General features: G+C 72.6%; 45 protein-coding genes and 3 tRNA genes (1 of these 48 only partly in view). 23 read left to right on the top strand and 25 right to left on the bottom strand.

Annotation, left to right across the window (positions count from 1 at the left end; translation table 11 throughout):
• Both ppdK and ACZ4XX_RS19425 read left to right on the top strand, forming a co-directional pair.
• Positions 1–1,679 carry the 3' portion of a pyruvate, phosphate dikinase gene (gene ppdK, locus ACZ4XX_RS19430; RefSeq protein WP_468509083.1) on the top strand. The gene continues 1,033 nt to the left of window position 1, outside the view, so 1,679 of the gene's 2,712 nt are visible here — the last part of the coding sequence; its start codon lies beyond the left edge, outside the window; its stop codon occupies positions 1,677–1,679.
• A 578-nt stretch (positions 1,680–2,257) separates the two neighbouring features.
• Positions 2,258–3,280, top strand: coding sequence for an ArsR/SmtB family transcription factor (locus ACZ4XX_RS19425; protein WP_468509082.1), 1,023 nt, complete (start codon positions 2,258–2,260; stop codon positions 3,278–3,280).
• 141 nt (positions 3,281–3,421) lie between these two features.
• On the opposite strand, the gene ACZ4XX_RS19420 is transcribed toward ACZ4XX_RS19425, so the two are convergent.
• The gene (locus ACZ4XX_RS19420) at positions 3,422–4,582 is read right to left on the bottom strand and encodes a PhoX family protein (protein ID WP_468509081.1); all 1,161 of its coding nucleotides are present in this window, start codon (positions 4,580–4,582) and stop codon (positions 3,422–3,424) included.
• 432 nt (positions 4,583–5,014) lie between these two features.
• On the opposite strand from ACZ4XX_RS19420, the gene ACZ4XX_RS19415 reads away from it, so the two are divergent.
• Both ACZ4XX_RS19415 and ACZ4XX_RS19410 read left to right on the top strand, forming a co-directional pair.
• Positions 5,015–5,464, top strand: coding sequence for a group III truncated hemoglobin (locus ACZ4XX_RS19415; RefSeq protein WP_468509080.1), 450 nt, complete (start codon positions 5,015–5,017; stop codon positions 5,462–5,464).
• A gap of 116 nt (positions 5,465–5,580) precedes the next feature.
• On the top strand, positions 5,581–5,994 hold the full coding sequence (locus tag ACZ4XX_RS19410) for a VOC family protein (protein WP_468509079.1): 414 nt from the start codon (positions 5,581–5,583) through the stop codon (positions 5,992–5,994).
• Positions 5,995–6,003: 9 nt separating this feature from the next.
• Here the strand turns inward: ACZ4XX_RS19410 and ACZ4XX_RS19405 are convergent, their stop codons facing one another.
• The 6 genes from ACZ4XX_RS19405 to ACZ4XX_RS19380 form a co-directional block, all read right to left on the bottom strand.
• Positions 6,004–6,765, bottom strand: a complete 762-nt coding sequence (locus ACZ4XX_RS19405) for an SDR family NAD(P)-dependent oxidoreductase (RefSeq protein ID WP_468509078.1) — start codon at positions 6,763–6,765, stop codon at positions 6,004–6,006.
• A gap of 27 nt (positions 6,766–6,792) precedes the next feature.
• Positions 6,793–8,241, bottom strand: a complete 1,449-nt coding sequence (locus ACZ4XX_RS19400; RefSeq protein WP_468509077.1) for an MFS transporter — start codon at positions 8,239–8,241, stop codon at positions 6,793–6,795.
• 90 nt (positions 8,242–8,331) lie between these two features.
• Entirely contained in the window at positions 8,332–8,916 is a 585-nt protein-coding gene (locus tag ACZ4XX_RS19395) for a TetR/AcrR family transcriptional regulator (RefSeq protein ID WP_468509076.1), read from the bottom strand.
• Between the two features lie 37 nt (positions 8,917–8,953).
• Entirely contained in the window at positions 8,954–9,307 is a 354-nt protein-coding gene (nirD, locus tag ACZ4XX_RS19390) for a nitrite reductase small subunit NirD (RefSeq protein ID WP_468509075.1), read from the bottom strand.
• Positions 9,304–11,838 carry a nitrite reductase large subunit NirB gene (gene nirB, locus ACZ4XX_RS19385; protein WP_468509074.1) on the bottom strand — a complete coding sequence of 845 codons (2,535 nt, stop codon included), beginning with the start codon at positions 11,836–11,838 and terminating at the stop codon, positions 9,304–9,306. Before nirB ends, nirD begins: the two co-directional genes overlap by 4 nt.
• Positions 11,835–13,145 (bottom strand): NAD(P)/FAD-dependent oxidoreductase, encoded by a 1,311-nt coding sequence (locus tag ACZ4XX_RS19380; RefSeq protein WP_468509073.1) that lies wholly within the window; start codon positions 13,143–13,145, stop codon positions 11,835–11,837. Before ACZ4XX_RS19380 ends, nirB begins: the two co-directional genes overlap by 4 nt.
• Positions 13,146–13,482: 337 nt before the next feature.
• Here ACZ4XX_RS19380 and ACZ4XX_RS19375 point away from each other — a divergent pair, with 337 nt between their 5' ends.
• Genes ACZ4XX_RS19375 through ACZ4XX_RS19365 form a run of 3 tightly spaced genes read left to right on the top strand, consistent with a single transcriptional unit; the run spans position 13,483 to position 15,806 of the window.
• Entirely contained in the window at positions 13,483–14,790 is a 1,308-nt protein-coding gene (locus ACZ4XX_RS19375) for a ferredoxin reductase family protein (RefSeq protein ID WP_468509133.1), read from the top strand.
• Positions 14,783–14,983 (top strand): hypothetical protein, encoded by a 201-nt coding sequence (locus ACZ4XX_RS19370; protein ID WP_468509072.1) that lies wholly within the window; start codon positions 14,783–14,785, stop codon positions 14,981–14,983. Before ACZ4XX_RS19375 ends, ACZ4XX_RS19370 begins: the two co-directional genes overlap by 8 nt.
• A 37-nt stretch (positions 14,984–15,020) precedes the next feature.
• Complete coding sequence (locus ACZ4XX_RS19365) at positions 15,021–15,806, top strand: TSUP family transporter (protein WP_468509071.1); 786 nt, start codon at positions 15,021–15,023, stop codon at positions 15,804–15,806.
• A gap of 27 nt (positions 15,807–15,833) precedes the next feature.
• Here the strand turns inward: ACZ4XX_RS19365 and ACZ4XX_RS19360 are convergent, their stop codons facing one another.
• The 5 genes from ACZ4XX_RS19360 to ACZ4XX_RS19340 form a co-directional block, all read right to left on the bottom strand.
• Positions 15,834–16,463, bottom strand: a complete 630-nt coding sequence (locus tag ACZ4XX_RS19360) for a class F sortase (protein ID WP_468509070.1) — start codon at positions 16,461–16,463, stop codon at positions 15,834–15,836.
• A gap of 79 nt (positions 16,464–16,542) precedes the next feature.
• Positions 16,543–17,049: a hypothetical protein gene (locus tag ACZ4XX_RS19355; protein ID WP_468509069.1), complete on the bottom strand. Its 507-nt coding sequence runs from the start codon at positions 17,047–17,049 to the stop codon at positions 16,543–16,545.
• Positions 17,050–17,329: 280 nt separating this feature from the next.
• A complete protein-coding gene (locus tag ACZ4XX_RS19350; protein WP_468509068.1) occupies positions 17,330–17,791 on the bottom strand; it encodes a hypothetical protein in 462 nt (153 codons plus the stop codon).
• Positions 17,788–19,500: a right-handed parallel beta-helix repeat-containing protein gene (locus ACZ4XX_RS19345; protein ID WP_468509067.1), complete on the bottom strand. Its 1,713-nt coding sequence runs from the start codon at positions 19,498–19,500 to the stop codon at positions 17,788–17,790. The genes ACZ4XX_RS19350 and ACZ4XX_RS19345 overlap by 4 nt, the downstream gene beginning before the upstream one ends.
• 37 nt (positions 19,501–19,537) lie before the next feature.
• On the bottom strand, positions 19,538–20,299 hold the full coding sequence (locus ACZ4XX_RS19340; RefSeq protein WP_468509066.1) for an aminotransferase class IV: 762 nt from the start codon (positions 20,297–20,299) through the stop codon (positions 19,538–19,540).
• A gap of 92 nt (positions 20,300–20,391) precedes the next feature.
• Between ACZ4XX_RS19340 and ACZ4XX_RS19335 the strand changes: the two genes are divergently transcribed.
• From ACZ4XX_RS19335 to cutA, 4 genes are read left to right on the top strand one after another with little or no spacing between them, the layout of a single operon-like run.
• Complete coding sequence (locus tag ACZ4XX_RS19335; RefSeq protein ID WP_468509065.1) at positions 20,392–21,045, top strand: NADPH-dependent FMN reductase; 654 nt, start codon at positions 20,392–20,394, stop codon at positions 21,043–21,045.
• A 12-nt stretch (positions 21,046–21,057) separates the two neighbouring features.
• The gene (locus ACZ4XX_RS19330; RefSeq protein WP_468509132.1) at positions 21,058–22,791 is read left to right on the top strand and encodes an ABC transporter ATP-binding protein; all 1,734 of its coding nucleotides are present in this window, start codon (positions 21,058–21,060) and stop codon (positions 22,789–22,791) included.
• Positions 22,788–24,674: an ABC transporter ATP-binding protein gene (locus ACZ4XX_RS19325; RefSeq protein ID WP_468509064.1), complete on the top strand. Its 1,887-nt coding sequence runs from the start codon at positions 22,788–22,790 to the stop codon at positions 24,672–24,674. The genes ACZ4XX_RS19330 and ACZ4XX_RS19325 overlap by 4 nt, the downstream gene beginning before the upstream one ends.
• Positions 24,671–25,390: a divalent cation tolerance protein CutA gene (gene cutA, locus ACZ4XX_RS19320; protein ID WP_468509063.1), complete on the top strand. Its 720-nt coding sequence runs from the start codon at positions 24,671–24,673 to the stop codon at positions 25,388–25,390. The genes ACZ4XX_RS19325 and cutA overlap by 4 nt, the downstream gene beginning before the upstream one ends.
• A 60-nt stretch (positions 25,391–25,450) precedes the next feature.
• On the opposite strand, the gene ACZ4XX_RS19315 is transcribed toward cutA, so the two are convergent.
• The 3 genes from ACZ4XX_RS19315 to ACZ4XX_RS19305 form a co-directional block, all read right to left on the bottom strand.
• Positions 25,451–27,571 carry a molybdopterin oxidoreductase family protein gene (locus ACZ4XX_RS19315; RefSeq protein ID WP_468509062.1) on the bottom strand — a complete coding sequence of 707 codons (2,121 nt, stop codon included), beginning with the start codon at positions 27,569–27,571 and terminating at the stop codon, positions 25,451–25,453.
• A gap of 75 nt (positions 27,572–27,646) precedes the next feature.
• Complete coding sequence (locus ACZ4XX_RS19310) at positions 27,647–28,333, bottom strand: SanA/YdcF family protein (protein ID WP_468509061.1); 687 nt, start codon at positions 28,331–28,333, stop codon at positions 27,647–27,649.
• A gap of 39 nt (positions 28,334–28,372) precedes the next feature.
• Complete coding sequence (locus tag ACZ4XX_RS19305; protein ID WP_468509060.1) at positions 28,373–29,095, bottom strand: aquaporin; 723 nt, start codon at positions 29,093–29,095, stop codon at positions 28,373–28,375.
• 179 nt (positions 29,096–29,274) lie between these two features.
• Here ACZ4XX_RS19305 and ACZ4XX_RS19300 point away from each other — a divergent pair, with 179 nt between their 5' ends.
• The 5 genes from ACZ4XX_RS19300 (at position 29,275) to ACZ4XX_RS19280 (ending at position 36,105) form a co-directional block, all read left to right on the top strand.
• Positions 29,275–30,231 carry a sirohydrochlorin chelatase gene (locus ACZ4XX_RS19300; protein ID WP_468509059.1) on the top strand — a complete coding sequence of 319 codons (957 nt, stop codon included), beginning with the start codon at positions 29,275–29,277 and terminating at the stop codon, positions 30,229–30,231.
• Positions 30,232–30,266: 35 nt separating this feature from the next.
• Entirely contained in the window at positions 30,267–31,622 is a 1,356-nt protein-coding gene (locus ACZ4XX_RS19295) for a deoxyguanosinetriphosphate triphosphohydrolase (protein ID WP_468509058.1), read from the top strand.
• 143 nt (positions 31,623–31,765) lie between these two features.
• On the top strand, positions 31,766–33,025 hold the full coding sequence (locus ACZ4XX_RS19290; protein ID WP_468509057.1) for an NAD(P)/FAD-dependent oxidoreductase: 1,260 nt from the start codon (positions 31,766–31,768) through the stop codon (positions 33,023–33,025).
• 29 nt (positions 33,026–33,054) lie between these two features.
• Positions 33,055–34,947 (top strand): DNA primase, encoded by a 1,893-nt coding sequence (dnaG, locus tag ACZ4XX_RS19285; RefSeq protein WP_468509056.1) that lies wholly within the window; start codon positions 33,055–33,057, stop codon positions 34,945–34,947.
• Positions 34,948–34,995: 48 nt separating this feature from the next.
• Positions 34,996–36,105, top strand: coding sequence for an RNA polymerase sigma factor (locus tag ACZ4XX_RS19280; RefSeq protein WP_468509055.1), 1,110 nt, complete (start codon positions 34,996–34,998; stop codon positions 36,103–36,105).
• Here ACZ4XX_RS19280 and ACZ4XX_RS19275 read toward each other — a convergent pair.
• From ACZ4XX_RS19275 to ACZ4XX_RS19255, 5 genes are all read right to left on the bottom strand, one after another.
• Positions 36,102–37,430 carry a TerD family protein gene (locus tag ACZ4XX_RS19275; protein ID WP_468509054.1) on the bottom strand — a complete coding sequence of 443 codons (1,329 nt, stop codon included), beginning with the start codon at positions 37,428–37,430 and terminating at the stop codon, positions 36,102–36,104. The two genes, ACZ4XX_RS19280 and ACZ4XX_RS19275, sit on opposite strands and share 4 nt — an antisense overlap.
• A gap of 44 nt (positions 37,431–37,474) precedes the next feature.
• Positions 37,475–39,427, bottom strand: coding sequence for an ABC transporter ATP-binding protein (locus ACZ4XX_RS19270; RefSeq protein WP_468509053.1), 1,953 nt, complete (start codon positions 39,425–39,427; stop codon positions 37,475–37,477).
• The gene (locus ACZ4XX_RS19265) at positions 39,427–41,160 is read right to left on the bottom strand and encodes an ABC transporter ATP-binding protein (protein ID WP_468509052.1); all 1,734 of its coding nucleotides are present in this window, start codon (positions 41,158–41,160) and stop codon (positions 39,427–39,429) included. Before ACZ4XX_RS19265 ends, ACZ4XX_RS19270 begins: the two co-directional genes overlap by 1 nt.
• 106 nt (positions 41,161–41,266) lie before the next feature.
• Complete coding sequence (locus tag ACZ4XX_RS19260) at positions 41,267–42,706, bottom strand: FGGY family carbohydrate kinase (protein WP_468509051.1); 1,440 nt, start codon at positions 42,704–42,706, stop codon at positions 41,267–41,269.
• A 30-nt stretch (positions 42,707–42,736) separates the two neighbouring features.
• On the bottom strand, positions 42,737–43,048 hold the full coding sequence (locus ACZ4XX_RS19255) for a YtxH domain-containing protein (RefSeq protein ID WP_467709062.1): 312 nt from the start codon (positions 43,046–43,048) through the stop codon (positions 42,737–42,739).
• A 181-nt stretch (positions 43,049–43,229) separates the two neighbouring features.
• Between ACZ4XX_RS19255 and ACZ4XX_RS19250 the strand changes: the two genes are divergently transcribed.
• From ACZ4XX_RS19250 to ACZ4XX_RS19240, 3 genes are all read left to right on the top strand, one after another.
• Positions 43,230–43,302 (top strand) — tRNA-Asn (locus tag ACZ4XX_RS19250).
• Between the two features lie 5 nt (positions 43,303–43,307).
• A tRNA-Asn gene (locus ACZ4XX_RS19245) sits at positions 43,308–43,380 on the top strand.
• Between the two features lie 166 nt (positions 43,381–43,546).
• Positions 43,547–43,623 (top strand) — tRNA-Ile (locus ACZ4XX_RS19240).
• Positions 43,624–43,993: 370 nt separating this feature from the next.
• Here the strand turns inward: ACZ4XX_RS19240 and ACZ4XX_RS19235 are convergent.
• The 5 genes from ACZ4XX_RS19235 to ACZ4XX_RS19215 all read right to left on the bottom strand — a co-directional run bounded on the left by ACZ4XX_RS19235 (position 43,994) and on the right by ACZ4XX_RS19215 (position 50,505).
• On the bottom strand, positions 43,994–45,328 hold the full coding sequence (locus ACZ4XX_RS19235) for a chloride channel protein (RefSeq protein WP_468509050.1): 1,335 nt from the start codon (positions 45,326–45,328) through the stop codon (positions 43,994–43,996).
• A gap of 75 nt (positions 45,329–45,403) precedes the next feature.
• Complete coding sequence (locus ACZ4XX_RS19230; protein WP_468509049.1) at positions 45,404–45,820, bottom strand: SHOCT domain-containing protein; 417 nt, start codon at positions 45,818–45,820, stop codon at positions 45,404–45,406.
• 194 nt (positions 45,821–46,014) lie between these two features.
• Positions 46,015–47,439 carry a DUF2252 domain-containing protein gene (locus tag ACZ4XX_RS19225; RefSeq protein WP_468509048.1) on the bottom strand — a complete coding sequence of 475 codons (1,425 nt, stop codon included), beginning with the start codon at positions 47,437–47,439 and terminating at the stop codon, positions 46,015–46,017.
• 360 nt (positions 47,440–47,799) lie between these two features.
• Entirely contained in the window at positions 47,800–49,854 is a 2,055-nt protein-coding gene (locus ACZ4XX_RS19220) for a phosphocholine-specific phospholipase C (protein ID WP_468509047.1), read from the bottom strand.
• A gap of 234 nt (positions 49,855–50,088) precedes the next feature.
• Positions 50,089–50,505: an organic hydroperoxide resistance protein gene (locus ACZ4XX_RS19215; RefSeq protein WP_468509046.1), complete on the bottom strand. Its 417-nt coding sequence runs from the start codon at positions 50,503–50,505 to the stop codon at positions 50,089–50,091.
• 113 nt (positions 50,506–50,618) lie between these two features.
• Between ACZ4XX_RS19215 and ACZ4XX_RS19210 the strand changes: the two genes are divergently transcribed.
• From ACZ4XX_RS19210 to ACZ4XX_RS19195, 4 genes are all read left to right on the top strand, one after another.
• Positions 50,619–51,101 carry a MarR family winged helix-turn-helix transcriptional regulator gene (locus tag ACZ4XX_RS19210; protein ID WP_468509045.1) on the top strand — a complete coding sequence of 161 codons (483 nt, stop codon included), beginning with the start codon at positions 50,619–50,621 and terminating at the stop codon, positions 51,099–51,101.
• Positions 51,102–51,530: 429 nt separating this feature from the next.
• Positions 51,531–51,977, top strand: a complete 447-nt coding sequence (locus ACZ4XX_RS19205; RefSeq protein ID WP_468509044.1) for a GNAT family N-acetyltransferase — start codon at positions 51,531–51,533, stop codon at positions 51,975–51,977.
• Positions 51,978–52,096: 119 nt separating this feature from the next.
• Complete coding sequence (locus ACZ4XX_RS19200) at positions 52,097–53,296, top strand: MFS transporter (protein WP_468509131.1); 1,200 nt, start codon at positions 52,097–52,099, stop codon at positions 53,294–53,296.
• A 155-nt stretch (positions 53,297–53,451) separates the two neighbouring features.
• Positions 53,452–57,141 (top strand): S8 family serine peptidase, encoded by a 3,690-nt coding sequence (locus ACZ4XX_RS19195; RefSeq protein ID WP_468509043.1) that lies wholly within the window; start codon positions 53,452–53,454, stop codon positions 57,139–57,141.
• Positions 57,142–57,279 lie beyond the last annotated feature (138 nt).

Here is a 57,279-nt window from a genome sequence, read left to right as displayed (position 1 = left end):
CCGCGGGTGCCGCCTTCCGCATCGCCACGCAGCTCGTGGACCAGGGCCTGATCGACGAGGCCGAGGCGCTCCAGCGCGTCACCGGCGCGCAGCTCGCCCAGCTGATGTTCCCCAAGTTCGACGAGGACGCGAAGGTCGACCAGATCGGGCGCGGCATCGCCGCCTCCCCGGGCGCCGCGGTCGGCAAGGCCGTCTTCGACTCGTACACCGCCGTCAAGTGGTCCCGCTCGGGCGAGAAGGTCATCCTGATCCGCCGCGAGACCAACCCGGACGACCTGGACGGCATGATCGCCGCCGAGGGCATCCTCACCTCCCGCGGCGGCAAGACCTCGCACGCCGCCGTCGTCGCCCGCGGCATGGGCAAGACCTGTGTCTGCGGCGCCGAGGAGCTCGAGGTCGACACCAAGCGCCGCCGGATGACCACCTCCGACGGCCAGGTCGTCGAGGAGGGCGACGTCGTCTCCATCGACGGCTCCACCGGCAAGGTCTACCTCGGTGAGGTACCCGTCGTACCGTCCCCGGTCGTCGAGTACTTCGAGGGCCGCATGCACGCCGGCGCCGACGACGCCGACGAGCTGGTTCAGGCCGTCCACCGGATCATGGCCTACGCCGACCGCGTCCGCCGCCTGCGCGTCCGCGCCAACGCCGACAACGCCGAGGACGCCAACCGCGCCCGCCGCTTCGGCGCCCAGGGCATCGGCCTCTGCCGCACCGAGCACATGTTCCTCGGCGAGCGCCGCCAGTTCGTCGAGCGGCTGATCCTGGCCGACACCGACGTCGAGCGCGACGACGCCCTGGAAGCCCTCCTGCCGCTGCAGAAGACCGACTTCGTCGAGCTCTTCGAGGCCATGGACGGGCTGCCCGTCACGGTCCGGCTGCTCGACCCGCCGCTGCACGAGTTCCTGCCCGACATCACCGAGCTGTCGGTGCGCGTCGCCCTCGCCGAGTCCCGCAAGGAGCCGCACGAGAACGACCTGCGCCTCCTCCAGGCCGTGCACCGCCTGCACGAGCAGAACCCGATGCTGGGTCTGCGCGGCGTGCGCCTCGGCCTGGTCATCCCCGGCCTGTTCACCATGCAGGTCCGGGCGATCGCCGAGGCCGCGGCCCAGCGCATCGACGCCAAGGGCGACCCGCGCGTCGAGATCATGATTCCGCTCGTCGGCACCGTCCAGGAGCTGGAGATCGTCCGCGAGGAGGCCGAGCAGGTCATCGCCGAGGTCCAGGCCCGCACCGGTGTCGAGCTCAAGCTCGCGCTCGGCACCATGATCGAGCTGCCGCGCGCCGCCGTGACCGCCGGTCAGATCGCCGAGGCCGCGGAGTTCTTCTCCTTCGGCACCAACGACCTGACGCAGACGGTCTGGGGCTTCTCCCGCGACGACGTGGAGGCCTCGTTCTTCACCGCGTACCTGGAGAAGGGCATCTTCGGCGTCAGCCCCTTCGAGACCATCGACAAGGACGGTGTCGGCGCGCTCGTGCGCAGCGCCGTCCAGGCCGGCCGCGCCACCCGCCCCGACATCAAGCTCGGTGTCTGCGGCGAGCACGGCGGCGACCCGGAGTCGGTCCACTTCTTCCACGAGGTCGGTCTGGACTACGTCTCCTGCTCGCCCTTCCGGATCCCGGTGGCGCGTCTGGAGGCCGGCCGCGCGGCGGCCGAGTCGAAGGGCAGCGACAGCCGCTGAGTCCTGCTGAACGGGGGGTCAGGAGCGGCGGTCGGGCCCTCCTGAACCCCCGTTCAGCAGCGGGAATCACCGAACCGCTCCGGTACCACCGGGGGCGCCGCCGGTCACCTCATCACCCTCACCGGCGGGCGGCGGCCCCCGGATTCACGGCGACGGGACGGACACCTTTGTGCGGAGGTGTCCGTCCCGTCGTTTGTTTGTTGAGCGGATGTGAGTAGTTGTTCAATTGCCCCTGATTGAATTATTGGCCATTGAACTTCCTCGTTCCCCGCAAAGGATCCACCGCAAAGAATGAGGCGGGCGCGACCCCCGGATCCCCACCCGGAGGCCGCGCCCTTTACCGATGCCGGGCAGGTGAGCCGCAACCTCGCCGACCGCCGCCGGACGGGCAAAGCCCCCCACGGTCTTCACCACGTCACCTCGGTCCTGAAGGTTTCCTGCCCGACCCGTACAGCTTTTCGGTTCCGCCCCCATTGCCGCGATGCTTTTCAACTGTGGCTGAAACACCCTGGTAACGTGCAGTGATGCTGTGCATACTCGTCGTCGGGGGTGGTTGCGAGTGCACAGGTGGGGACGTCATGCTGCGGATTCATTTCACCGGAAACGACCTGGCGGGGGTGCGGACCGCCGCCCGGCCCGATGTTCTGTGGGAAACGATTCTCAGTTTTCACCGTTTAAGGGACCGGCGCGGCCCCGTCGTCTTCGGAGAATGGCGCTCCGAAACCCGCATGCGGCTCGGTGGTGAGACCCGGCTCCTCGCGGCGCTCGTTCCCAGCCGCGGCTATTTCCCCGACTTCCTGACGCCCGCAGAGGGCGTCCACGGGCTCGACGAGGGCCTGGAGGCGATCCGCGCGACCGACTCCGGCCGGCTGCGCGGCGAACTCTCGCTGCTCGCCGCGCACCGCTCCGGCGGGCGGACCGTACCCCATTCGCTGCGCGCCCTCGCCGACGGCGGCGCGGAGCCCTTCGACCGGCTCGTGGGGGCGCTGCGGAGCTATCACCGGGCCGCCGTGGAGCCGTACTGGCCGCACATCAGGGCCCGCGTCGAGGCCGACCGGGCCCGGCGCGGCCGTGCGCTCCTGGACGGCGGCGCCGACGAGCTCCTCGCCTCGCTGCCGCCGATGCTGCGCTGGCGCGCGCCGGTCCTGGAGGCCGACTACCCGGTCGACCGGGACGTCCACCTCGACGGCCGGGGGCTGCTGCTCCAGCCCTCGTACTTCTGCCGGGGGACCCCCGTGGTGCTGCGCGACCCCGCGCTGCCGCCGGTCCTCGTCTACCCGGTCACCCACGGCGAGGCGCCGACGGTGCGCGCGCCGGGCGGCTCTTCGCTCGCCAAGCTGGTCGGCCAGACCCGCTCGGCGGTCCTGCACGCCATCGGCGACGGCGGTACGACGAGCGAGCTCGCCCGCCGAGCCGGGGTGTCGCTGGCCTCGGCGAGCCAGCACGCGGGCGTGCTGCGCGAGGCGGGGCTCATCGCGACCCTCCGGCACGGGAACGCGGTCCTGCACACGCTGACGCCGTTGGGCGCCGCCCTGCTCGGCGGCGCCCAACGGACGGTGGATCTGCGGTGCTACGCACGGAACGGGACGGTCACCTCGTAGGGGACCGCGGGGCGGAGGGGCCCGTCACCGCGACGGGTGTCAGGTGCGCAACGGGCCCGGCACCGCGGGAGCGTCAGGTGCGCAACGGGCCCGGCACCGCGGGAGCGTCAGGTGCGCAACGGGCCCGGCACCGCGGGAGCGTCAGGTGCGGAACGGGCCCGTCACCTCGTAGGTGATGCCGCCGGAGGAGCTGCCGCTCGTGCCGCGCTGGCTGGAGAAGTACAGCCGCCTGCCGTCGGGGGAGAAGGCGGGGCCGGTGATCTCGGAGGAGGACTGGCCGCTGATCCGCAGGAACGGGGCGACGACGTCGTCCGGGGTGATGACGCAGATCTCCATGTTGCCGCCGTCCTCGGCGATGAACAGGTCACCGGAGGAGGAGCCCGTGACGTTGTCGACGCCGGTGAGCGGGGCGGCGCCGCTCGGCACGAGCGAGTCGTCGTACGCCAGCTCATAGGTGTTGGTGGTGAGGTTGAGCTGCCAGAGGCGGTTGTCGCCCTTGGTGGTGAACCAGACGGTGTCGTTGGCGTAGTGGCAGCCCTCGCCGCCGTTGAACTTCTTCGCGCCCGAGACCTGGCTGCGGGTCGCGGTCGGCGAGCCGTCCGGGTCCGGCACGTTCTGCCAGGTGAAGGAGCCGGAGGCGGCGGTGCCCGCGACCATCACCTGGAGGGTGCCGGCGGAGAGGTTGCCCCAGGTGGCGGGGATGAAGCGGTAGAAGCAGCCGCTCGTCTCGTCCTCGGTCAGGTAGACGACCTTGCGGACCGGGTCGGCCGCGGCGGCCTCGTGCTTGAACCGGCCCATCGCGTCCCGGCGGACGGCCGCGTTCACGCCGTACGGATCTGTCTCGTAGACGTACCCGAGGCTGACCTCCTCGCAGGAGAGCCAGGTGTTCCACGGGGTCCTGCCGCCCGCGCAGTTCTGCCGGGTGCCGGACAGGATGCGGTACGCGCCGGTGACGGCGCCCGTCGAGCCGAAGCGCACCGCGCTCGCGCCGCCGCTCGGGTTGATCTCCGAGTTGGACACGTAGATCCACCCGGTGCCGTCGGCGAAGCAGGCGCCGCCGTCGGGGGCGCTGTGCCAGGTGTACGAGGTGCCGGGCACGGTCTGGCCCGACCGTGCGACGACCCGGCTGGTGAAGCCGGCGGGCAGCAGGATGCCGTTGGCGTCCGCCGCGCCGAGGGCGCCGTAGGGGCCGGCGCCGGGCTGCGCGGGGGCCGCGTAGGCGGCGCCGTGCATCAGGGTGCCGCCGAAGGCGGCCGCCGACGTGCCGATGACCGCTCCGCGCAGAAAACTGCGTCGCTCCACGTCTCACTCCTGAGAAGGGTGGTGAACCGCCCCGCCAGTCCGGTCGGCGACGGGGTCGCGCGCTTCCGGAAACTAGAAGTACGGAATTGACAGTGCATCAACAAGCGGTGAAGGGGAGGAGACGGGTGTCGGGCGGGCGGCCTCGCCGGGCGGAACGGGAGCTCTGCGGGACGGGAATCCTGCCCGGCCGGAGTCGTGTGGGACGGGAATCCTGCCCGGCCGGAGTCGTGTGGGACCGGAATCCTGCCCGGCCGGAGCCCTGCCCGGCCGGAGCCCTGCCCGGCAGGAGTCCCGCGAGTCGGGAGCCCCGCGAGTCGGAAGTCCTGCGGGTCGGAAGTCCTGCGGGTCGGGAGCCTCGCCCGGCGGGAGTCCTGAGGGGCGGGGGACCTTCGGCACTACGGGTCCGGCCGGCGCGGCGGGCACACTGGGGGTATGCGTGCCACCCGGGATGTCAGTGGTCGGGGCGACCTCGACGTGTTGTTGCGGCGGTTCTACACCGCCGCCTTCGCCGACCCGCTCATCGGGCCGTTCTTCACCGAGCTCGCCGGGACCGATCTCGAGGTGCATCTGCCGCGCATCACCGACTTCTGGGAGCGCGCCCTCTTCCGCACCGCCGACTACGGGCGGGACGCCTTCGCCCCGCACGCCGCACTCCACTCCGCCCGGCCCCTCACCGCCGCCCACTTCGGGCGCTGGGTGCAGCTCTGGCACGCCACCGTCGACGGCCTCCACACCGGGCCGCTGGCCGAGCGGGCCAAGGCGCAGGGCGAGCGGATCGCCCTCGCGATGCTGCGGCGGCTCGCCGGGCCGGGGGCCGGGACGGAGGGCACGGGCGGCGGGTTCGTACCGTTGGCGGCCCTTGAGCTGCGCTCCGCGGCCTGAGCGAAAAAGATCCTCGGGAGAGCGATGAGTTACGGGCGGGACGCCCGTCCTACCTCTTGAAAGCGCCGGAGCGGCCGAAGCGACCGGAGCGAACGCAAGGGAAGAGAGAGCGCATCATGGCCCCGCAGATGATCTTCGTGAACCTGCCCGTCAAGAGTGTCGACGCCAGCAGGGCCTTCTTCGAGAAGCTCGGCTTCTCCCACAACCCGCAGTTCAGCGACGAGTCGACCGCCTGTGTGGTCTTCAGCGACACGATCTTCGCGATGCTCCTCGAAGAGGGCAAGTTCAAGTCCTTCATGGCCCCCGGCAAGGAGATCTCCGACGCCACCAAGGCCACCGAGGTCCTGGTCACCCTCAGCGCCGAGAGCCGCGAGAAGTGCGACGAGCTCGCCGACGCCGCCCTCGCCGCCGGCGGCACGCCCGCGAAGGAGGCGATGGACATGGGCTTCATGTACGGCCGCTCCTTCACGGACCTGGACGGCCACCACTGGGAGGTCTTCTGGATGGACCCGGCGGCCGCCCAGGGCTAGGTCCTGTCGTCAGGCGGAGACGCCGCCGTCGATCACCAGGTCCGTGCCGACGGCGGAGCCGGCCGCGTCCGACGCGAGGTACAGCACGGCCGCCGCGACCTCCGCGGCCGAGGAGATCCGGCCCAGCGGAGACTCCTGCTTCATCCGGACCTCCCGCTCGGCCTCGGTCTCGCCCGGCCGCAGCGACATCGTGGACTCCGAGGCGCCGGGGCTGACCGCGTTGATCCGGACCCCGTCGGCGATGTGGTCCAGGGCCGCGGCCCTGGTCAGCGCCGACACGGCGGCCTTCGAGACCTGGTAGCCGAAGACCCCGGGGATCCGGATGTGCGGGCCCAGGTTCGACGCGATGTTCACGATCGCCCCGCCCCCGTGCGCCCGCATGTGCGTCACCTCGGCCTGCAGGGCGTGCAGCACCCCGGTGACGTTGATGTCGAGCAGTGTCCGCCAGTCGTCCAGGGGGAAGTCGGCGGCGCTGTGGCCGCCCCGGAAGACCCCCGCGTTGTTCACGGCCACGTCGAGACCGCCGTAGACCTCGACCGTGCGCCGGACCAGCTCCCGTACGGATCCGGCGTCGGCCACATCGGCCGTGACGGCGGCGGCGGTGCCCCCGGCGGCCTCGATCAGGCCGACCGTCCCCTCCAGCGGCGCGGCGGTGCGGCCTGCGACGACGACCTTCGCGCCCTCGGCGGCGAAGGCGAGCGCGATGGCCCGGCCGAGACCGGAACCGGCCCCGGTGACGAGGACGACGCGGTCGGTGAAGCGTGCGTTCATGTGAGTCGACTCCCGTGTGAGTGCGTGTTACTTGACGCGGATCGTGGTGACGGCGAGGGCGGTGAAGAGGACGGCGGCCGCCGCCAGCGACACCGCGTCCCCGCCGAGGGTGAGCAGTGCGGCGAAGAGCACGGTCGGGCCGAGCTCCATCGCCGTGTTCAGGACGCCGCCCGCGAGGCCCGCCCGGTGCGCGGGGACGCCCTCGGTGGCCAGTACCGCGGCGGCCGAGAAGGACAGGGCGCCGCCGGCGGGCAGCAGGAGCAGGCCGGGGAGCAGCCCGTACGCGTACGGCACCGAGGTGTCGAAACCGGTCGCGGCGAGCAGCCCGAGCCCGGCCGCCGCCGTACCGAGCCCGGTCGCGGTCACCCGGCCGGGGCCGTACCGCCCGATCAGCGGGCCCGCCAGCCGTCCCGAGCCCAGCAGGGCGACCGCGAAGGGCACGAAGGCGGCGGAGGTCCGCAGCTCGTCCCAGCCGCGCTGCTGCTGGAAGGAGAGGGAGAGCAGGATGAAGACGGTGGCCGTGCCGGCTGCCGTGAGACCGATCGCCGCCAGGCCCAGACTCCGGCGGCCGTCGCGCAGGAAGTCCGGGGGCAGCAGCGGGTCGGCGGTGCGCCGCTCGACCGCCCCGAAGGCCGCCAGGAGGACCAGCCCGGACAGGAGAGGGACCAGGACCGGGGCGGAGCCCCACGCGTGGGCGTCGGTGAGGACGAGCCCGAAGCTGGCGAGGGTGATCCCGGCGGTGGCGAGCAGGGCGCCGGGGAGGTCGAGGGACCGGTGGTTCGGGGGGCGGCCGGGCCGGGGTACGGTCCCGGGCGCCGTCCCGGGCAGTGCGCGCGGCGCCAGGAGGAGGGCCGCGACGGTCACCGCCACCGGGACCGCGAACGTGCCGCGCCAGGACGTGGCCGCCGCGATGACCCCCGAGAGCAGGTTCCCCGCGGTCGCGCCCAGCACGGAGAGCCCGCCCCAGGAGGCCATCGCCCTTCCGTACGCGGCCGGTTCGGGGAACAGGGACCGGAGCACCGCCATCGCCGCCGGGGCGACGAGCGCCGCGCCGACGCCCTGCCCGAACCGGGCGGCGAGCAGCGCCTCGTACCCGGGGGTGAGCGGTGCGAGGGCGGAGGCCGCGCCGAAGACCAGCAGTCCCGCGGTGAGGATCCGGCGCCCGCCGAAGTGGTCGGCGAGCCGCCCGCCGAAGAGCAGCAGGCCGGCGAAGGTCAGGCCGTAGGCGGCGCTGAGCAGGATCAACTGGGCGCGTTCGAGGTGGAATTCGGCGCCGATGCGGGGGAGGGGTACGGCCAGGGAGGCGAGCGTGAAGATGAGGGTCATCTGCACGGCCGCGAGGAGGGCGAAGCCTCCGCGGGTACGGCTCCCCGGCGCGGGGCCTCCGCGGGTACGGCTCCCGGGTGCGCGGCCTCCGCGGGTGCGGCGTCCGCCGCCGGTGACCCCGTCGGGTTCCCGCACCTTCGTCGATGACATTCCATCCCCCTGTACTTGACCGTACATTCCAAAATAAGCGCCTGAGAAAGGGCGCCCCCCGTGGGCGCCCTTTCCTTCGGTCCGGCCGGCTCAGTCCAGCAGGCCCAACGCCTGTTCTGCCGCGTCCCGGACCCTGGCCGGGTCGCTCGACGCCTTGCCGACCACCCGGATCCCCTGGAGCAGCACCAGGAGCATGCGCGCCAGGGCGCGCGGGTCCCGGTCGCCCGGGAGCTCGCCCCCGGCCCGGGCCCGGGTGAGCGCCCCGTACAGCAGCGTCTCGATCTGCTCCCAGCTGAGCTCGACCCGGCGGGCCACCGCGGTGTCGTGCGGACCCAGTTCCGCTGCCGAGTTGGTGACGAAACAGCCGTTCCGCCGCTCGTCGTCGGCCGACGCCTCGGCGGCGAAGCGGCGGACGAGCGCCCGGACGGCCGGCAGGGCCGGGCCCGGCGAGGACAGCTCCTCGACGATCAGCGGATCGCGGGTCTCCAGGTAGCGGTCCATCGCCTTCAGGTACAGCGCGTGCTTGTTCCCGAAGGTGGCGTAGATGCTGGCCCGGCCGACGCCGAGGTGCTCCACGAGGTCCGACATCGTCGTCGCCTCGTAGCCGCGCGCCCAGAACAGCTCGAGTGCGGCCTGGAGCGCGGCGTCGGGGTCGAATTCCTTGCTCCTGGCCACAAGAGGACCGTACGACTATCTGGAACGATCGGTCAAGTTACTTCGCTCGCACCGGATACACCGCCACCGTGACCTCGTCGTCGTCCAGGCACCGCCCCGTCTCCAGGTCGAAGCGCTGCTTCAGGAGCGGAGAGGCCACGAACGGCCGCCCGTCCGCCGAGCCGACGAGCCCGCGGGAGAGCACCTGCGCCCCCGTGAACGGGTCGCGGTTGTCGATCGCGTACGTCCGGCCCGACCGGTCCCGGAAGACCGCCGCCTGCCGGCCGTCCGGCAGCAGCGCGGCCACGCCCCGGCCCGGGGTCAGCCGGGCCTCCTCGCAGACCGTCACCCAGGAGTCGGGGTCGGGGGAGATCTCGAGCGTCGTCGTGGTGAGCGTCGTGAGGGTCGTCATCGGGAGGAAGCCCCTTCCAGCGTGCTGTTCGTCCTGCCGAGCGTCAGGAACGTGAGATCCGGCTTGATCTGGTCGCGCTCCGGGACGAAGCGGACCGAGGGGTCCGGTGCCTCCGGCGCGTTCACGAAGGAGACGAAGCGCCGCAGCCGCTCCGGGTCGTCCAGGGTCTGCGCCCACTCGTCCTGGTAGTCGGCGACGTGCGCCGCCATCAGCGCCTCCAGCTCGTCGCAGAGCCCGAGCGAGTCGTGCACCACCACGTCCTTGAGGTGGTCGAGCCCGCCCTCCAGGCGCTCCAGCCAGGTCGACGTCCGCTCCAGGCGGTCCGCCGTCCGGATGTAGAACATCAGGAACCGGTCGATCAGGCGCACCAGTTCGGCGTCGGAGAGGTCCTGGGCGAGCAGGTCCGCGTGGCGCGGGGTCGCGCCGCCGTTCCCTCCGACGTAGAGGTTCCAGCCGTTGGCCGTCGCGATGATCCCGAAGTCCTTCGACTGCGCCTCGGCGCACTCGCGGGCGCAGCCGGAGACCGCCGACTTGAGCTTGTGCGGGGCGCGCAGGCCCCGGTAGCGCAGCTCCAGCTGGATCGCCATCTTCACCGAGTCCTGGACGCCGTACCGGCACCAGGTCTGCCCCACGCAGGACTTGATCGTCCGCAGCGCCTTGCCGTACGCGTGCCCCGACTCGAAGCCCGCGTCCACCAGCCGGGTCCAGATCGACGGGAGCTGGTCCACCCGGGCGCCGAAGAGGTCGATCCGCTGGCCGCCGGTGATCTTCGTGTAGAGGCCGAAGTCGCGGGCCACCTCGCCGATCACGATCAGCTTGTCCGGGGTGATCTCACCGCCGGGGATGCGCGGCACGACCGAATACGAGCCGTTGCGCTGCATGTTGGCGAGGAAGTGGTCGTTGGTGTCCTGGAGGGATGCCTGCTCGCCGTCCAGGATGTAGCCGTTGTTGAGGCTGGCGAGGATCGAGCCGACGGTCGGCTTGCAGACCTCGCAGCCCTCGCCGCCGCGCGACTCCTCCCGCCCGTGCGAGTCGAGCAGGGCGGCGAAGGAGGTCACCCGCAGGGCGCGGGCGATCTCATACAGCTCGCTCCGGGTGTACGAGAAGCAGCCGCACAAGCCCTTGTCGGTCGGCGCCGGCAGCAGCTTCTCGATGACCTTCACGCAACTGCCGCAGCCCGTACCGGCCTTGGTGCACTTCTTCACCTCGGCGAGCGAGGAGCACTCGCCGATCGCGTGCTTCGTCACGTTGTGGCAGGAGCAGATCACCGCGTCGTCCGGCAGCGCCGAGGGCCCCAGCGCCACCGGTGCGCCCGCGCCCGCCGGAAGGACCAGCTGCTCGGCGGAGACCGGCGGCACGGTGCCGGTGAGCGGGCGGAGCAGACCGTACTGCTCGGCGTCGCCGACCAGGACACCGCCGAGGAGGACGCCGTCGCCGCTCACGACCAGCTTCTTGTAGACGCCCGAGCGGGAGTCGGAGTACACGACGTCGAGGCAGCCCTCGGTCGTGCCGTGCGCGTCGCCGAAGGACGCGACGTCCACGCCGAGCAGCTTCAGCTTCGTCGACATGTCGGCGCCGGTGAAGCCGTCGCCCTCGCCCGCCTCCTCCGCCAGGGTCGCGGCCACCGTCTGCGCCATCTCGTAGCCCGGCGCGACCAGGCCGTACACCCGCCCGTCGGAGGCGAGCGCGCACTCGCCGATCGCGAAGACCGCCGGGTCGGAGGTGCGGCACTGCTCGTCGACCGCGATGCCGCCGCGCTCCCCGACGGTCAGTCCGCAGTCGCGGGCCAGCTGGTCCCGGGGCCGTACACCGGCCGAGAACACGACCATGTCCGTGGCCACTTCGGAGCCGTCCGACAGCTTCATGCCCGTGACCGAGCCGTCCGCCGTCACGACCTCCTGCGTGCCCGTCCCCGTGTGGACGGTCAGCCCCATCCGCTCGATCGTGCGCAGCAGCGCGGCGCCGCCGCCCTCGTCGACCTGCACCGGCATCAGCCGCGGCGCGAACTCCACGACGTGGGTGTCGAGTCCGAGGCCCTTGAGCGCGCCGGCCGCCTCCAGACCGAGCAGGCCGCCGCCGACGACCGCGCCGGTCGTCGCGGTCTTCGCGTACTCCTCGATGGCGAGCAGGTCCTCGATCGTCCGGTAGACGAAACAGCCGCGGGCGTCCTTGCCGGGCACCGGCGGGACGAAGGGGTACGAGCCGGTGGCGAGGACGAGCGAGTCGTACGCGAAGACCTGCCCGGAGCGGGCGGTGACCGTACGGGCCTCCCGGTCCACGGACTCCGCCGGATCGCCCACGTACAGCTCGATGCCGTGCTTCTCCATGAAGCCCGCCTCGACCATCGAGAGGTCGTCCGGGGTCTTGCCGGAGAAGTACGAGGTCAGCTGGACGCGGTCGTAGGCGGGGCGCGGCTCCTCGCAGAGGACGACGATCCTGGCCCGCTCGGTGACACCGCGGTCGGCGAGCGACTCCAGGAACCGCTGGCCGACCATTCCGTGGCCGACCAGGACGATGGTGGGGGTGGTCATGAGGAGCCTCCGTCGTGGGTGAGCAGGTGCAGCAGGGGGGCCTCGTCGGGCAGGGCTTCGTCGCCCTCCCAGGCCCGGGCGAGCGTGCCGACGGCGGCCAGATCGCCGAGGAGGACGCCACCGACGAGACGGTCTCCGCGGACGACGACCTTGCGGTAGGCGCGGCGGGTGGCATCGGTGAGCTGGACGACGTCGTCGCCGGGGAGAGCGGTGGTCTCGCCGAAGGCGGCGAGGTCGAGGGGTTCGGCGCCGCCGAGGGTGAGGCGGGTGAGGGCGCGGGTGCCGGTGTACCGCCCCGCGGTGGGTGCGACGGCCGGCGCCCCGGACCCCAGCCCCGTGGTGCCCGTCCGTCCCGCCCTGGAGGACGGAGCCGGGGTGGCCGCGCGGAGCGGGGCCGCGGGCGCCGTCGATTCCGCCAGCAGCAGGTCCGCCAGCGCGTCCGCCTGTTCCAGCGCGGGGCCCGCCAGGCCGTAGACGTGGCCCGCGTGTTCCGCGCAGTCGCCGATCGCGTGGATGGACGGATCCGATGTGCGCAGGGAGTCGTCGACCACGATGCCCGTGGACACCGCGAGGCCCGCCTCCCTCGCCAGGGCCACCCTCGGGCGGACCCCGCACGCCAGGACCACGACCTGCGCGTCGAGGACGAAGCCGTCGGCCAGTTCGACCGCCGTGACCTCGCCGTCCCGCTGCCGCAGACCGCTCACCCGGCACTCGGTGTGCACCTCGACGCCGAGGGACTCGACGTGCTCGTGCAGCAGGTCCGACGCGGCCGCGTCCAGCTGGCGCTCCATCAGGCGCTCGCCCTGCTGGGTGAGCACCACCTCCGCACCCAGCGCGGCCAGGGCCCGTGCCGCCGAGACCCCGAGGAGGCCGCCGCCGATGACCACCGCCCGCGCCCCGGGCCGTACCCGGTCGCGCAGCGCCAGGCAGTCGTCGAGCGTACGGAAGGCGTGGACGCCCTCCGGCAGCCCCGCCCCGCCCGGGCCGCGCAGTCCGCGCAGCGGGGGGAGCACCGGGTTGGAGCCCGTGGCCAGGACCAGCCGGTCGTAGCCGACGAGCGAGCCGTCCGCGCACTCCACCGTCCGCGCCGCCCGGTCGATCCGCACCGCCCGCACCCCGAGCCGTACCGGCTCGCGGGTCCCGGGCAGGGCGATGACCTCGGGGGCGTACCGCCCGGCGAGGACGTCGGCGAGCAGCACCCGGTTGTACGGGGCGTGCGACTCCTCGCCGAGGAGGGTGACGGGCAGGCGCTGGGCGAGCCGGGCGCCCGCCGTTCCGCCCCCGACCACCACGATCCGTGTACTCATACCGGGAAGCGTGCGCGGCCGGTGTTACCCGACGGCATCCCGACTGTTTCCCGTACGGAACGCTGATCTCCGTCCCCGGCCCCGTCCGCTGTGAGGCCGGGCGGGACGGCCGTCAGAGTTAACCCGTGGTCAGGCTCGGCTCAAGCCAGTCTTAAGGATCGGTGGGAGCGAGCTGAGCTGCGGATTCCCGTATACGGGCGGACCTACTGTGCCGGATGTGACCACCGAGGCCAGCCATCCTCTCTATGTATCCCTCCGCCCCGAACCGGCCCCCGCGCCGCCGACACCCGTCCCGCCGAGGCCTGCGCCGCCGAGGCCCGCCCCGCCCCTGCCCGCCCTGCGGCTCGCCCCCGAGCGCCTGCGGACCGGGATCCTCGGTGGCGCCGGGGCCGTCGCCCTGCTCTGGGGCGTCCAGGCCCGGCCCTCCGCCCGCCTCGACGCCCTCTTCGCGTCCGGCGCGCACCTCACCGGCCTGCTCGCCGGGTACGGCGTCCTCGTCCTGCTGCTGCTCATGGCCCGCGTCCCGGCCGTCGAGCACGGCGTGGGCGCCGACCGGCTCGCCCGCTGGCACGCCCTCGGCGGCCGGTACGTCCTCGGCCTGATCGGCGCCCACGCGCTCCTCGCGCTCTGCGGTTACGCCGTGCACACCCGTACCGACCTCGTCACCGCCACCGGGGACCTCCTGGCGTACGGGGCGATCGCCGCCGCCACCGCAGGCACCGCCCTCTTCGTCGCCGTCGGTGTCACCTCCGCCCGCGCCGTACGGCGCCGCGTCCGGCACGAGGTCTGGCGCGCCGTCCACCTCGGCGGGCTGCTCGCCGCCGCCCTCGGCTTCGTCCACCAGCTCGCCGGACCCGACATCGCCGACAGCCTCCTCGTCCGCTGGCTCTGGTCGATGGCCCACGGCACCGTCGCCGTCCTCCTCCTCTGGTACCGGCTCGTCGTCCCCGTCCGCGCAGCCCTCCGCCACGAGCTGCGGGTCGTCGAGGTCCGCGACGAGGGCCCGGGCGTCGTCTCGGTGCTCGTCCGCGGCAGGGGAGTGGCCCGACTCCGCGCCGAACCCGGCCAGTTCTTCCGCTGGCGCTTCCTGCGGCGCGGGCTGTGGGCGACCGCCCTGCCCTTCTCCCTCTCCGCGCCCGTCCGCGACGACACCCTGCGGATCACCGTCAAAGCGCTCGGCGACCACACCCGCCGCATCCGCCGGCTCCGCCCCGGCGTCCGCGTCCTCGCCTCCGGCCCCTTCGGCGCGCTCACCGCCCACCGCCGCACCCGCCGCAAGGTGCTGCTGCTCGCGGGCGGCGTCGGCATCACCCCGCTGCGCGCCCTGTTCGAGACGCTGCCCGGCGGGCCCGGCGACGTGACCCTGCTCTACCGGGCCTCGAACGAGGCCGGTCTCGTCCTGCGCGAGGAGCTGGAGGCCATCGCCCACGAACGGCAGGCCGCCCTCCACTTCCTCCTCGGCCGCTCCGACGACTCCTTCGACCCGCTCGCGCCGCGCGCCCTGCGCCACCTGGTGCCGGACCTCACCGCCCACGACGTCTACCTCTGCGGGCCGCCCGCCATGGCCCGCGCCGCCACCGCCAACCTGATCCGGGCCGGGGTACCGGCCTCCCGCATCCACAGCGAGGACTTCGATCATGCCTAGACACGGTGCCCCCCGCGTCCCGCGCGCCCAGTCCGTCGAGCAGGCCCGGCGTCGGCTCGCCGCCGCCCTCGTCGGCGCCGGTGCGCTCGCCGCGACCCTCCTCACGGCCTCCGTCTCCCCGGCCGCGCCACCGGCCCCCGACCGGGGCCCGGGCGCCGCAAGCTCAGACGTAGCTCAACTCTCCAGAGATTGATGGACGGGGCAACGATCTGCTCCCTAGGCTCACGGGCATGCCCGAGATCTCGCTGACCACCCTTGTCCTGCTGTGCCTCGCCGCGCTCGTGGCGGGCTGGATCGACGCGGTGGTCGGCGGCGGCGGGCTGCTCCTGCTGCCCGCCCTGCTCCTCGGACTGCCGAACGTCCAGGCCGCCCACATCCTCGGCACCAACAAGGCCGTCGCGATCGTCGGCACCACCGGGGCCGCGATCACCTATGTCCGCAAGGCGCCCGTGCAGGTCTGGACGGCGGTGCGCATCGGGCTCGCCGCGCTCACGGGCTCCATGGCCGGCGCCTTCTTCGCGGCGGGCATCAGCAGCGACGTCCTGCGCCCGGTGATCATGGTCGTGCTGCTCGCGGTGGCGGCCTTCGTGATGCTGCGGCCGTCGTTCGGCGCCAAGGCCGCGGGGGAGGACCGGGCGCCGCTGACCCGGGCCCGGATCGTCACCGCGATCGTCGTGGTCGGCGGCGGGATCGGCTTCTACGACGGCCTGTTCGGTCCCGGCACCGGCACCTTCCTGGTGCTCGCGCTGACCGCCGTCCTCCACCTCGACCTGGTGACCGCCTCGGCGACCGCGAAGATCGTCAACGTCTGCACCAACGCGGGCGCGCTCGCGATGTTCGCGTACCAGGGCAGCGTGTACTGGCAGCTGGCAGGCGTCATGGCGGTCTTCAACCTGATCGGCGGGACGGTCGGGGCGCGGATGGCGCTCAGCAAGGGGGCCGAGTTCGTGCGCGGGGTGCTGCTCGTGGTGGTGCTCTCGCTGGTCGCGAAGCTCGCCTTCGACCAGTGGGCCTGACCTTCACCGGACCGGCCCCCGGACCCGTCACGGGGCCGGCTGTCGCACCCCGATGAGGTGGCCGTAGGCGACCACGTTCCCCTGGTAGCCGTTCTTCTTCGAGAAGCCGCCGCCGCAGGTGATCACCCGGATCTCCGCGCGGTTCGCCTCGTCGTACACCTTCCGGTCCGGGAAGTCCTTGTTCTCGTAGACCTCGACCGCGTCGACCGTGAACACCGCGGTCCGCCCGTCCTGCCGGTCCACCTCGATCCGGTGGCCCTTCTTCAGGGCGCCGAGCGTGTAGAAGACCGCGGGTCCCTCGGCGTTGTCGACATGGCCGGCGACGATCGCCGTGCCCTTGGCGCCGGGCGGGGTGCCGTTCTCGTACCAGCCGGCCATGTTCCGGTTCCCGGCGGGCGGCACGTCGAGCGAACCGTCCGAGGCCAGGCCGAGCCGCATCATCGGGGTGTCCACGTCGGTCTCGGGGATGCGCAGCCGGACCGGCGCCGAGGGCGGCAGCGGGTCGGCAGCGGCGTCGGTGTGCACGCTCGGCCCGGCGGCGAAGGCCTGGGCAGCCGACGGTACGGGCGGGGTGACCTGCTCAGAGCCGTTCTGGACGAGCCAGAGCCCGACGCAGGCGGCCACGGCTATGCCCCAGCCCTTGCTCCTGTTGCCCACCTGGGCTCCCTGGGGTGTGGCCCTGCCCCCGCCGGGCCGTGATCGGGCGCTCCGGCGGGGGCAGGACAGGCGGATGGTCTCAGTGGCCCTGCGCGCCGCTCGCCCGGCGGCGCAGGAGCCAGACCCCGCCCACGGCAGCTGCGGCCAGCACCGCCGCGCCTGCCGTGACCTGGGCGGTGTCGGGGCCGACGCTGCCCCCGACACCGGTCTGTACGTGGCCGCTGGGACGACGGTGCTTGACGGTCAGGTCGCCCCGGGCCGTCTTGCCGTTGTCGCAGGCCACACTGATGCCGTACGTACCGGCCTTGGCGTGCTCCGGTACGTGGAACTGGCCGACCACGACGTCCTTGTGCGTGCTCGGGCGCAGCTGGAACTCGCCCGCGCCGAGCGAGTTCGCGTCCCCGACGCCCCGGCCGTGCTTGCCGCAGGCGAGGGTGTTCACCGTGACGCTGGTGCCGGGTTCGGCCTCGGAAGGGAAGATTTCGAGCCACTCGGAGTCGCCGGCGAATGCCGAGGGGACGGCGAGGGCTCCGATCGCGGCGACCGTCAGCGCGGTACCGGTGAACAGGCGGACAATGGTGCGCATGGGGGGCCTCCGGGGCGCGCGAGCGGTCGAGCGGGGCGGTCCTCCCGGGAGGGACTTCCCGGAACGGCCTTCTGTGACCGAGATAAGAGCCGCCGCGCGCGCCGCGCCTCCTGATGAGGCATCAGGATTGAGCCGTCCGATACGGTGTGTCGCCTGGATTTTCTGTGTTTACGCAGGTCAGGGCGGGTTTCGTTGTGTCAGTCGATGCCTCGTGCCGAACGGGTGATCAGGTGCCCCCGTCGGGCGGGCCCGCTCCGCCCTGCGCGCCCGCCAGACCCTGTCAGGCCCCCGTGAGGCCGCTGATCGCCGCCAGCGCCCACTCCTGCGCGCCCACCGTCGCGCCGGCCGCGATGCCGGTGGCCACCGGGGCGAGCGCGCCCCGGAGCGTCGTGAGCGCTCGGCGCACCCTGCCCTCCTCGACCGGCTCGTCCTGGCTGATCACCGCCAGGACCTCCTCGGCCGCCTCCCGGGTGTCCTGCCGGTCCTGCTCGGAGAGCCCGGCTTCGGGGAGCTGCCGGAGGAGCTCGGCGATCCGCTCGGCGAGTGCCTCGTACCCCGGTGCGACCGTGCCTGCCGTGCCGTTGTTCTGCTGGTTCTGGGTGACGGTCCCGTTGTCCCAGGCGAACTGGCCCTGCGAGACGGTGCCGTGGAACACCGGTCCGTTGTAGTGGTTGACCTGAGGTGCGCCGTTCTCGGGTGCGCCGTTCAACGGTGCGCCGTTCTCGTCCGGTCGGTCGTTCATGAGCGGGAACCGTCCCCTTCCGTCCGCTGCTGGTGCTGGGTGACGTGCTCGTTGCCCCAGGCCACCAGGGTGTCCCGGACCGGTCCGGTGAAGACCGCCCCGTTGAAGATGTTGATGATCTGCTGCGGCGGCGCGGTCGGTTTCTCCGCGTGCCGGAGGATCTTGAGCGAGGTCCGCAGCCGGACCGTCTCGACCCGGCCGTTGCCGACGACGGCCACCCCGCGGGTGCCGTTCACCGCGCAGTCCACCAGCTGCCCGCCGGCCTCCGCCTCGAAACTCGCGCCGGCGTTCGCGCAGTCGGTGAACTCGCTCCCCGTGATGTCGAGGTACGCGGAGCCCGTCCCGTAGACGCCGAGCGCCCCCGAGCCGTTCACGGTGAGGTTGCGTGCGATGAGCCGTCCACTGCCGAGGGCGCCGGCTCCGGCGCTGCTCACCGCCGTGGCGGTGCTGTCGGTCACCCGCAACTGGGCCTCGTCGGAGACGCCGAAGCCGAGAATGCCGTGCTCCGCCGTCACGTTCCTGAGCATGACGCGGGACTGGCCGCCGATGGCCACGGCTGCCGTCTCGCAGTCGCGGAACACCGCGTCCGTGACCTCGGCCGTGGTGCCCCCGTTGCCCCGGGCCTCCAGGCCGGCCTGGCAACGGTCCACCCGTACGTGCGCGAACGTGGCCCCGGAGTCGTCGAAGACCCGTAGCGCGGTGTTCGTCAGGTCCTCGACCGAGATGCCGGTGAAGCGGCCACGGGAGCTCTCGGTGACCGCGATCCCGACGTTGCCCCCGGAGATCCGGCAGCCGTGCACCTCCGGTGCGCCGCCCCTGGTCGAAAAGACCGCGATGTTGCCGGAGCCGAGCACCTGGCAGTCCTCGAACCGGCCCCGGGCGTCCGTCTGCACGTTGATGCCGGTGTCGTGGCAGTCGGCGAGGACACAGCCGCGCACCACCGGGTCGGCGCCGCCGGCCGCGCCGATCCCGTGCCGGGCGCCGGTGACCCTCGTACGGTCGACGGAACCCCGGGACTGCTCGGTGAACATGATCCCCTCGCCGTGCACGGACGTGATCGCGCAGTCCGCCACGACGAGCCGCGCCCGGGTGTCCGCCATGAGGGCCGCCTTGCCGGTGCCGGTCAGCTCGCAGCCGGTGACCTCGGCGTGCGCGTCGCTGACGCGCAGCCCGTGGATCCTGCTGCCCTCGATCCGGCTGTCGCGGACCGTGACGTGAGCGCCCTCGATCACGGCGATCGCGTTGTCGGCGGCGTCGGTGAACCGGCAGCGCTCGACCAGCCCCGCACCTCCGGTGAAGAGCGTCCGGCCGTGGGCGACCAGGCTGTCCCGGAGGGTGACCGTGGAGTGCGGTCGCGCGTGCACGGCGATGCCGCTGTGGGCACGGATCTCGGTGTGCTCGAAAGTGAGCGTGCCCGCGTGGCAGGCGACGGTGTCCGCCTCGCGGCCGACCAGCGTGAGGCCGTGCACCCGGACCGATCCGGAGGCGTCCAGGACGGTGTTCCGGGGCAGGCCGACCACGACGGAACCGGGTCCCTCGGCCGCCACCAGCTGTACGTCGCCGCGGACGGTGAGGGCCTCCTCGTACCGGCCGGGCGCGATCTCGATCAGGGCCGGCCGGCCCCGCGCGCCCGCCGCCCGGAGCGCCGACGTGATGTCGCGGTGGGCACGGCGCCGGCCGTGCGGCGCGACGACGTATCGCGTGACCATCCCGATGACTCCCCCCCCGCGTCGGTCCCGTGTCGCTCTACAACTCGTCCCACTCCACCGAGTCGTACACCGAGTACACCCGCTCCATCAGCTCCTCGTCCACCGCGAACGCCACCTCGTCGATCGCCGTCACGGCCGCGATGGAACGGGAGTTGGTGACGAGTGCGGCCCGGTAGCCGGAGAGGTCGGCCAGGGTGACCGGGCGCCGGACCGAGGGCAGACGGGGTTCCAGGAGGGCCATGGTGATGCCTTCGAGGCACGGCGCCGACGGCCAGACCAGGGAAGTCCCGTCCCAGAAGGCGATGTTGGTGACGGCTCCCTCGGCGATCTCGCCGTACGGGGAGGTCAGTACGGCCTCGTCGTAGCCGGCCCGCTGGGCCGCCTCACGGTGGTAGCTCTGGCCGAAGCCGCCCAGGTGCTTGATGTGCGGCGCGGGCCGCCAGTACTCGGCGGTCGTCAGGCGCTGCGGGGCGCCGAGGCCGTCCGGGGCGGGGGCGGCGACGGTCACCGCGATCCGGACGTCCGGGTACACGTAGACGCGCACGGAGGCGTTCCGCTGCCCGGAGGTCTCCAGTGCGCCGGTGATCAGGGCGCGGACGTGCTTGCCGTCCAGCTCCCGGCCGAAGAGCTCGCGGTTCGCGCGGTCGAGGCGGGCGAGGTGCAGGTCGAGGCCCTTCACGCGCCCGTCCCGTACCTGCATCGCCGTGAAGTGCCCGAAGCCGGTCATGAGGGCGGCGAGCAGCCCGGGGTCGGTCGCGGGGGCGCCGTCGATCTCGATGTGCGGGGGCGGAGTCGTCATGCACTCACCGTACGTCCGGGGAAACGGCCTTGGGGAAGAGCTTCGGATCGCCGCTTGACCTCAACCAAACTTGAGGTACCACGATCATCGGCATGGACATCGCGAACGCCACCACGGCCACCGTTTCCCCCGCCTCCTCCACGACTCCCGCCGCTTCGCAGGACGCCCCGGCCCCCCTCACCCTCGCCCTCGTCATCGCCAGCGACCGCGAAGGCCGCTTCGCCCCCGTCGTCACCGACTGGTTCCGCTCCCGCCTCGCCGAGCGCGAGGACTTCACCGTCACCGTCGTCGACCTCGCCGAGGTCGACCTCCCCACCTCCCTCTCGTACGACCCGTCCCCGGCGGTCCGCGCCGAACTGGCCAAGGTCACACCGGTGCTGGAGGACGCCGACGCGTACGTCGTCATCACCCCCGAGTACAACCACTCCTTCCCCGCCGCCCTCAAGAACCTGATCGACCGGCACTACACCGAATGGCAGGCCAAGCCCGTCGGCTTCGTCTCCTACGGCGGAATGTCCGGCGGCCTGCGGGCCGTCGAGCAGCTCCGGCAGGTGTACGCCGAGATGCACGCGGTCACCGTGCGCGACACCGTCTCCTTCCACAACGCCCACGGGCTGTTCGACGAGGACGGACGGCACAAGGACCCCGCCGCGGCGGAGGGCGCAGCCAAGGCGCTCCTCGACCAGCTCGGCTGGTGGGGACGCGCCCTCAAGGACGCCAAGTCCGCCCGCCCGTACGGCGCGTGAGGGTCCGTCATGATGCTGCTGCGACTCCTCGCGCCCCGCCTCAGGCCGTACCGGACCCTCCTCGCCCTCCTCGTCGCCCTCCAGCTCGTCCAGTCCCTCGCCTCTCTCGCCCTGCCCACCCTCAACGCCGGCGTCATCGACCAGGGCGTCCTGCGCGGCGACACCGACCGCGTCCTCGGCGGCGGCGCCACGATGGTCGCCGTCACCCTCCTCCAGGCCGCGGCCGCGGCCGCAGCCACCTACACCGGCGCCCGGATCGCCATGGGCGTCGCCCGCGACCTGCGCTCCGAAGTCTTCCGCCGCGTCCAGGAGTTCTCCGCGCGGGAGCGGGGCCGCTTCGGCGCCGCCTCCCTCATCACCCGTACGACCAACGACGTCCAGCAGATCCAGACGTTCACCGTCCTCGTCCTGACCATGCTGGTCGCCGCGCCGCTCCTCTGCTTCGGCGGCATCGCCATGGCGCTGCGGCAGGACGTGCCGCTCGCCCTGGTGCTGTTCCTCTTCGTGCCGGTGATGACCGGCGCCGTCGGCACCGTCGTGCTGCGGATGCGGCCGCTCTTCAAGGGCATGCAGGACCGCATCGACCGTGCCAACCGCATCCTGCGCGAGCAGATCACCGGCGTCCGGGTGGTCCGCGCCTTCGTCCGCGACCGGCACGAGAGGGAACGGTTCGCCGCCGCCAACGACGAACTCCGCTCCGTCGGCCTCCGGGCCGGCCGGCTCCAGGCCCTGATGTTCCCCACCGTGCTCATCGTCTGGGAGCTGACGACCGTCGCGCTCGTCTACGTCGGAGCCCACCGCATCGAATCCGGCGCCCTCCAGCCGGGCGGGCTCGTCGCCTTCCTCGGCTACCTGCTCCAGACCTCGATGTCCGTGATGATGGTCCTCTTCCTCCTCATGCACATGCCCCGGGCCGAGGCGGGCGCCGAGCGCGTCCGCGAGGTGCTCGACACCCGCTCGTCCGTCGTCCCGCCGGCCGATCCGGTCCGGACCCCGGTCAGCCGGGGGCACCTGGAGGTCAAGGGCGCGGAGTTCCGGTACCCGGGTGCGGAGGAGTCCGTCCTCAAGGACGTCGGGCTCGAGGCCCGTCCGGGTGAGACCACCGCGATCATCGGCTCGACCGGCAGCGGCAAGTCGACCCTCCTCGGGCTCGTGCCCCGGCTCTTCGACGCCACCGGCGGCGAGGTCCTCGTCGACGGCGTCGACGTCCGCCGGCTCGACCCCGAGCTGATGGCGAGGACCGTCGGACTCGTCCCCCAGAAGCCGTACCTCTTCTCCGGGACCGTCGCCACCAACCTCCGGTACGGCAAACCCGACGCGACCGACGAAGAGCTCTGGCACGCCCTGGAGGTCGCCCAGGCCACCGACTTCGTCCGCGGGCTCGACGAAGGCCTCGACGCGCCCGTCTCCCAGGGTGGCACCAACTTCTCCGGCGGCCAGCGGCAGCGGCTCGCCATCGCCCGGGTCCTCGTCGCCCGCCCCCGCCTCTACCTCTTCGACGACTCCTTCTCAGCCCTCGACCCCCGGACCGACGCCCGGCTCCGTGCCGCTCTGCGCGAGGAGACCGCCGACGCGACCGTCGTCGTCGTCGCCCAGCGGGTCTCCACCATCCGGCAGGCCGACCGGATCGTCGTCCTCGACCGGGGCCGGAACGTCGGCACCGGCACCCACACGTCCCTGATGCGGGACAACCCCACCTACCGGGAGATCGTCCTCTCCCAGCTCACCGAGGAGGAAGCCGCATGAGCACAGCCACGGCGAGCCGCGCAGCGAAGGACACTCCCACCGGAGCCGTCCCCGCCCGCACCGGACCCTCCTCCCCGCAGCGCGGCCCCGGCCTCCCCGCCCCCGCCCTCGAACGCTCCCTCTCCTTCCGCGCTTCCGGCCTCCGGCTGCTCCGCACCCTCGCCCCCGACCGGACCCGGCTCCTCGGCGTGTTCCTCGCCGGTGCCACGGCGGTCTCCCTCTCCGTCCTCGGCCCCCTCTTCCTCGGCCGTGCCACCGACCTCGTCGTCACCGGCGCCACCGGCCCGGCCGGGGTCGACTTCGCGGCCGTCGGCCGGGTCCTCGCCCTCTCCGTCGTGGTCGTCGCCGGCTCGTCCCTCTTCACCTGGGTCCAGCTGCGGATCGCCACCACCGTCGTCCAGCGGGCCGGCCACCGCCTCCGCGAACAGGCCCAGCACAAGCTCGCGAAGCTGCCCCTCGGCTACCTCGACCGGCAGTCGCGCGGCGAGGTCCTCTCCCGCACCACCAACGACATCGACAACATCACCCAGACCCTCCAGCAGGCCCTGAGCCAGATGAGCCGCGCCCTCCTCACCCTGGTCGGCGTCCTCGCGATGATGTTCTGGATCTCCCCGGTGCTCGCCCTCGTCGCCCTCGCCACCGTGCCCGTATCGGTCGCCGTCGCCGCCTTCGTCGGCCGCCGTGCCCAGCCGCAGTTCGTGAAGCAGTGGGCGGTCACCGGCCGGCTCGGCAGCCACGTCGAGGAGATGATCACCGGCCACACCGAGGTCGTCGCCTTCGGCCGGCGCGCCGAGGCAGTCCGGCGCTTCGACGAACTGGGCGACGAGCTCTACCGGGCGAGCTTCCGCGCCCAGTTCGTGTCCGGGTTCATCCAGCCCGCCCTGACCTTCGTCGGCAATCTGAACTACGTCGCCATCGCCGTGGTCGGCGGACTGCGGGTGGCCGGCGGCACGCTCTCCGTCGGCGACGTCCAGGCCTTCATCCAGTACTCGTACGAGTTCAACGGCCCCATCACCCAGGTCGCCGCCATGGCCAACCTCCTCCAGTCCGGAGTGGCCTCCGCCGAGCGGGTCTTCGACCTCCTCGACGCCGAGGAGGAGGACCCGGACCCGGCACGGCCGCTGCGCCCGGAGACGCTCCGCGGCCGGGTCTCCTTCGAGAAGGTCGCCTTCCGCTACGAGCCGGGCAAGCCGCTCATCGAGGACCTGTCCCTCGCCGTGGAGCCCGGCCGGACCGTCGCCATCGTCGGACCCACCGGCGCGGGCAAGACGACCCTGGTCAACCTGCTTCTCCGCTTCCACGAGGTGACCGGCGGCCGGATCACCCTCGACGGCGTCGACACGGCGGCGATGAGCCGGGAGGAGCTGCGCTCCGGCATCGGCATGGTCCTCCAGGACACCTGGCTCTTCGGCGGCACCATCGCCGACAACATCGCGTACGGGGTGCCCGGCGAGGTCTCGCGCGAGCGGATCGTCGAGGCCGCCAGGGCCGCGCACGCGGACCGCTTCGTCCGCACCCTGCCCGCCGGGTACGACACCGTCCTCGACGAGGACGGCGGCGGCCTCAGCGCCGGCGAGAAGCAGCTGATCACCCTGGCCCGCGCCTTCCTCTCCGACCCCGTCATCCTCGTCCTCGACGAGGCCACCAGCTCCGTCGACACCCGGACCGAACTCCTCGTCCAGGAGGCGATGACCTCCCTCCGGGCGGGCCGCACCAGCTTCGTCGTCGCCCACCGGCTCTCCACGATCCGGGACGCGGACACCATCCTGGTGATGGACGGCGGCTCGATCGCCGAGCAGGGCAGCCACGACGAACTCCTCGCCGCCGGGGGAGCGTACGCCCGGCTGCACGCGGCCCAGTTCGCCCGTACGGTGGAGACGTGATCGTCACCGTCCGCACCACCACCGACGCACGCGCCAAGGCCGACGCCCTGGCGCGTGGCGCCGTCGAGGCCCGGCTGGTCGCCTGCGCGCAGATCTCGGGGCCCGTCACCTCCGTCTACCACTGGCGGGGTGCGATCGAGACCACCGAGGAGTGGGAGGTGGTGTTCAAGACCACCGAGGCCCGCTACCCCGCCCTGGAGGCGCACCTCCTCGCCGCCCACGACTACGCGACGCCCGAGATCCTCGCCACCCGGGTGACCCGGGCCGGCGAGGCGTACGCCCGCTGGGTCGAGCGCGAGACCGCCGCCGCCCGGGAGATCAAGGCCCCGGCCCCCGAAGAGCGGCCGTTCTTCGTCTACGGGACGCTGCGCCCGGGCGCGTACAACCACGACCGGTTCCTCGCCGGCCGGATCGGCACCGAGGCGGACGCCGTGCTGCACGGGGCGGTCCTGCACGACGGTCCCGGCTATCCGTACGTCGTCCCGGCGGACGGCGGCCGGGTGGTCGGCACCCTCCTCACGCCCGCGCCCGACGCCTACGGCGAGCTGTTCGGCCTGCTCGACCGCCTGGAACTGCCCGTCGGCTACGAGCGGGTGGCCATGGACGTCGTCCGGGTACGGGACGACGCGCGGGTGTCCGCATGGGTGTTCCTGGCGGCACCGGACGCGCCCCTCGGCGAGATCATCGAGAGCGGCGACTGGTTCAACCGGCCGTAGCGTCCCCGGGGGGAGCGGTTGGTTCAACCGGTCGTGGCGTCCCCGGGGGGAGCGGTTGGTTCAACCGGTCGTGGCGTCCCCGGGGAAGAGCGGCTCCAGACGGACCGCGCACACCTTGAACTCGGGCATCCGGGAGATCGGGTCGAGCGCCGGGTTCACCAGGGTGTTGGCCCGGCCCTCGCCCGCCCAGTGGAACGGCATGAAGACGGTGTCCGGCCGGATGGCCGTGGTGATCCGAGCCGGGGCGACGGCCCGGCCGCGCCGCGAGACCACCGCGATCCGCTCGCCCTCGGCCACCCCGAGCCGCTCGGCGACCCGGGGATGGAGCTCCACGAAGGGGCCGGGGGCCGCCGCGTTCAGCTCGTCGACCCGCCGGGTCTGCGCGCCCGACTGGTACTGGGACACGACCCGGCCCGTGGTGAGGACGACGGGATACTCGGCGTCCGTCTCCTCGGCCGCGGCCCGGTGCACCACCGGCACGAACCGGGCCCGTCCGTCGGGCGTCGCGAAGCGGTCGAGGAAGAGACGCGGGGTGCCCGCGTGCTCGGTCTCGCCCACCGCGGTCTCCGGGCAGGGCCAGAACACGCCCTGCTCCTCCTCGATCCGGCGGTAGCTGATGCCCGAGTAGTCGGCAGGACCGCCGGCCGAGGCCCGGCGCAGCTCGTCGAAGACCTCCTCCGGTTCGGCGGGGAAACCCTTCTCCCAGCCGAGGAGCCCGGCGAGCGCGTGCAGCACCTCCAGGTCGCTCCGTACCCCCGCGGGCGGGGTGAGGGCGCGCCGCCGGAGCAGTACCCGCCCCTCCAGGTTGGTCATGGTGCCGGTCTCCTCCGCCCACTGGGTGACGGGCAGCACGACATCGGCGAGCGCGGCGGTCTCGGAGAGCACCACGTCGGCGACGGCGAGGAAGTCGAGCGAGCGCAGCCGCCCCTCGACGTGCGCGGCGCGGGGCGCGGAGACGACCGGGTTGGAGCCCATGAGGAGCAGCGACTTCACGTCGCCGCCGAGCGCGTCGAGGAGCTCGTACGCGCTCCGCCCGGGACCGGGCAGCGACTCGGGGGGCACGCCCCAGACCCCGGCCACGTGCGCGCGTGCGGCCGGGTCGTCGAGCTTGCGGTAGCCGGGGAGCTGGTCGGCCTTCTGGCCGTGCTCGCGGCCGCCCTGGCCGTTGCCCTGGCCGGTGAGGCAGCCGTAGCCGCTGAGGGGCCGGCCCGCCTTCCCGGTGGCCAGGCAGAGGTTGATCCACGCGCCCACGGTGTCGGTGCCCTTGGACTGCTGCTCGGGGCCGCGCGCGGTCAGGACCATGCCGGTGGCGGCGTCGCCGAACAGCGCGACGGCCTCCCGGAGCAGCGGCAGCGGCACGCCCGTGATGCGTTCGACCTGCTCGGGCCAGTGGGACATGGCCCCGGCGCGCGCGGCCTCCCAGCCGGAGGTGCGGGTCGCGACGAACTCCTCGTCGACGCGCCCCTCGGCCACCACGAGGTGGAGCATGCCGAGGGCGAGCGCGAGGTCGGTGCCCGGGCGGGGGGCGAGGTGGAGGTCGGCCTGCTCGGCGGTGCGGGTGCGGCGCGGATCGACGACGATCAGCTTCCCGCCGTTCTCCCTGAGCTCGGTGAGGTAGCGGAGGGCGGGCGGCATGGTCTCGGCCAGGTTGGAGCCGACGAGGATCACGCAGCCGGTCTTCGGGATGTCCTCCAGGGGGAACGGCAGCCCCCGGTCGAGCCCGAACGCCCTGCCGTGCGCGGCGGCCGCCGACGACATGCAGAAGCGCCCGTTGTAGTCGATCTGCGAGGTGCCGAGCACCAGCCGGGCGAACTTCCCCAGCGTGTACGCCTTCTCGTTGGTGAGGCCGCCGCCGCCGAAGACCCCCACGGCATCGGGACCGTGGTCGGCGCGGGTCCGGCGCAGCCCGTCGGCGACGGCGGCGAGGGCCTCCTCCCAGGACGCGGGCACCAGGGCCCCCGAGTCAGGGCAACGGACCAGGGGCTCGGTGAGCCGGACCCGGGAGGAGAGCACGGCGGGGGCGGTGCGGCCCTTGCCGCACAGCGCACCCCGGTTGACGGGGAAGTCGGTCCGGTCGACCACCTCGGCGGGCAGCTCCGGAGCGCCCGTGGGGCGGAGCGACATGCCGCACTGCAGGGCGCAGTAGGGGCAGTGGGTGGGTACGGCGGTGACCTCGGACATGGGACCAGCGTGGGTCAGGCGTGTTACGCGGGGCGGCACCGCTGATTACGGGCGCGGTGCCATGCTCTCCGTCCGCTACGGCTTCCGGGGTGAGGCCAGCGCCTCGGTGACGCCCTTCTCCTCCGGGCCGAGGAAGTGCGGGTCGGGCCGGAGCGCGGCGTCGAGGGAGGCCTTGCCGGCGGCGAAGATCTCCCGGGTGGTGCCGTAGTACCAGGTGCGGTCGTGGGGTTCGGGGACCCCGACGCCGTACGCGTCGACGCCGGCCCGTCCGCACAGCGCGACGGCCCGCTTGATGTGGAAGTCCTGGGTGACGAGCACGGCGCGGTCGACGCCGAAGACCTTCCTGGCCCGGACACAGGAGTCCCAGGTGTCGAAGCCCGCGTAGTCGCTGACGATCCGGCCGTCCGGCACCCCGCGGGCGGTGAGGTAGGTGCGCATGGCGCTGGGCTCGTCGTACGCGGTCCTGCTGTTGTCGCCGGTGACGAGCAGGACCCGTACCTTCCCCGTCCGGTACAGCTCGGCGGCCGCGTCGAGCCGGTGCGCGAGGTACGGGGTGGGGCGCCCCTTCCACAGGCCGGCGCCGAAGACGACGGCGACGTCCCGGGCGGGCACGTCCGCGGTGGTACGGAGCTTCCCGGCGGCGGCGGTGTGCATCCAGGTGACGGGGGTGAGCGCGAGGACGGCGCCCAGCATCACGGCCTGCACGGTACGGCGGCGGGCCCGGGTGGTGCGCGGGATGAACCGGGTGAGCCCTGCCGGCATGCGGGAACCTCCGTGGCGGGTGGATTCGGTGTCGTGTCGTCACCCCGTCCGACGCGCGTCGGCGGGATTCGGTTCGGCGGCGGCGTCACGTGTTCCGTACAACACACCGGCGAGGACCATGCCGAGCAGCATGCCGAGCAGCTGGGCGGCGGCGAAGGCGGGGACCGAGCCGGGGGCGATGCCGGTGAAGGAGTCGGAGAACGCGCGGCCGACGGTCGCGGCCGGATTGGCGAAGGAACCGGAGGAGGTGAACCAGATCGCCGCGCCGATGTAGCCGGCGACCGCGACCGGGGCGAGCCCGGGGCGGCCGATGTGGCGCAGGCCCCGGACGACGAGGACGAGCCCGGCGGTGGCGACGGCCTCGCCGAGCAGCAGATGGAGCGCGGAGCGCGACTCGGTGGCCCAGGCACCGGGCGCCCGCCCGAACATCGCCTCGGCGAGCAGCGCGCCCGTCACGGCCCCGGCGAGCTGGGCGCCGATGTAGGCGAGGACCTCGCGCGAGCCGCCGGTACGGCGCCCGGACCACCACTCGGAGAGGGTGACGACGGGGTTGAAGTGGGCGCCGGAGAGCGGCCCGATGAGGGCGATGAGCAGTCCGAGACCGATGGCGGAGGCCGCGGCGTTGGCGAGCAGTCGGACGCCGATGTCCTGGCTCAGGGCGTCGGCGCGGATGCCGGAACCGACGATGACGGCGACGAGGGCGCCGGTTCCGATGAACTCGGCGGCGGCGCGCCGGGGGAGAGCGGGCGGGGACATTCTCATGGCGGAAAAGATATTCCGTGATTCGGAATCGGGAAAGGGGGCAGGGTAGGCGTGGGGAATCCGCCTGACACCCGCCGGGGCACGCGCGTGAGGTCACCGAAACACGCACGTGAGAGCAGGGAGAACAGTCGTGACCCCGGTGCAACGGGCAGGCAACCTGCGCCCCGCAGGATCGATGCATGACGGATCCGGACAGCACGCTCGCCCACGCCGCCGGGCTGCTCGGCAGGATCACCGAGCAACTCGGAACCCAGCTCGGCCACCTGCGTCCGTACGGCCACCGGCCACGGAAGCAGGAGCAGGAGGTATGCCCGCCCATGAACATCACAGGCCGTGCCGCGCCCGCCCCCACCGGGTCCGCCCCGGCCCGACCCGCCCTCGCGGGAACGGCCCCGACCGCACCCGCCCTCGTCGCCGTCGGCCACGGCAGCCGGGACCCCCGCGCCCGCGCCACCCTGAGCCGGCTCCTCGACCGCGTCCGCGCGCTGAGGCCCGGGCTCGACGTACGGCTCGCGCACATCGAACTGAACACCCCCCTCCTCGACGCCACCCTCGCCGAGCTCGCCGCCGAAGGCCGGCACGCCGTCCTCGTCCCCCTGCTCCTCGCCCCCGGGTACCACGTCACCCACGACCTGCCCGCGGCCGTCGCCGCCGTCCACGGGCTCCGCGCCCGCGTGGCCGAGCCGCTCGGCGCGCACCCGCTGCTCGTCGAAGCCCTCGCCGACCGGCTCGCCCGCGCCGGCTGGACCCCCGAGGACGGCACCTCACGGACCGCCGGGGTCGTCCTCGCCTCCGCCGGATCCCGCGACCCCCGCTCCGGCGCCGAGCTCCGCCGGATCGCCGGCCTGCTCGGCGAGCGGCTCGGCGGCGTCCCCGTCGTCCCGGCGTACGCCTCCGCCGCCGCGCCCACCGTGCCCGAGGCCGTCCAGGCCCTCGCCGCCCGCGGCCGCCACCGGGTCGCCGTCGCCTCCTGCTTCACCGCCCCCGGCCTCTTCGCCACCCGCGCCGCCGCGCACGCCCCCTGGATCGCCTCCGCGCCCCTCGGTGCCCACCCGGCGCTCGCCCGCCTGGTCCTGCACCGCTACGACGGGGCGCTCCGCGCGACCACCCGGGAGCGGGAACTCGCCACCGTCTGAGCGCTTCTGTCGGTCCCTCCGGTTACCTTCGGTGCATGGCAGGCATCCCAGACGACACAGACAGCGCAGACATCAAGGGCAGCCCGGACCTCACCGACACCCTCGGCGCCACCGACACCCCCGGCTACGGCGCCGACGCGACCGACCGCTGGGCCGCCGAGCCCGACAAACGCCCCGGGCGCACCGCCTTCCAGCGCGACCGCGCCCGCGTGCTGCACTCCGCCGCGCTCCGCAGGCTCGCCGGCAAGACCCAGGTCGTCACCCCCGGCACCCGTGGCCACGCCTGGGACGCCAGCCCCCGCACCCGGCTCACCCACTCCCTGGAGTGCGCCCAGGTCGGCCGGGAGCTCGGCGCCGCCCTCGGCTGCGACCCCGACCTCGTCGAGGCCGCCTGCCTCTCCCACGACATGGGCCACCCGCCCTTCGGGCACAACGGCGAGCAGGCGCTCAACGACGTCGCCAAGGACTGCGGCGGCTTCGAGGGGAACGCCCAGTCGCTCCGCCTCCTCACCCGGATCGAGCCCAAGCGCTTCGTGACCGACGCCGACGGAGAGCTCGTCAGCGTCGGACTCAACCTCACCCGCGCCGCCCTCGACGCCGCCACCAAGTACCCGTGGCCGCGCGGCGGCCACCCCGACGAGCCCGGCTCGTCCAAGTTCGGCGTGTACGAGGACGACCTGCCGGTCTTCGCGTGGATCCGGCAGGGCGCCCCCGGCCACCGCAAGTGCTTCGAGGCCCAGGTCATGGACTGGTCGGACGACGTGGCCTACTCGGTCCACGACTTCGAGGACGGCCTGCACGCCGGGCACGTCGACCCCAACCTCCTGCTCGCCGAACCCGAGCGCGCCGACATCGCCGCCGTCGCCATCGGCCGCTACGTCCCCGAGGACACCGACCCGCAGGAGCTCGCCGAGGCCCTCGACCGGCTCGTCGACCAGGAGTGGTGGCCGCACGGCTACGACGGCTCGGCCGTCGCCCAGGCCCGCCTCAAGGACGCCACCAGCCAGCTCATCGGCCGGTTCGCCCTCGCCGCGGAGGGCGCCACCCGACAGGCGTACGGCTCGGGCCGCCTCACCCGCTACGGAGCCGAACTGGTCGTCCCCCGGGAGACCCGCAACGAGTGCGCGGTCCTCAAGGCCGTCGCCGACCGGTACGTCATGCAGCGCCCCCAGCAGGAGGCACTCCGCGCCGACCAGCGGATCGTCGTCGCCGAACTCGCCGAGGCCCTCGTCGTCCGCGCCCCCGACGGACTCGAACCGCAGTTCCGCTCACTGTTCGACCAGGCGCGCGACGACCGGGCCCGCAAGCGCGTCATCGTCGACCAGATCGCCTCCCTCACCGACGCCTCCGCCCGCGCCCTCCACGCCCGTCTCCGTCCGCACCACGGCTGAGCCGCCGCCGGGCCTCCTCGGAGTCGGCCCTCTTCCGTCACCACCCTCCGTGCGGGACGCTCGCATGCACGGCCCGAGGCGGTACGGCCCGACGAACGCCCGGGGGCGTAGGTTGGAAGCGGTCGCAAAGAGGAGGAAACGACGTGGTCGACGCAGATCAGACCTTTGTCATCGTCGGCGGGGGCCTGGCAGGGGCCAAAGCGGCGGAGACCCTGCGTGCCGAGGGGTTCAACGGCCGGGTGATCCTCATCGGCGACGAACGCGACCACCCCTACGAGCGCCCACCCCTGTCCAAGGGCTACCTGACCGGCGCGAAGGAACGCGACAGCGTCTTCGTCCACGAGGCCGCCTGGTACGCGGGCCACGACATCGAGCTGCACCTCGGGCAGTCCGTCACCGCCGTCGACCGCGAGGCCCGCACCGTGCGCCTCGGCGACGGCACCGTCATCCGCTACGACAAGCTGCTCCTCGCCACCGGCGCCGAGCCCCGCCGCCTCGACGTCCCCGGCACCGAGCTCGCCGGTGTCCACCACCTGCGCCGGCTCGCCCACGCCGACCGGCTCCGCCAGGTCCTCGCCTCCCTCGGCCGCGACAACGGCCACCTGGTGATCGCCGGCGCCGGCTGGATCGGCCTGGAGGTCGCCGCCGCCGCCCGCGGCTACGGCGCCGAGGTCACCGTCGTCGAGTCCGACCCCACCCCGCTGCACCGGGTCCTCGGCCCCGAGCTCGGCCAGCTCTTCGCCGACCTGCACACCGACCACGGCGTCCGCTTCCACTTCGGCGCCCGGCTCACCGAGATCGTCGGCCAGGACGGCATGGTCCTCGCGGTCCGCACCGACGACGGCGAGGAGCACCCGGCCCACGCCGTGCTCGCCGCGATCGGCGCCGCCCCCCGCACCGCCCTCGCCGAGAACTCCGGTCTCGCCCTCGTCGACCGCGCCGACGGCGGCGGCATCGCCGTCGACGAGTCGCTGCGCACCTCCGACCCCGACGTCTTCGCCGCCGGCGACGTGGCCGCCGCCCACCACCCGCTGCTGCACACCCGGCTCCGCGTCGAGCACTGGGCCAACGCCCTCAACGGCGGCCCGGCCGCCGCCCGCGCCATGCTCGGCCGGCGCGTCTCCTACGACCGCGTCCCCTACTTCTTCTCCGACCAGTACGACCTGGGCATGGAGTACTCCGGCTGGGCGCCCCCCGGCACGTACGACCAGGTCGTGGTCCGCGGCGACACCGGCAAGCGCGAGTTCATCGCCTTCTGGCTCAAGGAGGGTCGGGTCCTCGCCGGGATGAACGTGAATGTGTGGGACGTCACAGACCCCGTCCAGCAGCTCATCCGCTCCCGTACGGCCGTGGACACCGACGCCCTCGCCGACGCCTCCGTACCCCTGGAGAGCCTGATCTGATCACCTCCGCCCGCACGTAGACTTCATGCGTGGCAGGCAGGATCAACGATGACGACGTGAAGGCGGTCCGGGACGCGGTCCCGATCGACGCCGTCGTGTCCGAGTACCTCCAGCTCCGCAACGCGGGCGGCGGAAACCTCAAGGGTCTCTGCCCCTTCCACGACGAGAAGTCGCCCTCCTTCCAGGTCAGCCCCAGCAAGGGACTCTTCCACTGCTTCGGCTGCCAGGAGGGCGGCGACACCATCGCCTTCGTGATGAAGATCGACCACCTCTCCTTCTCGGAGACGGTCGAGCGCCTCGCCGCCAAGGCGGGCATCACCCTGCGGTACGAGGAGGGCGGCTACAACCCAGGCCACCAGCGCGGGGAGCGCATCCGCCTGGTCGAGGCGCACAAGGTCGCCGCCCAGTTCTACGTCGACCAACTCGACTCGCCCGAGGCGGAGATCGGCCGCAAGTTCCTCGCCGAGCGCGGCTTCGACCAGGCCGCCGCCGCCCACTTCGGCGTCGGCTACTCCCCGGCCGGCTGGGACCACCTCACCCGCTACCTGCGCGGCAAGGGCTTCTCCGACAAGGAGCTCACCCTCTCCGGCCTCTCCCAGGAAGGCCGCCGCGGCCCCATCGACCGCTTCCGCGGCCGCCTCATGTGGCCGATCAAGGACGTCGGCGGTGAGATCGTCGGCTTCGGCGCGCGCAAGCTCCGCGACGACGACAACGGGCCCAAGTACCTCAACACGCCCGAGACCCCCATCTACAAGAAGTCCCAGGTGCTCTACGGCATCGACCTGGCCAAGAAGGACATCGCCAAGGTCAGCCGGGCCGTCGTCGTCGAGGGCTACACCGACGTCATGGCCTGCCACCTCGCCGGGGTCACCACCGCCATCGCCACCTGCGGCACCGCCTTCGGCGGCGACCACATCAAGATCCTCCGCCGGCTCCTCATGGACAACGGCTCCGCCCGCGTCATCTTCACCTTCGACGGCGACGCCGCCGGCCAGAAGGCCGCCCTGCGCGCCTTCGAGGACGACCAGAAGTTCGCCGCCGAGACCTACATCGCCATCGCCCCCGACGGCATGGACCCCTGCGACCTGCGGCTCGCCAAGGGCGACGAGGCCGTCGCCGACCTCGTCCAGCCCCGCACACCGCTCTTCGAGTTCGCCCTCCGCCAGATCGTGAAGCGGTACGACCTGGAGACCCCTGCCGGTCGCGCCGCCGCCCTCGACGAGGCCGCGCCCGTCGTCGCCCGGATCAAGAACATCGGCGCCCAGCACGAGGTCGCCGTCCAGCTCGCCGGCATGCTCGGCATCCTCGACACCCAGTTCGTCGTCAAGCGGGTCGCCCAGCTCGCCCGCTGGGCCCGCGACCGCGGCGGCAAGGGCCCCGCGCAACAGACCCCGCAGCGCGGCTACGACACCGCCGCCCCGACGACGGCCGTCTCCTCCGGCCCCGCGCTCAACCTGCGCAGCCCCGCCCACCGCACCGAGCGCGAACTCCTCAAGCTCGCCCTCCAGCGCCCCGAGCTCGTCTCCCCGGCCTTCGACGCCTACGGGACCGACGAGTTCACCGCCCCGCCCTACGCGGCCGTCCGCCAGTGCGTCCAGGACGCCGGAGGCGCCACCGGAGCCCCCTCCGACTACCTCGACACCGTCCGCGAAGCAGCGCCCAACGACACCGTGCGCGCCCTCGTCACCGAACTCGCCGTCGAGACGATCTTCGCCAAGAACGTCGACGAGGCCTACGCCGGCGACCAGCTCGTCACCGTCCGGCTCCGCGCCGTCGACCGCCGCATCCGCGAGGTCCAGGGCACCCTGGCCCGCCTCGGCGCCCAGGGCGACCCCGAGCAGCACGCCGCCGTCCAGAACGAACTCTGGGTCCTCACCCAGTACGGCCAGTCCCTGCGGAACAACGGCGCCGCCGCACTCTGACGCACAGTCAGTCACGCCGCGGTCTCAAAAAGTCACCGCACGCCCCTCGTGGGCTCACTGTGTCGTACCCCACACTGGGTGACGGTGTCGTCCCGCTGCCCTACGCCCCCGGACCGGCAGCGATCACCCCCCTGGAGGTCGCCCGCCGTGCAGACCCGGATCGTGTCCCAGGAACCGCCCGCCGCCGCACCGGACGAGTCGCCGGAGACACCACCCCAACGCCGCCGCCCCGACCCCGGCGGCAACGGGCCCTCCTCCGACCTCTTCCGCCAGTACCTCCGCGAGATCGGCCGCATCCCGCTGCTCACCGCCGAGGAGGAGGTCGACCTCGCCCGCCGCGTCGAGGCGGGCCTGTTCGCGGAGGAGAAACTCGCCAACACCCCCGACCTCGACTCCCGGTTGGCGAGCGACCTGGACCGGCTCGTCGTCCTCGGCAGGATCGCCAAACGCAAACTCATCGAGGCCAACCTCCGCCTCGTCGTCTCCGTCGCCAAACGGTACGTGGGCCGCGGGCTGACCATGCTGGACCTCGTCCAGGAGGGCAACCTCGGACTCATCAGGGCCGTCGAGAAGTTCGACTACGCGCGCGGCTACAAGTTCTCCACGTACGCCACCTGGTGGATCCGCCAGGCGATGTCCCGGGCCCTCGCCGACCAGGCCCGGACCATCCGCGTCCCCGTGCACGTCGTCGAACTCATCAACCGCGTCATCCGGGTCCAGCGCCGCATGCTCCAGGAACGCGGCTACGAACCCACCGCCGAGGAGGTCGCCGCCCAGCTGGACGTGGCCCCCGAGCGGGTCGGCGAGGTGCTCCGCCTCGCCCAGGAACCCGTCTCCCTGCACGCCCCCGTCGGCGAGGAGGACGACGTCGCCCTCGGCGACCTCATCGAGGACGGCGACGCCGCCTCACCCGTCGAGTCCGCCGCCTTCCTGCTGCTCCGCCGCCACCTGGAGGACGTGCTCTCCACCCTCGGCGAGCGCGAACGCAAGGTCGTCCAGCTCCGCTACGGCCTCGACGACGGCAGGCCCCGCACCCTGGAGGAGATCGGCCGGATCTTCGGCGTGACGCGCGAACGCATCCGCCAGATCGAGTCCAAGACCCTCAGCAAACTGCGGGACCACGCGTACGCGGACCAGCTCCGCGGCTATCTGGACTAAGGAGTCGGGGGGCCCAGCTCGTCCAGCGTGCACGTCCACGGGCCCTCGGCGTGCAGGAGCAGCACCAGCGGGCCCGGCGCCAGCGGGACCGTCTCCCGCCGGGCCCCGGTCTTGCTGAGGGCCAGGTCCGGCGACGGCGAGAGATTCGAGAGTCCGGCGACCTCGTGGCACCAGATGCTGGAGTAGCCCCTGTCTCCGTCGGGCGAAGCCCCGAACACCATCCGGAGATCCGCGGCCCCGCCGGTGTGCAGGAGGGCCTCGGGGCCGTAACCCCGGAGCGTTCCCTCCAGGCGGCGGGCGGCGGCGACCGGCTTCACCCGCAGGAGCCACCGGTTCGGGGCGGAGAGCCGCACGCGCAGCGGCCGGTTCTCCGGGACCGGGGTGACCGTGCTGCCCCGGAACTCGGGCAGCTGGGTGGTGAAGAGGGCCTCGTCCTGGTGGTTCCGGCCGTCCAGCGTCCAGACGGAGACGTACTCGTCACCCTGGTGCGCGAGCTCGACGAGGACCGGGCCGGGCGGTACCCGCCGGTCCGTGGTGATCACGTCGTCGCCCTGTCCTTCGACCACGAAGGGCTCGAAGACCGGCCCGAGCTCCCAGCCGGCGACGAGCTCGTACGGCCGGTCGGCCGGCGGGTACGACCCCGTGGCGACGGGCGCCCGGAGCGGCTCCTCGGTCCCGCCCGGCGCTTCGGTCCCGGCGGTTGCCTCGGGAGCGGGCGTGCTCGCCGCGGACGGCACCTGCTCCGGCACCTTCACGACACCCGTCAGCGGGACGGGGCCGGTGACCGCAGCCGCGGCCGGGGGAGCGGAGGCGGCCTCCACGACCGGCTTCTCCGAGGGACCAGGGGCCGGCTTCTCCATCCGACCCGCGGCCGGCTCCTCCTCCGCGACCTCGACCCCGTAGGCCGTGACGAGCTCCGCGAGCCCGGAGACGTATCCCTTCCCGATCCCGGTGAACTTCCAGCCGCCGGACTCGCGGAAGAACTCGCCGTACACGACGGCCTCCGCGTCGTCCGGACGCGCGATCAGCCAGGCGACGACCACCGCCCTGTCCGGGGCCATCGCCGCCAGCGAGCCGGAGGTCGCCGCACCGGCGATCACGATGCGCTCGACCTCCGGCTCCACCTCGTGCAGCGCGAGGGACATGGACTTCTTCGTGTGCTTCACCGCGCCGGACGGGTGAACCGGCTGCCCCTCGAAGACCATGTCCGCGTCTCCGCGGACCCGGCCGTCCGCTCCGAGCAGCAGAGCCGCTATGTCCGTGTTTCCGATGCCGACCAGCAGGGTGACCGAAGGCACCCAGGAACTCTCGGTTGTGTGACCCATGCCGCACATCATGCGGCACGGGTCACACCCCGATCGGGGCCGGGTCAGTCGACCTCGGCCACCGCCTGCGCGAACTGCGCCGCGTACAGCCGGGCGTAGGCCCCGCCCGAGGACAACAGCTCCTCGTGCGTGCCCTGTTCGACGATCGAGCCGTTCTCCATCACCAGGATCACGTCCGCGTCCCGGATCGTGGAGAGCCGGTGCGCGATCACGAACGACGTGCGCCCGTGGGCCAGTCGGGCCATCGCCTTCTGGATGAGGACCTCGGTCCGGGTGTCGACCGAGCTGGTGGCCTCGTCGAGGACGAGGATCACCGGGTCGGACAGGAACGCCCGTGCGATGGTGATCAGCTGCTTCTCGCCCGCGCTGACCCCCGCCCCGTCGTCGTCGATCACCGTGTCGTACCCCTCGGGCAGGGTGCGGACGAACCGGTCGGCGTGCGCGGCCCGCGCCGCCTCCTCGATCTCCGCCCGGGTCACCGCGCGCGTGGCGCCGTACGCGATGTTGTCCGCGATGGTGCCGCCGAAGAGCCAGGTGTCCTGGAGGACCATGCCGATCCCGGTCCGCAGCCGCTCCCGGGACATCTCGGCGATGTCCACCCCGTCGAGGGTGATCCGGCCGCCCGTGACCTCGTAGAACCGCATGAGCAGGTTCACCAGGGTCGTCTTGCCGGCGCCCGTCGGGCCGACGATCGCGACCGTCTGGCCGGGCTCCACCGAGAGCGACAGGTCCTCGATGAGCGGCTTGTCGGCCTCGTAGCGGAAGGAGACGCCCTCCAGGGCGACCTTCCCCTTGAGGTCGGCCGACTCCCAGCCCTCGGCCGGGGAGGTCGCCGGCTTGTCGGCCGGCGCGTCCGGCTCCTGCTCCTCCGCGTCGAGCAGCTCGAAGATCCGCTCGGCCGAGGCCACACCCGACTGCACCAGGTTCGCCATCGACGCGACCTGTGTGAGCGGCATCGAGAACTGGCGCGAGTACTGGATGAAGGCCTGCACGTCGCCGATGGAGAGCGTGCCGCTCGCCACCCGCAGACCGCCGACCACGGCGACGAGGACGTAGTTGATGTTCGAGATGAAGAACATCACCGGCTGCATCACGCCGCTGTTGAACTGCGCTTTGAACCCGGCCTCGTACAGCGCCTCGTTCTGCTCGCGGAAGTCGGCCGCGGACTCCGCCTGCCGGCCGAAGACCTTCACCAGCGCGTGCCCGCTGTACATCTCCTCCACGTGCGCGTTGAGCGTGCCCGTGGACTTCCACTGCTGGACGAAGTGCGGCTGCGAGCGCTTGCCGATCTTCGCCGCGACGAAGACCGAGACCGGCACCGTGACCAGCGCCACGAGCGCGAGCAGCGGCGAGATCCAGAACATCATCGCGAGCACGCCGACGATCGTGAGCAGCGAGTTGATCAGCTGGCCCATCGACTGCTGGAGGGTCTGCGAGATGTTGTCGATGTCGTTGGTCGCCCGCGACAGCACCTCGCCGCGCTTGGCCTTGTCGAAGTACGCCAGGGGGAGCCGTGCCAGTTTCGTCTGGACGTCCTCCCGCATCCGGTAGACCGTCCGGTTGATCACCTTGATCGACATCCGGGTGGAGACCAGCATCAGCAGGCCCGCCGCCACGTACACGCCGAGGACCATGAGGAGCACCTCGCCGACGGCGGAGAAGTCGATCCCCTGCCCCGGCGTGAAGTCGACCCCGCTCAGCATGTCCGCCATGCCGGAGTCGCCCGAGGCGCGCAACCTCTCGATCGCCTCCGCCTTCGTGCCGCCCTCGATCTGCCGCCCCACGACACCCGCGAAGACGAGGTCGGTCGCCCTGCCGAGGATCTTCGGGCCGACCACGGAGGCCGCCACCGACAGCACACCGGCTATCAGCATCACCCAGAGCGCGCCGCGCTCGGGCGCCAGCTGCTTCAGCAGCCGCTTGCCCGAGCCCTTGAAGTCCATCGACCGCTGGTCGGGGCCGCCACCGGCCATCATGCGTCCGCCAGGACCGGCCATCAGGCTGCCTCCGCCTCGGTGAGCTGGGAGAGCACGATCTCCCGGTACGTCTCGTTGTCCGCCATCAGCTCCCGGTGCCGTCCGGTGCCGACGACCCGGCCCTCGTCGAGGACGACGATCCGGTCGGCGTCCCGGATGGTGGAGACCCGCTGGGCGACGATCACGACGGTCGAGTCGGCCGTCTCCCGGGCGAGCGCGGCCCGCAGCAGGGCATCCGTCTCGTAGTCGAGCGCGGAGAACGAGTCGTCGAAGAGGTAGATCTCCGGCCGCTGCACCAGGGTCCGTGCGATGGCGAGCCGCTGCCGCTGCCCGCCGGAGACGTTGGTGCCGCCCTGCGCGATGGGCGCGTCGAGGCCGGCCTCCAGGTTCCGTACGAAGTCGGTGGCCTGGGCGACCTCCAGGGCGTGCCAGAGCTCTTCGTCGGTCGCGTCGGGTTTGCCGTACCGGAGGTTGGTGGCGACGGTCCCGGAGAAGAGGTACGGCTTCTGGGGGACGAGTCCGACGGTCCTCGCCATGAGGTCGGGGTCGAGCCGGCGGACGTCGACGCCGTCGACGAGGACCTCGCCGCCGGTGGCGTCGAAGAGCCGGGGCACGAGCCCGAGGAGGGTCGACTTGCCGCTGCCGGTCGAGCCGATGATCGCGGTGGTCTCACCCGGACGGGCCTCGAGCCCGACGTCCTTGAGGACGGACTCCTCCGCACCCGGGTACCGGAACTCCGCGCCCTTGACCTCCAGGTGCCCCCGCCGGCCCAGCTCGGTCACCGGCTTCACCGGCGGCACCACGCTGGACTCGGTCGCGAGGACCTCCTCGATGCGCTCGGCGCAGACCTCGGCCCGGGGCACCATCATGAACATGAAGGTGGCCATCATGACCGCCATCACGATCTGCATCAGATAGGCGAGGAACGCGGTCAGCGCGCCGATCTGCATCCCGCCGCTGTCGATGCGGTGCGCACCGAACCAGACGACCGCCACGCTGGAGATGTTCACGACGGTCATGACCACCGGGAACATCAGGGCCATCAGCCGGCCGGTCGCCATCGAGACATCGGTCAGCTCCGCGTTGGCGCCGCGGAACCGCTCCTCCTCGTAGCCGTCCTTCACGAACGCCCGGATCACCCGGTTGCCGGTGATCTGCTCGCGCAGCACGCGGTTCACCGTGTCGAGACGCTCCTGCATCGTCCGGAAGAGCGGCCGCATCCGCCGCACGATCAGGGAGACCGAGACGGCGAGGACCGGCACCACGGCGAGCAGCACGCCCGAGAGCGGCACGTCCTGGCCGAGGGCCATCACGATGCCGCCGACACACATGATGGGCGCGGAGACCATCAGGGTGAACGCCATCAGGACCAGCATCTGGATCTGCTGCACGTCGTTGGTCGTACGGGTGATCAGCGAGGGCGCGCCGAAGTGCCCCAGCTCCCGCGCGGAGAACGACTGCACCCGGTCGAAGACCGCGGCACGCACGTCCCGGCCCAGTGCGGACGCGGTGCGGGCGCCGTAGAACACGGCCCCGATGTTGCAGACGACCTGGACGACGGAGACGCCGACCATCAGGGCGCCGAAGCGCAGGATGTATCCGGTGTCCCCCGTGACGACACCGTTGTCGATGATGTCCGCGTTCAGGGTCGGCAGGTAGAGGCTCGCGCAGGTCTGCAGGAACTGCAGCAGGACGAGCAGGGCGATGGGTTTTCGGTAGGGGCCGAGGTGGGTTCGGAGAAGTCTTATGAGCACGGCTCCACTATCGCCCGCACGCCCGCGACGTTACGACTCGGTTTCGGGGTGCGGGGCAAGCCCTGGGGAAGACTTTACGAACGGGGTTCGGGCCCCTCGCAGGACGTCACGAACCGAACGCGCCCGGGTGGAGCTGGTCCCGTGTCGCCACGTACTGCTGCCGCACCGCCCGGCCCGCGGCCAGGTCCTCGCCCGGCTCCAGGATCTGCGCGGCCGCGCCCTGCCAGGCCGGGGGAGTGGACGGCGACAGCGTGCCCCGCGCCACCCCGAGGGCCCAGGCGGCCTGCCGGGCCGCGCCGAGCGCCGCGTAGTCGGCCGGCTGGGGGACGACGACCTGCGCGCCGAACAGCGCGGGCGCGAGCGCCTGCACCGCGGGGAGCGCCGCCGCGGCGCCGAGCAGGAACACCCGGCGCACCTCGACACCGCGCCCGCGCAGCACGTCCATGGCGTCGGTGAGCGCGCAGAGCATGCCCTCGAACGCCGCCCGCGCCAGGTGTTCGGGCTTCATCGACTCGCGCCGCAGCCCGCTGAGCGTGCCCGCGGAGTGCGGCAGGTTCGGGGTCCGCTCGCCCTCCAGATAGGGCAGCAGGACGAGCCCGGAGGCGCCCGGCGTCGACTTCAGGGCCAGCGCGGACAGCTCTTCGAGGGACTCGACGCCCAGCATCTCGGCGGTGCCGCGCAGCGCCCGTACCGCGTTGGAGGTGTGGACGACGGGCAGGTGCATGCCGGTGGCGTCGGCGAAGGAGGTGATCATGCCGCTCGGGTCGGCGAGGGCCTCGTGGTGGACGGCCATCACGGAGCCGGAGGCACCGAGCGAGACCACCGCGTCGCCGGGGCCGAGCCCCAGGCCCAGCGCGGCGGCCATCGTCTCGCCCGTGCCGGCGGAGATGAGGAGCCCCTCGGGCGTGGTGCCGGCGGCGTCGGCCGGGCCGAGGACCTCGGGCAGCACCGCCTGGTGGCCGAGGGCCAGCTCGACGAGATCGGGGCGGTACGTGCCGGTGCGGGCCGACCAGTAGCCGGTGCCGGAGGCGGCGCCGCGGTCGGTGGTGCGCCGGGCGGGCCGGCCGAGGAGCTGCCAGACCAGCCAGTCGTGCGGCTGGAGGACCATCGCGACCCGCCGGGCGTGCTCGGGTTCGGTACGGGCCAGCCAGCGCAGCTTGGCCACCGCCTGCCCGGCGCCGGGCACGGAGCCCACGGCCTCGGCCCAGGCCTGGCGGCCGCCGAGCGACTCGACGAGGTCGGCGGCGGCGATCTGGGCCCGCTTGTCGTTGCGGACGAGCGCGGGCCGCACCAGGCCGCCCTGCGCGTCGAGCGGTACGAGTCCGTGCTGCTGCGCGGACACCCCGATGGCCTGCACGCCCTCCAGGAGCCCGCCGGTGGCGGCCTCCCCGAGCGAGAGCAACCAGGTCTGCGGGTCGACGTCGACGGCCTTGGGTTCGCCCGGGTGAGGGGCGTATCCCTGCCGCAGTACGGCACCCGTGTCCGTGTCACAGACGACGATGCGTGTGAACTCCGCTGAGCTGTCGAGTCCTGCGACTATCCCCATGACACTTGATTCTGCCGCACGCGGGGCGGTTCAGGTGTTGCTGGTGCCCCAGTCGTCTTCCTCGACCTTCCCGTTGGCCCCGCCGCGCCCGGACAGCGCGTGGAACCGGTCGGTCACCGAGGACGGCAGCCGGTCGCCCACCTTGTCGCCCACGACGTGCGCGGCCTTGCCCGCGACCTGCCGCCCGGTCTGGGCGGCGGACTCGGCGGCGTTGCGCACGGCCGGGTTCTGCGCGAACTCCTTCGCGGACTTCTTCATCTGCTCGTAGCGCTCGCGGCCGGCCCGCGTGCCGACCACGTACCCGAGGGCGAGTCCTACGACGAACGTCAGCTTGTATCGCATGGCCACCACCTTCCCTGGAGAGCTTCCCTGATGCGTCCGCGACGCATCGCCGGTGCCCAGGCGGTGCCCCCGGCGATACCGATTGGCGGAGCACCCCCCTGCTTGCGCTAATGTATGTGTCGCAGCGAGCAACCGCCCGCCCGGAGCATCCGGAGTGGGTACGTTCGGTGCAACGCAGCAATCCCCTGTAGCTCAATTGGCAGAGCAGCCGGCTGTTAACCGGCAGGTTACTGGTTCGAGTCCAGTCGGGGGAGCGCGATCCCCTGTAGCTCAATTGGCAGAGCATTCGGCTGTTAACCGGAGGGTTACTGGTTCGAGTCCAGTCGGGGGAGCGGAACGGAAAAGGACCCTTCGGGGTCCTTTTTCGCGTCTCGGGGAACCATGCGGAGCGCAGTGCGGTCTTCATGGTCGAGCAGAGCCGATCTTCCGGAGCAGGAGATCGTATGAGCGGCTATGCTGCGGCAGACGGCGCGCACACATGTACGCGCCTCACCGTTCGGGGCGGTAGCTCAGCCGGTTAGAGCAGCGGACTCATAATCCGTCGGCCGTGGGTTCGAGTCCCACCCGCCCCACCACCGCATGGTGAAGAAGAATCGATCTGACCAGGCACTTTCCCTGGTCGGTCGACTCTCACCGCGCTCGCGTACGGTCTTCGCTTCCGCGTTCCCCCATTGTTCGGACAGAGCGTGGGACGTGAGCGGTGCGACACGCCCGATTCACCCGGATGCCGCGGGGCCCTCCCCGTACGGCCCCTCTGTGAGGCGACCCACACCCCTGACGCCGGCCGCGGCGAGCCGCTGCGGGACGATCGCCGCCCGCCCACGAGCAGCTCGGCTCCGGGCACGCGCGGGCGACCGCGAGCGGGCAGGACGTGTGGACCGACGACGGCCCCGGGCGCGCCGGGGCCGTCGTCGGTCCTTCAGACGACCGTCCGGCCCGTACGGGTCACCCGGCAGGCGCCGGGTGACCCGGGAGCAGTTCCGTCGCGACGAAGGCGATCACCGCCGCGAGGATCACGACCGGAATCATCGCGGTGCCGCCCAGCAGCAGGGAGACGAGGACCACGCTGCTGACGGGCAGCCGCAGGGTCGCGGCCGCTGCGGCGGCCATGCCCGCCGCCATGGCCGGGACGAGGCCCAGACCGGGCAGCGGGGCCAGCAGGACTCCGGCGGCGCCTCCCAGGGCGAGGGCGGGGAAGACGAGGCCGCCCCGCAGGCTGCCCAGACAGAGGGTGTACGCGGTTCCCTTGAAGAGCAGGACGGCGATCAGCGCCCCCACTCCCCAGGCGTGCGGGTCGGTGGCCATCTGTCCCAGGGTGGCCTGGCCCGACAGCGCGACCTCGGCCGGGCTGCGGCCGGTGATCAGGGCGTAGAGCGCCGCACAGGACGCCGCGGCCGCGGCGCACAGCACGGTGCGCCCCACCACTCCCGTGGAGACGAAGGCGGCGACGCGCCGGGCAGTGGCCAGGACCGGGTGCAGGAGGACGGCGACGGCGAGGGCGAACGGAATCGTCCAGAGCACGTCCCCCACGTCCAGACGGGGGAACGGCATGGGCAGATGGAGACTCAGGGCCCCGGTCTCCAGTCCGGTCCAGTGGCCGATACCGGTGAAGACCAGGGCCCCGACGCCGCTGGAGAGCAGGGCGGGCAGCATGACCGCGAACAGCTGCGGTCCGCCGGCCCCCACCACCTCCATCAGGAGCACCGCGGCGACCAGCGGGTTGCCGAAGATCGCCGCGATGGCCGCCGCGGCGCCGGCCGCGCCCAGCAGGGCGGTGCTCTTCGGGGTCGCCGGAACGCGCGCGAGGTCGCGGAAGAGCAGGGCGATACCGCCACCCAGGGCGATCAGGGGTGCCTCCGGTCCCAGCACGGCCCCGAGGGGCAGGCTCGCCGCCGCGGCGAGCAGGACGCCCGGCAGCATGACCGGCGAGGCCCCGCCGGCGTGGAGGCCCGACGCGGGCACATGCCCGCCCTTTCCGGGCAGCCGCGAGGCGACCAGTCCGACGACGACTCCCGCGATCGGGAGCAGGGGGAGCGGCCACCACCACGGCGGGTTGTCCCAGCCCAGGCTCTGCGGCAGCTCCGCCCACACGAGGTGTTCCAGTTCGTGCAGTCCGACCAGGAACCAGAACGCGACGAGCGAGACGGGTACGCCGATCAGGGCGGAGAAGACGAGGGCCTTGAGATAGCCGGGGGCGAGGAGCAGGTCGCGCAGCCGGTCCGCCTCCAGGGGCTGCTCCGCGCTGCCGGGGTCCGCGGGGTGGGTGTCGTGCTCCGCCATGGATGGCCTTTCTCCGGTGCAGCTCGGAGCCGGTGCGGGGTCCCCGCGCCTGTGTCGTGCTCGGGCCGGACCCGGTCAGCTCGCGAGGACCTTGGCCTTGGCCTGTGCGAACTCGGCCTCCGTGATCGCGCCGCTGTTCTTCAGCTCGGCGAGCCTGGCCAGTTGCTCCGCATGGCCGCCGCCGCTCCCGGCGGTCTCGCGTACGTACGAGCGGAACTGTGCCTCGTTCTCCCGGACCCGGCTGAGCTCGCGCTCGCCCATGGACCGCCCGCGGGCGATCAGGTAGACGAACACGCCCAGGAAGGGCAGCAGGATGACGAAGGCGGTCCACCCCGCCTTCGCCCAGCCGTTCAGCTCATCGTCGCGGAAGATGTCGCCGATGATGCGGAAGAGCAGCATGAACCAGAGGATCCACAGGAAGAGCATCAGCATGGTCCAGAACATGTTCAGCAGCGGGTAGTCCACTGCGAGGTTCACCACCGAGTCCTTCATGGCCGATCTCCTGCCGGTCGTGTCGGGCCGCGGCCACCCGTTCGTGGAGGGCCCGGCGGAACGAACTGCATCCAGGGTGCGCCGCCCGGGAGCTCACCGCATGCGGGACGGGTGCGGGCGGGGCCGGGCCGGTGCCCCCGCGGTGACCGGGGGCGGGTCGGACGGCGCTCCGCTCAGGCCGGTCCGCGCTCCGCTCAGGTCACGTCCTCGGCGGGCAGCCGGCCCGAGCGCACGGCCTCGACCAGAGCCTGGTGGTCGCGCTCGTTCTGGTCGGCGTAGGACTCCGCGAAGCGCGTGAGCGCGCGGTCGAACGAGTCGCCGCGGCCCAGGTAAGCGGCGATCGCGATCCGGTCGCCGGACCGGGCGTGCGCGCGTGCCAGCGTCAGTCCGCACAGGTCGCCGAAGGCCCTCATGTCCTTGGGGCGCATCCGCTCCGGGACGACGATGCCCTTCCAGTCGCGCAGCTGGCGCACGTAGAAGTCGCGCCGCCTGCCGTCGATCCCGTCCACCCGCTGCCAGCCGAGGAAGATGTCGCTGGTGGCCTGCATCAGCCGTTGGCCGGAGACGACGCGCTCGCCCTGGTTGCGGTAGGCGCTCGCGCCGACGTACGGGGCGAGCACGGACGTGTCCGCCTCCTTGGCCTGGAGGAAGAGCGGGTCCTGGTCGTCCCGGCCGAGGAGCAGGAAGATCCAGCAGCGGGTGCCGACACTGCCGACCCCGACCACCTTGCGGGCGATGTCCGTCAGCCGGTAGTCCGCCAGGAGCGTGCGCCGGTCGGACGTCAGGGTGGTGCCGTACTCCTCGATCAGATGGCGGAACCGGCCTTCGAGGGCGGCGCGTTGGAGGTCGGGCAGCAGGTCGTCCATCGGAACGAGCAGCGGGGGGTCCGCCGCGATCACGGGCCGCCCGTCGACGGTCTCGGTGAGCCGGTCGAAGGCCTGGAGACTGTCCCGGGAGCGGGCCTTCTCCATGGCGCGGGCCAGGTTCTTCTGTCCGCGCTTGTGGAGGAGGGTCGTCCCCAGGGCTTCGAGGCGGGCCGCGTCGATCTTCGCGTACCAGACGTCGAGGGTGCGCATGCCCGCGAAGCGGATCATCGCCTCGCGGTAGGAACGGACGGTGTCCTCGACGATGCGGGCGCGCTCGGCGTCGTCGAAGCCGTTCGCCCGGGCGGCGATGACGAGACTCGTCGACAGTCGTTTGACGTCCCATTCCCAGGGGCCCGGGAGCGTCTCGTCGAAGTCGTTGATGTCGAACATCAACTGCCGTTCCGGCGAGGCGAGGAGACGGAAATTGAGCATGTGCGCGTCCCCGCACAGTTGCGCCGTGAGCCCCGAGGCGGGCGTTCCGGCCAGGTCGGACGCCATGATCGCGGCGGCGCCGCGGTAGAAGCGGAACGGGGACTCCGTCATGCGGCCGTAACGGATCGGGACGAGCTCGGGGACCCGGGTCGCCGACTGCGCCTCCAGGATCGTCAGCGGGTCGGGCCGGTCGGTGGGCGGCCGGTACTCGGCGTGGCCCGAGCGCGGCGAGCGGCGCCGGGCCTTCCTGCCGAGCGCCGCACGCTCCTCCGGGGTGGCGTGGCGCGCCGAGCGCAGCGCAGTGACGGCTTTCCGGGGCATCGGAACCCTTCCTGCTCGGTCCTGCTGGGGGTGTCGGGCCTGACCGTGCGGCCCGTGGCCGCCCGTGCGGCCCGGGTCAGCGGGCGGCCTTGAGCGGCCGGGCGGCGGTGCGGGACGGGGTGCGTGACCGGGCGATGCCGCCAACTCCGATTATCACGGCCGTCGGGGCAGGGTGCTCGGCGGCGGGCGACGGTCCCGCCGCACCCCCGTCCGTCCGGATGCCGTCGCGCGCCTGTGTGCGGCTCGCCGGACGCTCCTCCGGGCGAGCGCCGCCTTCCCGCCGGTGAAGCCCGAGGGCCCGTACGCGCCGCGGCGACGCGTACGGGCCCTCGGGGCGGTCCTCCGGGGTGGTCGGTGCGTTCAGTACGTGAGGATGGCCGGGTCCGAGACGCTCGCCGTGCCCGTCTCCACGTGGCCCGCGAGGCGGCGGACGTAGTCCGTGCTCGCGGAGGAGGTGACGGTGACGTCGTACCAGTGGTGGGCCGCGGAGACGTCGACGCTGTGGGTGACCGTGGCGCCCTTCGCGACGGAGAGCGTCTTCTGGGCGCCGCCGTAGGCGTTGACGAGGGTCACCGTCGCGGTCGTGCCCGCGTTGGTGAAGGTCAGGTCCAGCCTGCCCGTGGTGGTGTTGTGGCGGGCCGTGACCTCGGGGACGGCCGTCTTGCCGGGGGAGCGGAAGCGGCGGACGAAGCCGTTGGGGCCGTGGACCGTGAGGTCGGTGACGCCCTTCGAGTACTGGGTGTTCCAGGTGTCCGCGATCGACTTGCCGGCCTCGGTCGTATAGGTCCAGGGCGCGTCGGTGCGGTTGGCCGAGGTCACGTAGAACTGCGCGCCCGCCGAGGGGCCGCCGCCGAAGCTGAGGCGGAACCTGCCCGCCGCGGTGTCGGCGGAGCCGTCCACGAACGGGGCGTACCGCAGCGGGCGGGTGGGCTTGGCGCCGCGCTCCTGGCGGGGCATGGTGCCGGTCGCCGGGGCGGTGGCGAGGAAGTCGGGGTGACGGTTCCTGTCGGGCGGGAAGTAGCCGGACGTCGGTGGCAGCGCGGCCGTCGAGGTGTCCGTCCGTGAGAAGTCGAAGGCGGAGGTCAGGTCGCCGCAGACGGCCCGCCGCCAGAGCGAGATCTGGGGTTCCTGCACGCCGAAGCGCTGCTCCATGAAGCGGATGACCGAGGTGTGGTCGAAGGTCTCGGAGCAGGTGTAGCCGCCGGTGGACCAGGGCGAGACGACCAGCATCGGGACGCGCGGGCCGAGACCGTACGGCCCGGCGACGTACCCGGTCTTCCCCGGGAAGTGGTCGAGCCCGGTCGCGACGGTGGAGAGGCCCTGTGCGGCGGAGCCCGGGACGTACGGCGGGACGACGTGGTCGAAGAAGCCGTCGTTCTCGTCGTACGTGATGAACAGGGCCGTACGGGCCCACACGTCCGGGTTCGAGGTCAGCGCGTCGAGGACCTGCGAGATGTACCAGGCGCCGTAGTTCGCGGGCCAGTTGGAGTGCTCGGAGAAGGCCTCGGGGGCGGCTATCCAGGAGATCTTCGGCAGCCGGCCGCCCTGGACGTCGGCGCGCAGCCGGTCGAAGAAGCCCTCGCCCGCCTTGGCGTCCGTGCCCGTCCGGGCCTTGTCGAACAGCGGGTTGCCGGGCTGCGCGTTGCGGTAGGTGTTGAAGTACAGGAGCGAGTTGTCGCCGTAGTTGCCGCGGTAGGCGTCGTTGATCCAGCCCCAGGAGCCGGCCGCGTTCAGTCCGTCGCCGATGTCCTGGTAGATCTTCCAGGACACCCCGGCCGCCTCGAGGCGCTCCGGGTAGGTCTTCCAGCCGTAGCCCGCCTCGGCGTTGTTGAGGACCGGGCCGCCGCCGGTGCCGTCGTTGCCGGTGTGGCCGGTCCACAGGTAGTAGCGGTTCGGGTCGGTCGAGCCGATGAACGAACAGTGGTACGCGTCGCAGATGGTGAAGGCGTCGGCGAGCGCGTAGTGGAACGGGATGTCCTCGCGGGTGAGGTACGCCATCGTGGCTTTGGTCTTGGCCGCGATCCAGTTGTCGTAGTTGCCCTTGTTGAAGGCGCTCTGGCCGCCCGCCCAGTCGTGGTTGAGGCCTTGGAGGAACTCCATGCCGAGCTTCGCGCTCTCCGGACGGAAGGGCAGCGTGACCTTGCCTCCGGCCGACTGGTTCCAGACCGACCTGCCGCTGGGCAGGGTGACCGGGCGGGGGTCGCCGAAGCCCCGTACGCCCTTCATCGCCCCGAAGTAGTGATCGAAGGAACGATTCTCCTGCATCAGGACGACAATGTGCTCGATGTCCTGGATCGTGCCGGTGGAGCCTTGCGCCGGGATGGCGGCGGCGCGCGCGATGCTCTCCGAGAGCATGGTCAGCGCGGCGGTGCCGCCCGCGAGTTGAAGGAACCGGCGACGGTCGAGGTCGGCCATGGGGGAGTTCTCCTCCGGGGTCGGAACGGGCACGGGTGGGGGTGCGCGTGCGGTGGCCGGGCGGACCGGCCGATGGGCGCCCCAAGGAGAGCGCCCGTGAACCACCGGCCGGGGGCCGTTCCATGACTGCCCGCCGTACGGCAGACGAATCCCCCGTGCCTGAACGGAAAAACCCACAAGCGAACACCCCCGAGGGTCGATGACCCTCGGGGGTGTACGTGAACCGACAGAAAACTACTCGACGACGAGGTCGACCTTGATGTTGCCGCGGGTCGCCTTGGAGTACGGGCAGAACGCGTGGGTCTTCTCCAGGAGGGACTTGCCCGCCTCGCCCTGGAGGTGGTCGGGGAACTCGGCGCGCATCACGACCGCGAGGCCGAAGCCGCCGTCCGCGGCGTCCTTGCCGATGGAGACCTCGGCGGTGATCGAGGCCTCGGAGATGTCGATCTTCTCCTGGCGGGCGACCAGGTTCATCGCGCTGGCGAAGCAGGCCGCGTACCCGGCGGCGAAGAGCTGCTCGGGGTTGGTGCCCTGACCGTTGCCGCCGAGGGCCTGGGGGTGGGCGAGGGGGAGGTCGATGTGGCCGTCGGAGCTGACGGCACGGCCCTCGCGGCCGTTGGCGGTGGCGACGGCGGTGTAGATCGCGTCCATGTTTTCCGTTCCTGTCCTCGGGAGGTGCGCTGCGGTGGCTCTCTATTAGTAGCGCACGATTCAATTGTGCACAACTTAATCGCGTGTGAGGTGTCCTCGCGTATCCTTGAGGCATGGAGACGCTCGACACCGTCCCGGACGAGGACTTCCTCCGGCTCGACCACCAGATCTGCTTCTCGCTGCACGCCGCGACCCGCGCGTTCAACGGCGTCTACCGCGAGGCGCTCAGGGAGCTGGGGCTCACCTACCCCCAGTACCTCGCCATGCTGGTGCTCTGGGAGCACGGCGAGCTGCCCGTGAAGGGGATCGGAGAGCGCCTCCGGCTCGACTCCGGAACCCTGTCCCCGCTGCTCAAGCGCCTGGAGACGGCCGGATACGTCGAGCGGCGCCGCAGTCCCGAGGACGAGCGGTCCGTCACCGTGCGGCCCACCGCCGCGGGGACCGCGCTGAAGGAGAAGGCCCGCGACGTGCCGCGCCGGATCGCCGCCGCGACGGGCCTCGACCTGGCCGACATCCGCGACCTGCGGGAACGCCTCGACGCCCTCGCCGTCCGGCTCGACAGCGTCGACCCGGACGACCTGAACGTCTGCGGCTAGCGGCTCTCACGGTCCGACGGACGGCGGCAGCCGGCACCGCCGGACGACGGACGCCGGCACCGCTGGGCGCGGCGAGCGGCTGGTGGCTGGTGGTGGTGGCCCGTGGCTCCGCCCGCGGGTGCGGTCAGGTGCGGGGGCTCGGTGAGGCCGCGGCGCCCGCACCTTCCGCCGCGCCCACGCATGCTCCTTCCACCGCGCCTGCACCTTCCCCGGCGGCCGTGGCGGTCGTGGCGGCGAAAGTCTCGGCGATCCACGCCGCGCACCTCGCGCACCTCGCGCACCTCGCGCACCTCGCGCACCTCGCGCACCTCGCGCACCTCGCGCACTTCGCGCTCGCGCGATGCGGCGGCTCGGCCTTGAACGCGCCTCAGTAACGCCCTTGACCAAAACGTAAGGATCAAGTGCCGTAAGCGCCCCTATACTCGCCCCATGTCCGAGTTCACTGTCCGGCGTGCCGTCGCCGATGATTCCAAGCGGCTGACCCGGCTGGTCAGGAGCTCCCGGGCCTATCGGGGGGACTACGCCACGATGGTCGAGGGGTACCAGGTCGGGGGCGCGTACATCGAGCACCATCCCGTGTTCGTCGCCGTCGACGCGAGCGACCGGGTGCTCGGGTTCTACGCGCTGCTCGTCGACGATGCCGAGCTCGACCTCGCGTTCGTCGCCGACGGTGCGCAGGGGCTCGGCATCGGACGGCTGCTCATGGAGCACATGACCGGGCAGGCCAGGGCCGCCGGGCTCAAGGCCGTGAGGGTCGTCGCGCATCCGCCCGCCGAGGAGTTCTATCTGCGCACCGGCGCGGTGCGGACCGGAACCGTCCCGCCCACCGGTCACATCCACTGGGAGCGCCCCGAGCTCCGCTACGACATCGCGTGACCGCCACCCAGCCGCGGTCGCAGCCGCAGCCCTCCGATTCCCAGCCCTCCGAGTCCCCGGCCCCCGAGTCCCAGGACCCCGTCCCCGAGCGGCGTCGGCTCTTCGCCGATCTCACCCCGCTGCGGACCTCCGCCCACTACCGCCGCCTCTGGTTCGGCAGCGCCGTCTCCTGGGTCGGGCAGGGGATGACGTCGCTCGCCGTCTCCCTCCAGGTGTACGACATCACCCGGTCGCCCTTCTCCGTCGGGCTCGTCGGGCTGTTCTCGCTCGTCCCGCTCGTCGTCTTCGGGCTGTACGGCGGTGCGATCGCCGACACCGTCGACCGCCGCAAGCTCGGGCTCTACAGCGCCTGCGGTTCCGCCGTGCTGTCGGTCGCGCTCGCCTCTGCCGCGTTCGCCGGGTTCCACCGGGTCTGGTTCCTCTACGGGATCGTCGCCCTGCAGGCCGTCTGCGCCGCGCTCAACTCACCCGCCCGCTCCTCGATGATCCCCCGGCTCCTGCCCCCCGAGCAGCTGCGGGCCGCCAACGCGCTGAACTCGATGGTCACGACCTTCGGCATGCTCGTCGGGCCCAGCCTCGGCGGGCTGATCGTCGGGTTCGCCGGGTACCAGACCGCGTACCTCGTCGACGCCGTCGCCTTCGCCGCGGGCCTGTACGCGATGTGGCGGCTGCCGTCGATGCTCCCGGACCGGAAGGGGGGAGGGAAGAGGGCCTCCGTCCTCGACGGGCTGCGGTTCCTCGCGACCCGGCCCAACCTCCGTATGACGTTCTTCTCGGACTTCTGCGCGATGATCCTCGCTCACCCCCGCGCCCTGTTCCCCGCCGTCGCCGTGCTCTGGTTCGGGGGCGACGCGAAGACCGCCGGACTCCTCGTCGCGGCACCCGCGTTCGGCGCGCTGCTCGGCGGGGTGCTCTCCGGCTGGCAGGGACGCATCCGGCACCACGGGCAGGCGATCCTGATCGCCGTCGCCTGCTGGGGGACCGCCATCGCCGTCTTCGGCCTCACCCGGAACCTCTGGCTCGGGCTGCTCATGCTCGCTCTCGCCGGGTACTCCGACACCGTCTCGATGATCTTCCGCAACACGATGATGCAGGTCGCGGCGCCGGACGAGATGCGCGGCAGGCTCCAGGGCGTGTTCATCGTGGTGGTCGCCGGTGGGCCCCGGCTCGGGGACTTCCTCGCGGGCTCCGTGGCCGGTCTGACCTCGCCCGCGGTCGCCGTCACGGGCGGCGGAATCGCCTGTGTCGTGGCGGTCGGCGCCCTCGCCCTGTACGGGCGCGATTTCCGCCGGTACGACGCGCTCGACCCGACTCCGTGAGCAATTCTCCCCGAACGGCACGTCCTGTTCTGGCGGTTGGCCGCCACGGCGCATAACCGCCAGGACGGAACGGAGTCAACTCCCGTCCACCTGGCCAAGACTCCTCGCGGCACCCGGAAACACCCCCGACCCCGGGTCCGCGAGGAGTTCGAACGATGCCGTCGAGGACCACACCCTTCGACAGAGGGAGGGCCGCGCTGATCGCCGCGGGCATCTCCCTCGTGATGCTCTCGGCCGGGCAGACCGCCGCCGCCGGGACCACCGCCGCCGCCGTCCCGGACACCTTCAAGGCGGCGGCGAGCACCACCGTCACCCTCGTCACCGGAGACCGCGTCACCCTCACCGACCTCGGCGGCGGACGGCAGACCGTCACCGTCGACCGGGCCGTGGGCGCCACCGGCGCGATACGCAGCCAGATCGCGGACGGCCGGGTCACGGTCGTCCCCGACGAGGCCCGCCCCTACCTGGCCTCCGGCGCGCTCGACCCGCGCCTCTTCGACGTCACCGGCCTCGTCGAGCAGGGCATCACCGGCGACCTGCCGCTGATCGTCAGCTACGGCGGCAAGGGCGCCCGTACCGCCGCGGCGACCCCGCGCGGTGCCGAGACCGTCCGCCCGCTGCCCAGCATCGGCGGCGCCGCCGTCACCGCCACCGACCCCGCCGCCTTCTGGAAGGGCTTCACCGCCGCCCCGAACGCGCGGGCCGCCGCCGCCCCCGCCAAGGTCTGGCTCGACGGCCGGGTCAAGGCCGCCATGGCCGAGTCCAACGAGCAGATCGGCACCCCGAAGGCCTGGGAGGCCGGACTCACCGGCAAGGGCGTGAAGGTCGCCGTCCTCGACACCGGCGCCGACCTCGCCCACCCCGACCTCGCGGGCCGGGTCACCGAGTCGAAGTCCTTCATCGCCGGCCAGGAGGTCGCCGACCGCAACGGCCACGGCACGCACGTCGCCTCCACCGTCGGCGGCAGCGGCGCCGGCTCCGAAGGCAAGGAGAAGGGCGTCGCCCCCGGCGCCACCCTCGCCGTCGGCAAGGTCCTCAGCGACGGGGGCTCCGGCTCCGAGTCGGAGATCATCGCCGGCATGGAGTGGGCCGCCAAGGACATCGACGCGAAGATCGTCTCGATGAGCCTCGGCTCCCAGGAACCGAGCGACGGCACCGACCCGATGGCCCAGGCCGTCAACACCCTCACCGCCGAGACCGGCGCCCTCTTCGTCATCGCCGCCGGGAACTCCGGCGCCCCCGGCTCCATCGGCTCGCCCGGCGCCGCCGACTCCGCCCTCACCATCGGCGCCGTCGACTCCTCCGACGAGGCCGCCTACTTCACGAGCCAGGGCCCCCGCTTCGGCGACCAGGCCCTCAAGCCCGACCTGTCGGCGCCCGGCGTGGACATCCTCGCCGCCCGCTCCCAGCTGGTCTCCGGCAGCGGCCTCTACACCTCCATGAGCGGTACGTCGATGGCGACCCCGCACGTCGCCGGTGTCGCCGCCCTGCTCGCCGAGCGGCACCCCGACTGGACCGGCGCCCAGCTGAAGAACGCGCTGATGTCCTCGTCGAAGACGCTCGACGCCTCCTCGTACGCCCTCGGCTCCGGCCGGGTCGACGTGGCCGCCGCGATCGCCGCGAACATCACCGCCACCGGCTCCGCCGACCTCGGCTTCTTCGGCTGGCCGTACGAGTCGAACACGCCGGTCACCCGGACCGTCACGTACACCAACTCCTCCGACGCCGCCGTCGAGCTGAACCTCGCCGTCGAGGGCATGCCGGCCGGTGTCGCCACCCTCGCCGACACCACCCTCACCGTCCCGGCCCACGGGACCGCGAGCACCACCGTCACCGGTGACGGCACCGAGGCCCCCGTCGGCCGGTCCTCCGGCCGGGTCACCGCCACCGCCGCCGGAACCGCCGTCGCGCACACCGCCCTCGGCCTGGTGAAGGAGGAGGAGCGCTACACCCTCACCGTCCACGTCAAGGACCGTGACGGCGCCCCCACCCCCGCCTACCTCGGCGTGCAGCAGCTCGTACAGGGCGTCGACCCCTTCCCGGCCGCCGTCGGCGAGTCCGGCACCCTCGAACTCCGCCTGAAGCCCGGCACGTACACCGTCGACACCTTCCTCGACGTCCGCGGCTCCCACGGCAAGGACTCCCTCGGCCTCGGCTTCCTCACCGCGCCGGAGATCACCCTCGACCGCGACCGGGAGATCACCCTCGACGGGCGGCAGCTCCGCGAGATCCGCGCCGAGGTCGAGAAGCGCACCGAGACCCGGCAGCTCCTGATGGAGTTCGACCGCGAGGCCAACGGCGCCTCCTACGGCGGAGCCGTCCAGGTCCCGCCGAAGTACGACTCGATCTTCGCGGCGCCGACCACCAAGCCCGCCACCGGCACCTTCGAGTACCGGACGGTCTGGCGCCTCGGCAAGCCGATGATGGAGGCGAGCGTCGACGGCACCCGTCTCTCCGACGCCACCCCGCAGGCCGGTGCCACCCTCCTGGAGGGCGGCCACCGACTCGGCCTCGTCGACGCCGGCACCGGAACCGCCGCCGAGTACCAGGGGAAGAACGCCACCGGCAAGGCCGTCCTCGTGCGCCTGACCGCCGGCGCCGACCCGGCACAGCTCGCCCAGACCGCCCAGGACGCGGGCGCCAAGGCCCTGTTCGTCACCGACGACCAGCCCGGCCGTCTGATGAAGTGGTTCGGCACTGCCGACTACGAGGACCGGCCGCTCTCCGTCGCCACCGTCAACACCGCCGACGCCCAGCGCCTCGCCGCTGCCGCGGCGCGCGGCAAGCGCGTCGACCTGACCGGCACCCGCTTCACCCCGTTCACGTACGACCTCTCCGAGGGGCACCCCGGCGCCATCGGCAAGGACCTCGTCTTCCGGCCCGGCAAGCACGAACTCGCCACCATCGACTCCACCTTCTATGCGCCCACCAAGCGCAAGGAGCTGGGCGGCGAGTTCCGCTACTCGATCACCGACACCTTCCCGATCGGCTTCGGCTTCAAGGAGTGGATCTCCTTCCCGACCGAGCGCACCGAGTACGTCTCCACCGGCACCGGTCAGCGCTGGCACGAGTCCGTCGACCTCGGCGACTCCCTGGAGGAGCGCGGCGGCACCCCGTCCTACCGCGGCGGCAGCCGGGTGGACCTCGACTGGTTCGGCCCCGTCTGGCACCCGTGGCTGGGCACCGGCCTCGGCTGGGGCCAGCAGCGCTCCGGCAACGACCTGCGCTTCAACACCCCCGGCTGGGGCGACTCCGGCACCGACCACACCGGCTTCGGCAACGTGTGGAACGACGACTCCATGGACCAGTACACCGAGGTGTACGTCAACGGCACCCGCGTCGACCGCAAGAAGAGCTCCGGCGCCTACGCCTGGGACGCCCCGGCGGAGGAGGCGACCTACAAGGTCGTCACCGACACCACCCTCGACCCGGCGCGCTGGCGGCTCGCCGGCAAGGGCCACAGCGAGTGGACCTTCCGCTCCGCCGAGACCCCCGGCGACAGGGTCACCTACCTGCCGATGCTCAACCTCGGCTTCGACGTGGACACCGACCTCGACGGTGACGTCCGCGCCGGACGCAAGCTGCCCGTCGGCATCTTCGCCGAGTACGTGAAGGGCGCCACCGGCACCGGCACCATCACCGGCGGCACCCTGGAGGTCTCCTACGACGAGGGGAAGACCTGGACCGAGGTCGCCCTGAGGAAGTCGCGGCACGGCGCCGCCTGGGACGGCGAGCTGCGCGTCCCGTCCGGCGCGGGCTCCGTCTCGCTGCGGGCCGGTGCGAGCGACGACCGGGGCGGCTCGGTCACGCAGGAACTGATCCGTGCGGTGGGCGTGAAGAAGTAACACCCGTTCCCGTCCGGACGTCGGGGCCCCCCCCCCCGGGGGGGGGGGGGGGGCCAGGTTTGTTCCCCCTTCGGGGGGGGGTCCACTCCTTTCCCCTGCTGGGAAGGGGCCCCACCCCCCCCCCCCCCGAAAGGGGCC

Source organism: Streptomyces sp. NPDC029956 (assembly GCF_055574655.1).
Note: the sequence above shows the minus strand (reverse complement) of the source record. Positions and strands in the feature narration are given on the sequence as shown.

Bases quoted from the DNA above. Each gene is read 5' to 3' on its own strand.
- ACZ4XX_RS19370 (WP_468509072.1), top strand. From the start codon at position 14,783: ATGCCTAGACACGGTGCCCCCCGCGTCCCGCGCGCCCAGTCCGTCGAG.
- ACZ4XX_RS19255 (WP_467709062.1), bottom strand. From the start codon at position 43,048: ATGCGATACAAGCTGACGTTCGTCGTAGGACTCGCCCTCGGGTACGTG.
- ACZ4XX_RS19300 (WP_468509059.1), top strand. From the start codon at position 29,275: ATGACGGATCCGGACAGCACGCTCGCCCACGCCGCCGGGCTGCTCGGC.
- ACZ4XX_RS19210 (WP_468509045.1), top strand. From the start codon at position 50,619: ATGGAGACGCTCGACACCGTCCCGGACGAGGACTTCCTCCGGCTCGAC.
- ACZ4XX_RS19365 (WP_468509071.1), top strand. From the start codon at position 15,021: ATGCCCGAGATCTCGCTGACCACCCTTGTCCTGCTGTGCCTCGCCGCG.
- ACZ4XX_RS19195 (WP_468509043.1), top strand. From the start codon at position 53,452: ATGCCGTCGAGGACCACACCCTTCGACAGAGGGAGGGCCGCGCTGATC.
- ACZ4XX_RS19410 (WP_468509079.1), top strand. From the start codon at position 5,581: ATGGCCCCGCAGATGATCTTCGTGAACCTGCCCGTCAAGAGTGTCGAC.
- ACZ4XX_RS19345 (WP_468509067.1), bottom strand. From the start codon at position 19,500: ATGGTCACGCGATACGTCGTCGCGCCGCACGGCCGGCGCCGTGCCCAC.
- ACZ4XX_RS19275 (WP_468509054.1), bottom strand. From the start codon at position 37,430: ATGGGTCACACAACCGAGAGTTCCTGGGTGCCTTCGGTCACCCTGCTG.
- ACZ4XX_RS19415 (WP_468509080.1), top strand. From the start codon at position 5,015: ATGCGTGCCACCCGGGATGTCAGTGGTCGGGGCGACCTCGACGTGTTG.
- ACZ4XX_RS19270 (WP_468509053.1), bottom strand. From the start codon at position 39,427: ATGGCCGGTCCTGGCGGACGCATGATGGCCGGTGGCGGCCCCGACCAG.
- ACZ4XX_RS19335 (WP_468509065.1), top strand. From the start codon at position 20,392: ATGGACATCGCGAACGCCACCACGGCCACCGTTTCCCCCGCCTCCTCC.
- ACZ4XX_RS19230 (WP_468509049.1), bottom strand. From the start codon at position 45,820: ATGAAGGACTCGGTGGTGAACCTCGCAGTGGACTACCCGCTGCTGAAC.
- ACZ4XX_RS19405 (WP_468509078.1), bottom strand. From the start codon at position 6,765: ATGAACGCACGCTTCACCGACCGCGTCGTCCTCGTCACCGGGGCCGGT.
- ACZ4XX_RS19205 (WP_468509044.1), top strand. From the start codon at position 51,531: ATGTCCGAGTTCACTGTCCGGCGTGCCGTCGCCGATGATTCCAAGCGG.
- nirD (WP_468509075.1), bottom strand. From the start codon at position 9,307: ATGACGACCCTCACGACGCTCACCACGACGACGCTCGAGATCTCCCCC.
- ACZ4XX_RS19310 (WP_468509061.1), bottom strand. From the start codon at position 28,333: ATGCCGGCAGGGCTCACCCGGTTCATCCCGCGCACCACCCGGGCCCGC.
- ACZ4XX_RS19425 (WP_468509082.1), top strand. From the start codon at position 2,258: ATGCTGCGGATTCATTTCACCGGAAACGACCTGGCGGGGGTGCGGACC.
- ACZ4XX_RS19295 (WP_468509058.1), top strand. From the start codon at position 30,267: ATGGCAGGCATCCCAGACGACACAGACAGCGCAGACATCAAGGGCAGC.
- ACZ4XX_RS19350 (WP_468509068.1), bottom strand. From the start codon at position 17,791: ATGAACGACCGACCGGACGAGAACGGCGCACCGTTGAACGGCGCACCC.
- ACZ4XX_RS19305 (WP_468509060.1), bottom strand. From the start codon at position 29,095: ATGAGAATGTCCCCGCCCGCTCTCCCCCGGCGCGCCGCCGCCGAGTTC.
- ACZ4XX_RS19215 (WP_468509046.1), bottom strand. From the start codon at position 50,505: ATGGACGCGATCTACACCGCCGTCGCCACCGCCAACGGCCGCGAGGGC.
- ACZ4XX_RS19400 (WP_468509077.1), bottom strand. From the start codon at position 8,241: ATGTCATCGACGAAGGTGCGGGAACCCGACGGGGTCACCGGCGGCGGA.
- ACZ4XX_RS19220 (WP_468509047.1), bottom strand. From the start codon at position 49,854: ATGGCCGACCTCGACCGTCGCCGGTTCCTTCAACTCGCGGGCGGCACC.
- ACZ4XX_RS19260 (WP_468509051.1), bottom strand. From the start codon at position 42,706: ATGGGGATAGTCGCAGGACTCGACAGCTCAGCGGAGTTCACACGCATC.
- ACZ4XX_RS19235 (WP_468509050.1), bottom strand. From the start codon at position 45,328: ATGGCGGAGCACGACACCCACCCCGCGGACCCCGGCAGCGCGGAGCAG.
- ACZ4XX_RS19225 (WP_468509048.1), bottom strand. From the start codon at position 47,439: ATGCCCCGGAAAGCCGTCACTGCGCTGCGCTCGGCGCGCCACGCCACC.
- ACZ4XX_RS19355 (WP_468509069.1), bottom strand. From the start codon at position 17,049: ATGCGCACCATTGTCCGCCTGTTCACCGGTACCGCGCTGACGGTCGCC.
- nirB (WP_468509074.1), bottom strand. From the start codon at position 11,838: ATGACCACCCCCACCATCGTCCTGGTCGGCCACGGAATGGTCGGCCAG.
- ACZ4XX_RS19325 (WP_468509064.1), top strand. From the start codon at position 22,788: ATGAGCACAGCCACGGCGAGCCGCGCAGCGAAGGACACTCCCACCGGA.
- ACZ4XX_RS19330 (WP_468509132.1), top strand. From the start codon at position 21,058: ATGCTGCTGCGACTCCTCGCGCCCCGCCTCAGGCCGTACCGGACCCTC.
- ACZ4XX_RS19380 (WP_468509073.1), bottom strand. From the start codon at position 13,145: ATGAGTACACGGATCGTGGTGGTCGGGGGCGGAACGGCGGGCGCCCGG.
- ACZ4XX_RS19315 (WP_468509062.1), bottom strand. From the start codon at position 27,571: ATGTCCGAGGTCACCGCCGTACCCACCCACTGCCCCTACTGCGCCCTG.
- ACZ4XX_RS19340 (WP_468509066.1), bottom strand. From the start codon at position 20,299: ATGACGACTCCGCCCCCGCACATCGAGATCGACGGCGCCCCCGCGACC.